Origin of the sequence: Stutzerimonas kirkiae, assembly GCF_004327335.1 — a bacterium.
In the GTDB taxonomy this organism is placed as follows: Bacteria; Pseudomonadota; Gammaproteobacteria; order Pseudomonadales; family Pseudomonadaceae; genus Stutzerimonas; species Stutzerimonas kirkiae.
This window is the reverse complement of sequence record NZ_QJUO01000005.1, coordinates 57,672-115,342: the sequence shown is the minus strand read 5'-3', so window position 1 is coordinate 115,342 and position 57,671 is coordinate 57,672. Positions and strand designations below refer to the sequence as shown.

Genomic DNA, 57,671 nt, shown 5'->3' with positions numbered 1-57,671 from the left:
TGATCGCCCGTGGCACGCCGGGCTTCTCCGGCGCCGACCTGGCCAACCTGGTCAACGAGGCGTCGCTGTTCGCCGCGCGCTCCGGCAAGCGCCTGGTGGAAATGAAGGAGTTCGAGCTGGCCAAGGACAAGATCATGATGGGCGCCGAGCGCAAGACCATGGTCATGTCCGAGAAGGAAAAGCTCAATACAGCCTTTCACGAAGCGGGGCACGCCATCGTCGGGCGGCTGGTGCCCGAGCACGATCCGGTCTACAAGGTTTCCATCATCCCGCGTGGGCGTGCCTTGGGCGTGACCATGTTCCTGCCCGAAGAAGATCGTTACAGCCTGTCCAAGCGCGCGCTGATCAGCCAGATCTGCTCGCTGTTCGGTGGGCGTATCGCCGAAGAGATGACCCTGGGTTTCGAAGGGGTCACCACGGGTGCTTCCAACGACATCATGCGTGCCACGCAACTGGCGCGGAACATGGTGACCAAGTGGGGGCTCTCGGAGAAGCTCGGGCCGCTCATGTATGCCGAGGAGGAGGGTGAAGTGTTCCTCGGACGTAGCGCGGGCAGCCAGGCGGCCAACGTCTCGGGCGAGACGGCCAAGCTGATCGATGAGGAAATCCGCAGCATCATCGACCAGTGCTATGGCACCGCCAAGCAGATCCTGGTGGATAACCGCGACAAGCTGGATGCCATGGCCGAAGCGCTGATGAAGTATGAAACCATCGACGCCGCACAGATCGACGACATCATGGCGGGGCGTGAGGTGCGCGAGCCGCGTGACTGGGATGGCGATGCGGGCGCTTCGGGCACACCGCCCGTGCAGCCGCAGGAACCTCGTCCCGACGCTCCGATCGGCGGGCCTGCCGGCGAGCATTGAGTGGCACCTCGGCCAGTCGCCCGACTGGCCGCTAGTAAGGTCTGTAGATGACAGAAGTCCCATGTTCGTCCCGGCTGGCCTTTGGCGGCCGGATTCTCGACCTGTCCCGTCCGCATGTGATGGGCATCCTCAACGTGACGCCTGACTCCTTTTCCGATGGTGGTCGTTTCGCCGCGCGCGATGCGGCCCTGCGCCATGCGCAGTCGATGGTGGAGGCGGGAGCCACCTTCATCGACGTGGGCGGCGAGTCGACCCGGCCGGGTGCGCGCCCGGTTTCTCCCACCGAGGAGCTGGAGCGGGTGGCCCCCGTGGTCGAGGCGATCGGGCGGGAGCTGGACGTGGTGGTGTCGGTCGATACCTCGACTCCGGCGGTCATGCGCGAGAGTGCGCGACTTGGTGCCGGCCTGCTCAATGATGTGCGTTCGCTCCGCCGTGACGGTGCGCTGGATGCCGCTGCCGCGACCGGCCTGCCTGTCTGCCTGATGCATATGCTTGGCGAGCCGGGCGATATGCAGGACGATCCCTGCTATCGGGATGTCACCGACGAGGTGGCGTCATTCCTGCGCGAGCGCATGAAGGCTTGCGAGTCGGCGGGAATTCCCGCGCAGAAGATTCTGCTCGATCCCGGTTTCGGTTTCGCCAAGACGCTCGAACATAATCTGAGCCTGTTCAAGCACCTCGAGCGCCTGCATGAGCTGGCCCGGCCTCTTCTGGTCGGTGTCTCGCGCAAGAGCATGATCGGCCGGACGCTGGGGCGGGATGTGCATGAGCGCTTGCCGGGGAGCCTGGCGCTGGCGGCCCTGGCGGTGGCCAAGGGGGCCAGTATCGTGCGTGTGCACGATGTCGCCGAAACGGCGGATGTGGTCCGCATGATTGCCGCGGTAATGGCGGCGGAATAAGGAAAGTCTTTCCATGACTAGAAAATACTTCGGCACCGATGGCATTCGTGGCCATGTCGGTCAGTTTCCGATTACCCCCGATTTCATGCTCAGGCTGGGCTGGGCGGCGGGAATGGCTTTCCGCAAGCAGGGCAAGAGCCGCATCCTGATCGGCAAGGACACACGGATATCCGGCTATATGTTCGAGTCGGCGCTACAGGCGGGATTGTCGGCGGCGGGTGCCGATATCCTGCTGCTGGGGCCGATGCCGACCCCGGCCATCGCCTACCTGACGCGTACTTTCCATGCCGATGCCGGGATCGTCATCAGTGCTTCGCACAACCCGCATCATGACAATGGCATCAAGTTCTTCTCGGGCCGGGGCACCAAGTTGCCCGATGAGGTCGAGTTGATGATCGAGGAACTGCTGGATGCGCCCATGACGGTGGTGGATTCGGCGCACCTGGGCAAGGCTTCGCGGATCAATGACGCGGCGGGACGCTATATCGAGTTCTGCAAGAGCAGCGTGCCCAGCAGTACGGACTTCTCGGGGCTCAAGCTGGTGCTGGATTGCGCCCATGGCGCGACCTACAAGGTGGCGCCCAGCGTGTTTCGCGAACTGGGTGCCGAGGTCCTGGTGACGGCGGCGGAGCCGGATGGCCTGAACATCAATGCCGGTGTCGGTTCGACCCATATGGGGCATCTGCAGAAGGCCGTGATCGAGCAGGGTGCCGACCTCGGGATCGCCTTCGATGGCGATGGCGACCGGGTGCTGATGGTCGATCATACCGGCACGGTGGTCGATGGCGACGAGTTGCTGTACATCATCGCCACCGACCTGCAGGAGCGCGATTGTCTGCCGGGCGGGGTGGTCGGCACCCTGATGAGTAACCTGGGGCTGGAGCTGGCGCTCAAGGCGTGCGGCATCCCCTTCGCGCGCGCTGGCGTCGGTGACCGCTATGTGGTGGCTGAGATGCTGGAGCGTGACTGGGTGCTCGGCGGCGAGAATTCCGGGCATGTCATCTGTGCGCAGCACACCACCACCGGGGATGCGATCATTGCAGCCTTGCAGGTGCTGCTGGCGTTGCGCCGTCGCGGGCAGAGCCTGGCCCGGGAACGGCTGGCCTGGCACAAGTGCCCGCAAGTGTTGATCAATGTGCGTTTTTCCGGGGATCTGGACCCGGTGAATCACCCTGATGTGCGGGCGGCTTGCGATCAGGTCACGGAAAGCATGGCGGGGCGTGGTCGTGTGCTCTTGCGCAAGTCGGGGACCGAGCCCCTGGTAAGGGTGATGGTCGAGGGCGATGACGAGGCTCTGGTGCGGGCTCATGCCGAGCATCTGGCACGTATCGTCGGTGAAATTTGTTCGTGATTGCCGCTTGCCAGCCTGGAGTCTCTTGAGTACCATCTGCGCCCACTTTGACCGACGAGGTAAAGCATGCGTCGCCCATTGGTAGCTGGTAACTGGAAGATGAACGGTACCCGCTCTAGCGTCGCAGAGTTGACTCGAGATCTGGTGCGGCAAGTGTTGCCAGGGTCGGTGGATGTCGCGGTTTTTCCATCGCTCATCCACTTGGACATGGCCATGCATGCTTTGGCGTCCGGTTCGATCTCCGTAGGTGCGCAGAATTGCGCCGAGGAGTCCGGGCAGGGTGCGTTGACAGGCGAGGTCAGTGGCGGGCAGTTGGCCGAGTTCGGCTGCCGGTGGGTGCTTGTCGGGCATTCCGAGCGTCGCCTGGTGATGGGCGAGAGTGATGCGGTGGTCAGTCGGAAGTTCGCGACAGTCCTGGCGAGTGGCATGAGTCCTGTCCTTTGTCTTGGCGAAACGCTCGAGCAGCGGCGTAGCGGAAAGACGCTGGAGGTGGTGCTGGGGCAGTTGTGTCGCATCATCGAGGATCACGGTGTTGCGGTCTTCGCCAATGCGGTGATCGCTTATGAGCCTGTCTGGGCGATAGGTACTGGCCTGACGGCAACGCCTGGGCAGGCGCAGGAAGTCCATGCGGCGATTCGCGGGTATCTGGCGAACGAAGATGCCGCAGTGGCAGAAATTGCACGGCTTCTTTACGGTGGTAGCGTAAAGGCCGAGAATGCCGCCGAGCTTTTTGCGATGGCGGATATCGATGGGGGGCTCATAGGTGGAGCCTCTCTGAAAGCGGATGAATTCGGCGCGATCTGTCGTGCCGCAGGGAACTGATCAGATGTTGCAGACTGTCGTTATCGTGGTGCATCTGCTGGTTGCCGTTGGTGTGGTTGCATTGGTGCTGCTGCAGCAGGGTAAGGGCGCTGATGCGGGGGCTTCCTTTGGTGCGGGTGCATCGGGAACTGTGTTCGGAAGCCAGGGTTCCGCTACCTTTTTGAGTCGGCTTACTGCTATACTAGCCGCCGTTTTTTTCGTCACCAGTCTTGGCTTGGCGTTTTTCGCAAGCGAGCAGGCGGATCGCCTGTCCCAGGCTGGCTTGCCCGATCCGGCGGTGCTCGAGGTTCCCTCTGCCGCCCCGGTGGTTGATGATGTTCCTGTTCTCGAAGGCAGCCAGGCTGGCGGCGAGCAGGACGTTCCTCAAGTGGATGAGGTGAAGTAAGGTTTTTGCCGAGGTGGTGGAATTGGTAGACACGCTACCTTGAGGTGGTAGTGGCCATAGGCTGTAGGGGTTCGAGTCCCCTCCTCGGTACCAAACAAGCAAGCCCGCCTAGTGCGGGTTTTCTTGTTTATGGGCTTTATTGATTTCTGGAGGCTTTGGTTGTACCATTTGCGCCCAGTTTGTCGCGGGGTGGAGCAGTCTGGTAGCTCGTCGGGCTCATAACCCGAAGGTCGTTGGTTCAAATCCAGCCCCCGCAACCAGTTGATAAAGGCCCCCTACGAGGGGTTTTTTATTGGCTAGAGCCAGGTCGCCGGCGTTTACAGGCGGTTCAATGGATGGGCGTTTCGCCCATTTTTCATTTATACGGCATGCACGAGGGACTTCGATGTCGAGCAAGCTAGAACAGTTGCAGGCCTTGTTGGCCCCGGTGGTCGAGGCACTTGGTTTCCAGTGCTGGGGCGTGGAGTTCATTTCCCAGGGGCGGCATTCCCTGCTGCGGGTCTATATCGAGCACGAGAACGGCATTCTGGTGGACGACTGTGAAAAGGTCAGTCGTCAGCTCAGCGGTGTGCTGGATGTCGAGGACCCGATCAGTACCGATTACACTCTGGAGGTTTCCTCTCCAGGTATGGACAGGCCTCTGTTCACGCTGGAGCAGTACGCTGCGTATATCGGCGAGCAGGTCAAGATCAAACTACGCTCCCCCTATGAGGGGCGGCGAAATTTCCAGGGTCTTCTGCGCGGTGTGGAAGAGCAGGACGTTGTCGTCCAGGTCGATGAGCACGAGTATCTGTTGCCGCTCGACCTGATCGACAAGGGCAATATCATTCCCCGTTTCGAATGAAGCGGAATCCGCGGACCCCAATGGATTGCGAAAGGCGAGGCGTACGATGAGCAAAGAAGTACTGCTGGTTGTGGAGTCGGTGTCCAATGAAAAGGGCGTACCGGCCGGTGTGATCTTCGAGGCGCTGGAGCTTGCTCTGGCTACCGCCACGAAGAAGCGTTATGACGATGAAGTCGAGTTGCGGGTGGAGATCAATCGCCAGACCGGCAACTATGACAGCTTCCGTCGCTGGACCGTGGTCGAGGACGAGGCGCTGGAGAATCCCTCCGCCGAACTGACCCTCGAACAGGCGTGCGAGAAAAAGGCGGATGCCGCCATCGGCGAGGTCATCGAAGAGAAGATCGACTCGATCGAGTTCGGCCGCATCGCGGCCCAGACCGCCAAGCAGGTGATCGTGCAGAAGGTCCGTGAAGCCGAGCGCGCCCAGGTGGTCGAGGCCTATCGCGATCGGCTGGGTGAGATCATCTCCGGGACCGTGAAGAAGGTCACCCGCGACAGCGTGATCGTCGACCTCGGCAACAATGCCGAAGCCGTTCTCGCCCGCGAGGACATCATCGCTCGCGAGACCTTCCGCGTCGGCGCGCGTGTGCGTGCCCTGCTCAAGGAAATCCGCACCGAAAACCGTGGCCCGCAGCTTATCCTTTCGCGTACCGCGCCGCAGATGCTGATCGAGCTGTTCCGTATCGAAGTGCCGGAAATCGCCGAAGGGCTGATCGAGGTCAAGGGCGCTTCCCGCGATCCGGGCTCCCGCGCCAAGATAGCCGTGCGTTCCAAGGACAAGCGTATCGACCCGCAAGGCGCCTGTATCGGCATGCGTGGCTCGCGGGTCCAGGCCGTTTCCGGGGAGATCGGTGGCGAGCGTGTCGATATCGTGCTGTGGGACGAGAACCCTGCGCAGTTCGTCATCAATGCCATGGCGCCCGCCGAAGTCGCGGCGATCATCGTCGATGAAGATGCCAATGCAATGGACATCGCGGTGGCCGAGGACAACCTGGCACAGGCCATCGGTCGTGGTGGCCAGAACGTGCGGCTGGCCAGCCAGTTGACCGGCTGGACGCTCAATGTGATGACGGAGGCCGACATTCAGGCCAAGCAGCAGGAAGAAACCGGCGACATCCTGCGCAATTTCATCGATGAACTGGATGTCGACGAAGAGCTGGCACAGGTTCTGGTCGAGGAAGGTTTTACCACGCTGGAAGAAATCGCCTATGTGCCGATGGAGGAAATGCTTGGCATCGAAGGTTTCGACGAGGATATCGTCAACGAATTGCGTACGCGGGCCAAGGATCGTTTGCTGACCAAGGCTATCGCTACCGAAGAAAAGCTGGCCGATGCCCAGCCAGCCGAAGATTTGCTCGCGCTGGAAGGAATCGACAAGGAGTTGGCCGTCGAACTGGCAGTGCGGGGGGTCGTCACTCGTGAGGACCTGGCCGAGCAGTCGATCGACGATTTGCTCGATATAGACGGCATCGACCAAGAGCGTGCCGGCAAGCTGATCATGGCCGCCCGAGCCCACTGGTTCGAGTAAGCACTTAGCGGCCTGAGGAGAGAGATGCATGACGCAAGTCACGGTGAAAGAACTGGCCCAAGTGGTCGACACACCGGTCGAGCGACTGCTGCTGCAGATGCGTGAGGCAGGACTGTCGCACACCAGCGCCGAGCAAGTAGTGACCGATAGTGAGAAGCAGGCGTTGCTGGCCCACCTCAAGGGTGGGCATGGCGCCAAGACGAGCGAGCCCGGCAAGATCACGCTGCAGCGCAAGACCACCACCAAGCTGCGGGTCGCCGGTAGCAAGACCATCAGTGTGGAAGTGCGCAAGAAGAAGACCTTCGTCAAGCGCAGTCCGGAGGAGATCGAGGCCGAGAAGCAGCGTGAGCTGGAAGCCCAGCGTGCGACCGAAGAGGCCGCACGCCTGAAGGCCGAGGAAGAAGCCCGCCTGCGTGCCGAGGAAGAAGCCCGGCACAAGGCCCGGGAAGCGTCCGAATCCGTGGCCAGTGCTCCGCTCGCGACTGCCGCCGAGGTTCCGGCGGAGCCCGTGGTGGCAGCCGATGAGCGCAAGAAGGAAGAGCCGCGCAGGGTCGAGAAGGCGCGCAACGATGATGACGAACGGCGTGATCGCAAGCAGGCACAGCATCGCCCGGCGCTCAAGGCCAAGGCGCCCCTGGCGCGTACAGTGCGCACTGGCGACGACGATGCCGATGGCTTCCGTCGCGGTCGCGGCGGCAAGTCGAAGTCCGGCAAGAAGCGCAACCAGCATGGTTTCCAGAGCCCTAGCGGGCCTGTGGTGCGTGAGGTTTCCATCGGTGAGACCATCACCGTCAGCGAACTGGCGCAGCAGATGTCGGTCAAGGCGGCCGAAGTCATCAAGTTCATGTTCAAGCTTGGCTCGCCGGTCACCATCAACCAGGTACTGGATCGCGAGACTGCGCAACTGGTCGCCGAGGAGCTGGGGCACAAGGTCAAGCTGGTAAGCGACAACGCGCTGGAAGAGCAACTGGCCGAATCCCTGAAGTTCGAGGGCGAGGCGCTCTCGCGGGCGCCGGTGGTGACCGTCATGGGTCACGTCGACCACGGCAAGACCTCCCTGCTCGACTATATCCGTCGCGCCAAGGTGGCGTCCGGTGAAGCCGGCGGCATCACGCAGCATATCGGTGCCTACCACGTGGAAACCGAGCGTGGCATGGTGACTTTCCTCGACACCCCCGGCCACGCCGCGTTCACTGCGATGCGCGCACGGGGTGCCCAGGCTACCGATATCGTGATCCTGGTGGTCGCCGCGGACGATGGCGTGATGCCGCAGACCCAGGAAGCCGTGCAGCACGCGAAAGCCGCTGGCGTGCCGATCGTGGTCGCGGTGAACAAGATCGACAAGCCGGAAGCCAACCCGGACAACATCAAGAACGGCCTGGCCGCGCTCGATGTGATTCCCGAGGAGTGGGGCGGCGATGCGCCGTTCGTACACGTATCGGCCAAGGTCGGTACCGGTGTCGACGAACTGCTCGAGGCCGTGCTGCTGCAGGCCGAGGTGCTGGAGCTCAAGGCAACGCCTTCGGCCCCGGGCCGTGGGGTAGTGGTCGAGTCGCGCCTGGACAAGGGCCGTGGCCCGGTAGCCACCGTGCTGGTCCAGGACGGTACGCTGCACCAGGGCGACATGGTGCTGGTCGGCGTCAACTATGGCCGCGTGCGGGCGATGCTCGACGAGAACGGCAAGCCGGTGAAGGATGCCGGTCCGTCCATCCCGGTCGAGATCCTTGGCCTCGATGGTACGCCGGATGCCGGTGACGAACTGATCGTCGTCGCCGACGAGAAGAAGGCGCGCGAGATCGCCTTGTTCCGCCAGGGCAAGTTCCGTGAAGTGAAACTGGCCCGCGCCCATGCCGGCAAGCTGGAAAATATCTTCGAGACCATGGGGCAGGACGAGAAGAAGACCCTCAACATCGTGCTCAAGTCCGATGTACGTGGTTCTCTCGAAGCGCTGCAGGGCTCGCTGAGCGACCTGGGCAACGACGAGGTCCAGGTGCGCGTCATCGGTGGCGGTGTCGGTGGTATCACCGAGAGCGACGCCAACCTGGCACTGGCTTCCAACGCCGTGCTGTTCGGCTTCAACGTGCGGGCCGATGCCGGTGCGCGCAAGATCGTCGAGCAGGAAGGCCTGGACCTGCGCTACTACAATGTGATCTACGACATCATCGAGGACGTCAAGAAAGCCCTGTCGGGCATGCTTGGCAGCGATGTGCGCGAGAATATTCTCGGTATCGCCGAAGTGCGTGATGTGTTCCGCTCGCCGAAGTTCGGCGCGGTCGCCGGCTGCATGGTGCTCGAGGGCATGGTGCACCGCAACCGTCCGATCCGCGTGCTGCGCGACGACGTGGTCATCTTCGAGGGCGAACTCGAATCGCTGCGGCGCTTCAAGGACGACGTTGCCGAAGTGCGCGCCGGCATGGAGTGCGGTATCGGCGTGAAGAGCTACAACGACGTCAAGGTCGGCGACAAGATCGAAGTCTTCGAGAAGGTCGAAGTGGCGCGTTCGCTCTGACGAGCGGGTAGCTGCAAGCCCCAAGCGGCAAGCTTCAAGAGGTGGCATGGTCCACCGAATGGGCTTGCCGTTTGGTTTTGCGGCGAAAATTTTCTTGCAGCTTGCAGCTTGCAGCTTGCAGCTTGAGGCAGAGTTATGGCCAAAGAATACAGTCGTACCCAGCGGGTCGGCGATCAGATGCAGCGAGAGCTGGCACAACTGATCCAGCGAGAGATCAAGGACCCGCGCCTGGGGCTGGTGACCATCACGGCGGTCGAGGTCAGTCGTGATCTTTCCCATGCCAAGGTGTTCATCACGCTCATGGGGCAGGATGAGGACCAGGCGGCGATTACGGACAATCTGCGCATACTCAACGATGCCAACGGTTTTCTGCGCATGCAGTTGGGCAAACTGATGAAACTGCGTAGCGTTCCGCAGATGCACTTCCACTATGACGCCAGTATCCGCCGTGGCGCCGAGATGTATTCGTTGATCGAGCGCGCGCTGGCGGAAGATCGCAAGCGCGAAGAGCGCGACGACGACGGCAAGGAGTGAAGGGTGGCCCAGGTCAAACGTATCCGCCGCAAGGTCGACGGCGTCATCCTGCTGGACAAGCCGCGGGGCTTCACTTCCAATGCCGCGTTGCAGAAGGTGCGCTGGCTGCTGAATGCCGAGAAGGCCGGGCATACCGGCAGCCTCGATCCGCTGGCCACTGGTGTGTTACCACTGTGCTTCGGCGAGGCCACCAAGTTTTCCCAGTATCTGCTCGATGCCGACAAGGCCTATGAGACCGTGATGCAACTGGGGGTGATCACCACCACGGCGGATGCCGAGGGCGAGGTGCTGGAGCGCCGCCCGGTGAGCGTCAGCCGCGAGCAACTGGAGGCCGCACTGGTTGGCTTCCGTGGCGAAATCCAGCAGGTGCCGCCGATGTATTCGGCGCTCAAGCGCGATGGCCAGCCTCTTTACAAGCTCGCCAGGGCGGGTGAAGTAGTGGAGCGCGAGCCGCGTTCTGTTACTATTGCCCGGCTCGAATTGCTGGGGCTGGATGGTGACAAGGCTCGCCTTGGCGTTTCCTGCAGCAAGGGCACCTATATCCGCACCCTGGTCGAGGATATCGGCCAGGTGCTCGGGTGTGGCGCGCATGTCGCCGAGTTGCGCAGAACCCAGGCCGGCCCCTTCGGGCTGGAGCGGACCGTCAGCCTGGAAGAGCTGGAACGCCTGCATGGCGAGTCGGGGGCCGAGGCGCTGGATGGGTTTCTCAACCCGGTCGACAGTGGCCTGGAAGACTGGCCCGTGCTGCAGCTGTCTGAGCACAGCGCATTCTACTGGTTGCATGGGCAACCCGTGCGCGCACCCCAGGCCCCGGCCTTCGGCATGTTGCGGGTGCAGGATCAGAATGGCCGCTTCATCGGTATCGGTGAAGTGGGAGACGACGGGCGTATCGAGCCGCGTCGGCTGATTCGGTCGGAATGACCGAGACGTATCGCCAATGCTGGCGGTGCGTTACGAGGGTGGCTGTCGACAGGCACGGTCATACCTTTTACTCAACACGGGAATATGTCCCGGCCTGTTCACTTAGGAGTCCATGACATGGCACTGAGCGCTCAAGAAAAAGCCCAGATCGTTGACGAGTACAAGCAAGCCGAAGGTGATACCGGTAGCCCGGAAGTGCAGGTTGCACTGCTGACTACCAACATCAACAAGCTGCAGGAGCACTTCAAGGCCAACGGCAAGGACCACCACTCCCGTCGTGGTCTGATCCGTATGGTCAACCAGCGTCGCAAGCTGCTGGATTACCTGAAGGGCAAGGACACCACTCGTTACAGCACCCTGATCGGTCGTCTGGGTCTGCGTCGTTAAGACGCAAGCGAGCTGGAAGCTGGAAGCCGGAAGCTGGAAGCAGGACGTCGTTCTTGCTTCCAGCTTTCGGCTTTCAGCTTCAGGCTTTCTTGCAGAGGGTTGCGGGCCGATCCCCGAACGTTCTGCCGATTTCCCCAAAGGCAACAAAGAGAAGGAAAATCCGTGAATCCGGTAATCAAGAAATTCCAGTTCGGTCAATCGACCGTTACCCTCGAAACGGGCCGTGTCGCTCGCCAGGCATCCGGCGCCGTACTGGTCAGTGTCGACAACGATGTCACTGTCCTGGTCACTGTCGTGGCGGCCAAGAGCGCCGACCCGAGCAAGGGCTTTTTCCCGCTGTCGGTCCACTACCAGGAAAAAACCTACGCCGCGGGCAAGATCCCCGGTGGTTTCTTCAAGCGTGAGGCGCGTCCCTCCGAGAAAGAGACCCTGACTTCGCGTCTGATCGACCGTCCGATCCGTCCGCTGTTCCCGGAAGGTTTCCAGAACGAGGTGCAGGTCATCTGTACCGTGGTTTCCACCAGTAAGAAGACCGATCCCGACATCGCCGCGATGATCGGTACTTCCGCTGCCCTGGCGGTTTCCGGCATTCCGTTCGATGGCCCGCTGGGCGCTGCCCGCGTAGCCTTCCATCCGGAAAGCGGCTACCTGCTGAACCCCAGCTACGAGCAGCTCAAGGCTTCCAGCCTGGACATGGTGGTGGCAGGTACCCAGGACGCGGTACTGATGGTCGAGTCGGAAGCCAAGGAGCTGACCGAAGACCAGATGCTGGGCGCCGTACTGTTCGCCCACCAGGAGTTCCAGACCGTTATCCAGGCCGTCAAGGAGTTCGCCGCCGAGGCTGGCAAGCCGGCCTGGGACTGGCAGGCGCCGCAAGCCAACGACGTGCTGCTGGGTGCCATCCGCAGCCAGTTCGGCGAGGCCATCAGCCAGGCCTACACCATCACCATCAAGCAGGACCGCTACAACCGCCTGGACGAGCTGCGCGACCAGGTGATCGCTGTCCTGGCCGGCGAAGGCCAGTTCTCCGCAGACGAGGTCAAGTCCGCCTTCGGCGAGATCGAATACCGCACCGTGCGCGAGAATATCGTCAACGGCAAGCCGCGTATCGATGGCCGCGACACCCGCACCGTGCGCCCGCTGGCCATCGAAGTCGGCGTGCTGGACCGTACCCACGGTTCCGCGCTGTTCACCCGTGGTGAAACCCAGGCCCTGGTGGTCGCCACTCTCGGCACCGCGCGTGACGCGCAGTTGCTCGATACCCTGGAAGGCGAGAAGAAAGACCCCTTCCTGCTGCACTACAACTTCCCGCCCTACTCGGTGGGCGAGTGTGGCCGCATGGGCGCCACCGGCCGTCGCGAAATCGGCCATGGCCGCCTGGCCCGCCGTGGCGTCGCCGCCATGCTGCCGAGCGCCGACGAGTTCCCCTATACCATCCGCGTGGTTTCGGAGATCACCGAATCCAACGGTTCCAGTTCGATGGCTTCGGTCTGCGGCGCTTCCCTGGCGCTGATGGACGCCGGTGTGCCGTTGAAGGCGCCGGTGGCGGGTATCGCCATGGGTCTGGTCAAGGAAGGCGAGAAGTTCGCCGTGCTGACCGACATCCTCGGTGACGAAGACCACCTGGGCGACATGGACTTCAAAGTGGCCGGTACCGCCAAGGGCGTCACCGCGCTGCAGATGGACATCAAGATCCAGGGCATCACCGAAGAGATCATGGAAATCGCCCTGAATCAGGCGCTGGAAGCGCGCCTGAACATTCTTGGGCAGATGAACCAGGTCATTGCCGAGTCGCGCAGCGAACTGTCGGCCAATGCCCCGACCATGATTTCGATGAAGATCGACCAGGACAAGATTCGCGACGTGATCGGCAAGGGTGGCGCCACCATCCGTTCCATCTGCGAAGAAACCAAGGCCTCGATCGACATCGAGGACGACGGCTCGATCAAGATCTTCGGCGAAACCAAGGAAGCCGCCGAGGCTGCCAAGCAGCGCGTGCTGTCCATCACCGCAGAGGCCGAGATCGGCAAGATCTATATCGGCAAGGTCGAGCGCATCGTCGACTTCGGTGCCTTCGTCAACATCCTGCCCGGCAAGGATGGCCTGGTGCATATCTCGATGCTGAGCGATCAGCGTGTCGAGAAGGTCACCGACATCCTCAAGGAAGGCCAGGAGATCGAAGTGCTGGTGCTGGATGTGGACAACCGTGGCCGCATCAAGCTGTCGATCAAGGATGTCGCTGCCGCCAAGGCATCCGGCGCCTGAGTCGCCTGTAAGTGAAGAAAAGGCCCTGCGGGGCCTTTTCTTTTATCCGTGCTTGCGTTCGTTGCCGCGGCCGGACTTGACCCTTGTGTGGGGTTCCACTGGAGCAATGCCTGAATTTACCCACCTGATCCTTGATCTCTATTGCAAGTTGCATGGTAGCTGCAGTGCATAACGTGCAGAGTGCATGTGCGATGCTCGGTGTTTTTTTATTAACTATATGATATTAAAGGGTTTATTTTTTATTTCCGATTGGCACGCGACTTGCGATACCCATGTAGCAACCTGTGTGTGAAACCAGGTTGCAGAAACCATGAAGAACAGGAGTGCCACCATGTACAACGTCAAGAAACCTCTGACAGCTGCCGCCATCGTTGCCGTAATGAGCTTGCCACTGGCAGGTGTTGCACTGGCTGAGCATCATGAAGAGCAGAGCAAGTCCGAGGAGGTCATGCACAAGGCCAACGAGAAGGCCCACAAGGCTGGCGAAGTCGTTTCGGATACCTGGATCACCACCAAGGTCAAGTCGTCGCTGCTGGCTGACAGTGCGACCTCGGGCACCGATATCAAGGTCGAGACCAAGGACGGCATCGTTTCGCTGTCCGGCACCGTGGCCAGCGAGGCCGAGCGCAAGCTGGCCATCGAGAAGACCAAAGAGATCAAGGGCGTGCGCGATGTCGCTGCCGATGGCCTGAAAGCCGTCGAGTAATTACATCGGGTCAGGCAAACCCCATGCCTTCGGCATGGGGTTTTTTCTATGCGCAGCCGGTAAGAAACAGCCGCAAGCCACGAGCCACAAGCGGAGTCTCCATAGGGCGCAAATAGGGCGCAAGCGGCGCACCTTGCGCAAATCCGTCGTTCTACTTCGCGCCAGTCGATCGTCAAGGCGACACTGGCGCCGGATATCATTCGCTGTCGAGGTGCAGCGCCGTGGCGACCTGGCCGTCTTCCCGGGCCTCGGTCAGGGCGCTGTCCAGCAGATAGACGCGTTGGTCCTGCAGGCCGCCCTGGTCGACCAGGTAAGCCTTGATATTGGCCGAGCGTTCCTGGCTCAGGCGCCTCAGCAGCGCATTGTTGCCGCTCCAGGAGTCGATCACCGCCTGCTTCATCCGCGCTGTGCGCTCGTCACGGGCCAGCTCCTGCCATTGCGCTGGCGGCTGCTGTTTGAGGCGGCTGCGATAGATGCCTTCCAGCAACGCGGCCCGGTCGCTGTCGTCGAGCTGCAACTGCTCGGCATCGGCGGGTACTTCGTCGCCACGACGCTGCAGCATCTTGTAGAGGGTGCTGCGGTATTCGCGCTCCAGGCGCTGTTCGGCGATCAGCGGGCCATCGCTGCCGGCCGCGCTCATGCCTTCGACTTCCAGGCGCAGGGCCGGGCGCTGTTGCAGGCCCTTGGCCAGGGCGTCCAGGGATTTCCTGGCATTGCCATCCAGTTCGCTGCTGCCGGGGGCGAACAGTACCTGGCTGAGGTCGCCATGGTCGCCGGCGACCAGCCCGCCGATGAGCTTGAAGGGCGCCTGTACCGCGCGCAGTACCAGGTTGCGCAGGGTCTGCCAGACGATCGGCATGACGCTGAACTGAGGGTCGTCGAGGTTGCCACGAATCGGCAGTTCCAGGGAGATGGTGCCCTTGGTGTCCTTGAGCAGGGCTATCGCCAGTTTGACCGGTAGGTCCACCGCGTTGGGGCTGTCGACTTTTTCCCCCAGTTGCAGTTGCTCCAGCACCACCTTGTTCTCGGCATTCAGTTGTCGGCCCTGGATCCGGTAGTGCAGGTCGAGATCCAGTCGCCCCTTACGAATGCGATAGCCGGCGAACTTGCCGGAGTAGGGCGTCAGTGTGGTCAGTTCCACCTGCTTGAAGCGAGTGGCTATATCCAGGCTCTGCAATGGGTCGAAGGGCGTCAGGCTGCCCTCGATGCTGACCGGCGCATAGCGATCGACCTTGCCCTCGATGGATACGCTGGCCGGCTTGCTCTGGCGATTGTCGATGGTGCCGATTCGCCCCGAGAGTTGCTGAATGGCGGTGGCGAATGGCTGTGGCAGGCTGAAGTCGGCGAAGTTGGCCGAGCCGTCGGCCAGGGTGATTTCACCGATATGGATGCCCAGGGGCTTGCTGGCGGCACTGTCCGGGCTGGCTTGCGCGGAGCCGCCCTGGCTGATCAGCAGTTCGTTGATATTGGTCGTCAGGTCTTCGTTGACCACGAAGCGGGCATAGGGTTGGGCCAGCTTCACGCTACCGATGCTCAGCAATTCTTCATGACGGTAGTCCAGCCCTGTCAGTTGCAGGTGCTGCCATTTGAGGAAGTCACGGTTCTTCAGGGTGTCCAGGGTATGCAACTGCCGGACATCGGCACTGCCGCTGACCCTGAACGCCAGCGGTTCGACGCTCTGCAGGTCGATGTCCAGTGCGCTTGCCAGCAGGCCGCTGCGCAGTTCGAGGCGGATGAAGGGCTCGAGATAAGCCTGGGCGATACGCAGGTCGATATCCGTGCTGGTTACCGCGAAGGTGCCGCTGATCGGCTGCAGTTGCGCCTGCCCCTGGAGTTGCAGCTTGCCCTGTTTGCCGATGCCGCTATCGAGCTTGAGCCGGAAGGGCGAAGTCCCCAGGCTGTCGAAGGCCTGCAGGTCGAGATCCAGCGGCCCGATCAGCAGCTCCACCTTGCGTTGGGGTTGCCGGTCGCTCAGGTGGACCTGGTAGCCGCGCAGTTGCGCATCATGCAACAGAACCTGCCAGGGCGGCCCGGCCTGCTCGGTGGCGGGCTGCGCTTCTGCCGCCGGCGCCGTGGGGCTGGCCAGCAGCTTCTGCCAGTCCAACTGGCCATCGGCCTCGCGGGAGGCCCAGGTTTCCAGCTTGCTGCTGCGCAGGGTGCCAATGACCAGTTGCCGTTTGCCCAGGTCGAGGCTGCCATCGGTCAGTTCGAGGTTCTCCAGGCGCAGCAGCGGGCGCCCCTGGTCCGTGTCGATGGCCAGTGGCGCCAGGGCGATGGCGATATTCTCCAGCTTCAGCTCGAGTTCCTCGGCGAGGGAGAAGCTGTAGTCGCTGCTGAGTTGTGCAACACCTTCTTGCAGGCTGAGCGGTACGGCATCGCGCACATACGGCCAGAATTGCCGCAGGGCCACCTGGCTGACGCTCAGGTGCCCGTTCGAGGCGAGCGGCGACAGGCTCAGTTGGCCTTCCCAGTCGATCCTGCCGCCACTGGCGTCCGTCGCGCTCAGGCGCGCCTGGCCGTTATGTTCGGGTAGCGTGGAGAGATCGTGCAGGACGATATCCAGGTCCTGGTAGCTCAGGTCGACGCTTTCGCCGGGGCGCTGGTCCTGTATGCGCAAGCTGCCGGCGTTCAGGCCGAGGCGCTCGATCAGCAACGGGAACAGGCCCTGGTCTTCCGTGGCGGGCGCTTCGTCGGTGCTTTCGGGCAATTGCAGCAGTTGCGCCAGATTGAGATTTCCCTCCGGGTCGAGCTGTACCAAGACCCGCGGCTGCTCCAGTTGCACTTCGCTCAGTTGCAGTCGTTGCCGCCAGAGGCTGCTCCAGTCGAGGTTGGCATACAGGCGCTGGAAGGCCACCTGCTCGTCGTCCGGCTGCCCCAGGCGCAGGTTGAACAGGGTCAGTTCCAGGCTGAATGGATTGAACTCGATACGCTCGAGTTGCGCCGGCACCCGGCTGTAGATGGACAGTTGCTGGTTGGCGATGCGCTGGCCCACGCCGGGGATGATCAGGAACCCCAGCAGGCCATAGAGAAGGAAGAAGGTTGCCAGGGCGGTGAGGGCGCGTCTGATTCCTTTTGGCATGGGGTCCAGCTCCTTACTGGTTGGGGCACCTGCGGCCGGTGGCATGGCCTTGATTGTCGCCGAAGTATGGCATGTAGGACAGTCGCCCGGCGCTTCGGTTTCGGGCGGACATCTGCTCGGGCGCCTCGACGGGGGGCGCTGGGGATCCGTTAGCCGCGGTGGCGACCACGGAAATAGTCGATCAGCCCCTGGGTCGAGGCATCTTCCGCGTTATCGTTTTCGTAGCGGGTCAGGCGCTGGTAGACCGCCTTGCCCAGGTCCTTGCCCAGTTCGACGCCCCATTGGTCGAAGGCGTTGATGCCCCAGATCACGCTCTGCACGAAGACCTTGTGTTCGTACAACGCGATCAGCGAACCGAGCCGGGCGGGGCTGAGGCTTTCCATGACCAGGGTGTTGCTCGGCCGGTTGCCGGGGACCACCTTGTGCGGCGCCAGGCGCTGGATAGCCTGCTCGTCCATGCCGCCGTCGCGCAGTTCGGTTTCCACTTCTTCGCGGGTCTTGCCGAGCATCAGCGCCTGGCTTTGCGACAGGCAGTTGGCGTATAGCCATTCGTGGTGGTCGGCGACCGGATTGTGATTGACCACCGGCACGATGAAGTCCGCCGGGATCAGCGGCGTGCCCTGGTGCAGCAACTGGTGGTAGGCGTGCTGGCCATTGCAGCCGACGCCGCCCCAGATCACCGGGCCGGTGCCGACGGATACCGCACTGCCATCCTGGCGCACGCTCTTGCCGTTGGACTCCATGTCCATCTGCTGCAGGTGTTTGACGAAGTTTCTCAGGTGGTGGTCGTAGGGCAGGAAGGCATAGCTCTCTGCGCCCCAGAAGTTGTGATACCAGATACCGAGCAGCGCCAGCAGCACCGGCATGTTGCTTTCGAAGGGCTGGTGGAGGAAGTGCTGGTCCATGGCATAGGCGCCCGAGAGCAGGTCCTTGAAGTTGGACATGCCGATGGCCAGGGCGATCGGCAGGCCGATCGCCGACCACAGCGAGTAGCGGCCACCGACCCAGTCCCACATCGGGAAGATGTTCTTTTCCAGGATGCCGAAATCGATGGCGGCCTGGGCGTTGCTGGTCACGGCGATGAAATGACGATAGAGCCGTTCCTCGCTGCCGCCGCGCGACAGGTACCAACTGCGCGCCGCCTGGGCGTTCTTGAGGGTTTCCAGGGTGCCGAAGGACTTGCTGGAAACGATGAACAGCGTGGTTTGCGCGTCCAGGTTGGCCATCACTTCGCGGAATTCGCTGCCATCGATATTGGCCAGGTAATGGCAGCGCACCCCCGACTGCTGGGTGAAGGGCAGCAGCGCTTCGGAGACCAGTTGCGGGCCGAGGAAGGAGCCGCCGATGCCGATGTTGACCACGTCGGTGATCGGCTTGTCGTTGTAGCCGCGCCAGAGGTGGTTGTGGATGCGCCCGACGATATCGGTCATCTGCGCCAGCGCGCCGTGCACATCGCGCATGAGGTTGCGCCCGTCGACGATCAGGCTGTCGCCCATGGGCCGGCGCAGGGCCGTGTGCAGCGCGGGGCGGCGCTCCGAGGCATTGACCGGCTCGCCGTTGAACATCGCCCGCGCCGCCTGCTCCACGCCCGCCTCGCGTGCCAGTTCGACCAGCAGGTCACGCGTGCGGGAGGTGATCAGGTTCTTCGAATAGTCGAGGAACAGGCCGCAACTGCCCGTCGAGAACATCTCGAAGCGCCGGGGATCGGCTTTGAAGGCTTCGCGCATGTTGAAGCCCTGCATCATCTGGCGATGCTCGCGCAGAGTTTGCCAGGACGGCAGGGTGGTGACATCGAGGGGCTGCTGGTAGTGGCTCATCGCGTACGGGCTTCCTGTGCATGCGGTCGTTGGCGCTTTCTTTCGTACTGCATTGGCTGATACGGGGATACCGCGTCCCTGCACCCACCGGACGATCGTACTGGTTGCCGCATTAAAAAGCCCGATGAATCGGGCTGTTGGTCAGGCCAGTTGTACCGGAATGGCGTTGCTGGTGTGGCTCAGTTCGCCGTCGGCGGCCATGTAGAGTACATGGGGCTTGATGTTGGCCAGTTCGGCCTCGCTGTAGTGGGCATAGGCGCAAATGATCAGGCGATGGCCCTTGTCGGCCTTGTGCGCCGCGGCACCGTTGACAGAAATGATGCGCGAGCCCGGCTCGCCGCGAATGGCATAGGTGGTGAAGCGTTCGCCATTATCGACGTTGTAGATCTGGATCTGTTCGTACTCACGGATGCCAGCCAGGTCCAGCCATTCGCCATCGATGGCGCAGGAGCCTTCGTAGTCGAGTACCGAGTGGGTGACCAGGGCGCGGTGCAGTTTTGCCTTGAGCATGATCGCATGCATGGCGGGGTCCTCCGGGGGCGAAAACGGCGCAGAGTTTGCCCGATGCCAGGGATGCTCGGCAAGGTATCGGGCGTCGCAGGTGGGCGGCTTCAGTTGCTCAGGTTGAATGCCAGGTTGTCTATCAGGCGGGTCTTGCCCAGGTAGGCCGCGGCGAGGATCACCAGGTCGCTGCTGCTTTCATCTGCCGGGTGCAGTGTGGTGGCTTCGCGTATCTCCAGGTAGTCCGCACGGAAGCCGGCGGCGCCCAGCGCGGCCCGGCCTTCGTCGAGCAGGGCCGGGTAGTCGCGGCGGCCTTCCGCGATGGCGCTGGCCAGGGTTTTCAGCGTCTGCTGCAGGCGTGGGGCAGCCTTCAGTTCGTCGGCGGTCAGGTAGCCATTGCGCGAGGAGAGCGCCAGGCCGTCGGCATTGCGCACGATGGGCTCGCCGATGACCTGCACGGGTATGTTCAGGTCGCGGACCATTTTGCGGATGACCGCCAGTTGCTGGAAGTCCTTCTCGCCGAATACGGCGATATCGGGCTGTGCCATGTTGAACAGCTTGCTGACGACCGTGGCGACGCCATCGAAGTGCCCGGGGCGGCTCTGGCCGCACAGGCCCTCGGAAACGTCCGGTACCCTGACCTGGGTCTGCTGCTGCATGCCGTTCGGGTACATGTCCTCGACGCCAGGGGTGAACAGCAACTGGCAGCCGGCTTCGACCAGCCTGGCCTGGTCGGCCGCCAGGGTGCGCGGGTAGCTGTCCAGGTCTTCATTGGCACCGAATTGCAGCGGATTGACGAAGATGCTGGCAACCACGAAATCGGCGTGCTGGGCGGCCTTTCTCACCAGGGTGACATGCCCGTCGTGCAGGTTGCCCATGGTGGGCACCAGGCCTATACGCTTGCCTTCGCTGCGGGCGCGCGCCACGGCGGCGCGCAGATCGGCAACGGTCTTGACGATGTTCATGCGGAAAAACCATGCTCCTCGGCTGGGAATTCGACGGCCTTGACGGCCTTGACGTAGGCGTTGATGGCCGACGGGATATCGGCCTGTCCCTGCATGAAGTTCTTCACGAACCTGGGGGTACGGCCAGTGAGCGAGAGGCCGAGCAGGTCATGCAGGACCAGTACCTGCCCGTCGGTGCCGCTGCCGGCGCCAATGCCGATCACCGGTATCGCCACGGCCTTGCTGATACGCGTGGCCAGTTCGCTGGGGACGCATTCGAGCAGCAGCATGGCGGCGCCCGCCCCCTCCAGCGCCCGGGCATCTTCCAGCATCCGGCGCGCGGCGGCTTCCTGGCGGCCCTGTACCTTGTAGCCGCCGAACAGGTTGACCGCCTGCGGGGTCAGGCCCATGTGCACGCAGACCGGGATGCCGCGCTCGGCCAGTTGCCCGACGGCCTCGGCCAGCCAGGCCGAGCCTTCCAGCTTGACCATGTGCGCGCCGGCGCGCATCAGTTCGGCCGAGTTGTTCAGGGTCTGTTCGAGGGTGGCGTTGGCCATGAACGGCATGTCGGCGACGATCATCGCGCCACGGTTGCCGCGCTTCACGCTGGCCGTGTGGTAGGCCATGTCCGCCACGCTGACCGGCAGCGTGCTGTCGTGACCTTGCAGGACCATGCCGAGGGAGTCACCGATCAGCAGCATTTCGACACCCGCTTCGCTGGCGGTCCTGGCGAAGGTCGCGTCGTAGCAGGTGAGCATGGCGATTTTTTCGCCTGTGCGTTTCATGCCCTGCAGGGTGGTCAAGGTTACGTCTGGCATTGTGCCGTCCTCATTGGTCCTGCCCGCTGGCTCGTGTGAGGTGGCGGGCAGGCTTTGTGGATCACGGTTGGGCCGTTGCATGAACGGATTCGCTGCCCCCTTTCGGGGCACCGATAGGGGCGCTTATAGTCCGGATGGCGGCCTGCCAAGTCAATCCGAATGTCACGACGAAACGCCAACAGCCCCTAGTGTCGCGTCAACGATCAAATGTCGCGGACGGTAGCCTTGTGCAGGGTGCGCCGCGCGCACCTGAGTGCTCGGCACCGCTGTCCCAGGTGCGCACGGCGCACCCTAGCCCTTCCCACAGAGAGCTGACCACATGCCGACAGTTGATGCGTGTCGTGACACTAGCGATAAAAGCGCTGGAAGGCTGGAGGCCGGGCGATGAATAGCGGTAGCCGGCCTTTCGTCCTGGGGGCTTCGCTCAGGCCGTGGTCGATCGCTCGAGGCGTTCCAGCCCTTCTGGCGCGCAGGCCGCGAGCAGGTCGATGAGCTTACGGCCGTCCGCCAGGCACAGCCGCTCGGGGGCTATTTCCGCCAGCGGGTAGAGTACGAAGGGGCGGGCCTGCATATGATAGTGCGGTACCTGCAGGCGCGCTTCGTCGATCAGTCGGTTGCCGAACAGCAGGATATCCAGGTCCAGGGTGCGTGGCCCCCAGCGCTCGGCCTTGCGTTCGCGGCCCTGGGCCTGCTCGATGGCTTGCAACGCATCGAGCAGTTGCAACGGTTCGAGATGGGTGTCGAGCGCGGTGACGGCGTTGACATAACGTGGCTGGTCGGCGGGTCCCAGGGGTTCGCTGGTATAGAAGGACGAGGTGGCGACGCGCTGGCTACGTGGCAATCGGTCCAGTGCCTGCAAGGCGGCATCGAGCTGTGCCACCGGGGTGGCCAGGTTGCTGCCCAGGCCGATGTAGACCCGCTCCATCACTGCTCGCCCGTGCGTTTGCGGCGTCCGCTGCGTTTGCGCTTGCGTGGCGCCGCGCTGCTTTCCTCGCGCGAGCTGAGCGCACGGATCATGCCGCGGCGCTCGCTGTCGCTGGCTTCCTGGTAGTCGGTCCACCAGTCGCCCAGGCCGTCGGTGCGCTCCCCGGCGCTTTCGCGCAGCAACAGGAAGTCGTAGCCGGCACGGAACCTGGGGTTTTCCAGCAACTGGTCGGCGCGCCGCCCATGGCGCCGTGGCAGGCGCTCCTGCATGTCCCAGATTTCCCGCATGGGCAGGGTGAAGCGCTTGGGAATGGCGATGCGCTGGCACTGCTCCCAGATGATGTCGTGGGCGGCTTCCTGCATCGCGGGAATCGGCGCGATACCTCGTCCCTGCAGCTCCAGGGCGCGCGCCGGGAGGGCAGGCCAGAGGAGGGCGGCGAACAGGAAGGCCGGGGTCACCGGTTTGCCCTGGGCAATGCGCTGGTCGGTATTGGCCAGTGCGTTGCGGACCAGCGTGTCGGTGTAGTCCGGGTCGTGCTCCAGTGCCTCGGCGGTGGCGGGGAACAGCGGTGCGAACAGGTCATGTTCGAGCAGCAGGTCGAAGGTCTGCTCGGCCTTGCCGGCGAGGAACAGCTTGAGCACTTCGTCGTACAGGCGGGCGGCGGGAACGTCGAGCAGCAGGTCGGCCAGTTCGATGATGGGTTCGGCGCTGTGCGGTTCGATCTCGAAGTCCAGCTTGGCGGCGAAGCGAACCGCGCGCAGCATGCGCACCGGGTCTTCCTGGTAGCGCTGCCTCGGTGTGCCGATCAGGCGCACCTGGCGGTTGCGTATATCGTGCACGCCATGGGTGTGGTCGAGAATACGCTCGGTACTCGGATCGTAGTACAGGGCATTGATGGTGAAGTCGCGGCGCTGGGCATCATCTTCCAGGGTGCCATAGACATTGTCGCGCAGGATGCGCCCGCTTTCGTTGCGCGATGCCAGTGGGCTGTCCTCGTCGTCTTCCGGGTGGTTGGCACGGAAGGTGGCGACTTCGATGATTTCCCGCCCGAAATGCACATGCACCAGCTTGAAGCGGCGCCCGATCACACGGGCATTGCGAAATTGCGCACGAACCTGCTCGGGGGTGGCGCTGGTGGCGACGTCATAGTCCTTGGGGGGCATCTGCAAGAGCAGGTCGCGCACGCAGCCGCCGACCACATAGGCCTGGTAGCCCGCCTGCTGCAGGCGTTCCACCACATTGACCGCGTTGCGGCTGATCTCGCTGCGTTTCAGGGAATGCTGCCGGCTGGACAGTATCGCGGGCGTAAGGCGAGAGAGCGGGAAGCGGCGTAGGGGAGACCGGAGGGACTGGAACAGCTTTTTCAGCATATACAGGCACTGTATGAAGAAATGACGGACGATCCGGCGGCCACAGGCCTTGCCGGCAGGTACGAATCGTCAGGGATTCTAGCACTGGCGGAGGGGGGATGGTGGATAAAGCGCGGAAAGCACAAGGGGAGCCGAAGCTCCCCCGAAAGTGTGACGTGCTTTGTTGTTATTGGTCCCGGGCACGTTGTTGTTGTTATTGCCCGTTTCCTCCGGCCATTGCCTTCGGAAATGCTCCTACTGGATGGGAGCAAAGAGCAAACGGATTGCTTTGGTCGCTGAGTTGCCGGTGATCGTCGATCCAACCAGTTCAGGCACTGCTCGGGCAGTCTTGTTGTTCTCGGCCTGGTCGTGGGGCGAACCCCGATGGCAAGTCCTCTCCAAAAGAATCAGTTAGCTACGCCTCCGCCTTTTTATCGTTGTTTTGCTGGAGCCGGTACGTTTTGTTCTTATTCTGGATGTGCTTGTTATTGTTGTTGTACGGAATATAGAGCACTTGTCGTGCCAATTTGTAAAAATCCTTTTATATCAGTGCGTTGGGTTTTTTTCGCAGGGGGTGACCTGAAGAAAAGCGGCGCTTTCGTTACCGAACGCCCCGTTTCCCTGTTACGCCTTCATGACAGGTAACAACCCTTCATGTCGTGGTGGTACCGGTCTTGCGCCGGGGTATCCCCAGGCGCTGGCGCCTTTCCCACAGGCATTTGCGGCTGATGCCCAGTTTGCGTGCCAGTTCGGTCTCGGTCATATGGTCCTGGTGTTCCAGCACGAAATGCTGGAAGTAGTCTTCCAGTGACAGGTCCTCGGTCGGCTCGTTGCTGCCACTGCCGGAGGCCAGCGCGGTCTCGTCGAAGTCCTCGTCCAGTTCGTCGAATTCGATATCGATGCCGAGCAGTTCCGCCTTGATTTCCGGCCCCTCGCTCAGGATGGCCGCGCGTTCGATGGCATTTTCCAGTTCGCGCACGTTGCCGGGCCAGCCGTAGTGCAGCATGGCCTGGCGCGCTTCCCGGGAGAGGTGCAACTGTTCCAGCCCCTGGCGTTCGCGCTGGTGCGCCAGGAAGGTCTCGGCGATGGCCAGCACATCGGCACCGCGCTCGCGCAGCGGCGGCAGCTTGAGGGCGATCACATGCAGGCGGTAATAGAGGTCTTCGCGGAACTGGCCGGATTTGCTCAGGGTTTTCAGGTCCCGGTGGGTCGCTGCGATCAGGCGTACGTCGACCTTATGCGACTGTACCGAGCCGACCCGGCGTATCTCGCCTTCCTGCAGCACGCGCAACAGGCGTGCCTGGGCCTCCAGCGGCAGCTCGCCGATCTCGTCGAGGAACAGCGTGCCGCCATCGGCGGCTTCCACCAGGCCGGCGCGGCTGGCGCTGGCGCCGGTGAAGGCGCCTTTTTCATGGCCGAACAGTTCGGACTCGATCAGCGTTTCCGGGATGGCGGCGCAGTTGACGGAGATCATCGGCGCCTTGGCGCGTCGTGAAAGATTGTGCAGGGCGCGCGCCACCAGCTCCTTGCCGGTGCCGGATTCGCCGAGCACCAGTACGTTGGAGTCGGTGGGCGCGACCTTGCGGATCTTGCCGTAGAGATCCTGCATGGCTTGGCAACGGCCGATGATGCCGATATCCCCGTACTCGTCGCTGCCAGCACTGTCGCTGGCGGATGTGGCGGCGGCCTTCTCGCGGGCCGGGGCGACGACCGGCTGTTGGCGATCGTGCAGGATGCGGGCGATGGTCTGCAGCATTTCGTCGTGGTCGAAGGGCTTGGCGATATAGTCCACCGCGCCCAGTTTCATCGAGTCCACCGCCGAGCGCAGGCTGGCGTAGCTGGTCATGATCAGCACCGGCGTGCCTTCGGCCAGTTGGATCAGTTCGGTGCCGGGTGCGCCGGGCAGGCGCAGGTCGCTGACGATCAGGTCGAACGAGGCGAAGCTGTAGCGTTCCCTGGCTTCCTGTACCGAGCCGGCCTCGCTGATGTCGTATTGGTTGCGTTCGAGCAGGCGACGCAAGGCTGAGCGGATGATGGCTTCGTCTTCGACGATAAGAATATGTGGCATGGGTACTCTCACGGCGGGACAGATAGGGTCTGTTGACGTTTCGTCGCGGCTTGCGACGAAACGTCAACAGACCCTAGTGCATTGCAGCGTCGACATGGCGCGGTAGCGTGATACGGAAACGGGTGCCACGCTGGGTTTCGGGGTTGGCCGGGCTGTCGATATCTATCTGGCCATAATGCTCTTCCACGATCGAATAGACCAGTGCGAGGCCCAGGCCGGTGCCTTGCCCGGGGTCCTTGGTGGTGAAGAACGGCTCGAACAGACGGTCGCGGATCGACCTGGGAATGCCGCTGCCCTGGTCTTCGACGATCAGGTAGACGGTCTGCTCCGCCACTTCGCTGGAAATACGGATGCTGTCGCCGTCGCTGGACGCGGCGCGGGCGTTGGACAGCAGGTTGATCAGTACCTGCGCCAGGCGTTGCGGATCGCCCTCGACCTGGTGGGCGGGGGCGCACTGGTTGAGGTAATGCACGTCGGCGCCCTGGCGATTGAGCGACAGCAGGGCGATGGCGTCCTGGGTGATCTGCGCCAGGTTGACCGGGTAGAGCGCCTGCTGGCGGTTGCCGGCATGGGCGAAGCTCATCAGCGACTGGAGGATGCGCGAGATGCGCTTGGTCTGCTCGATGATCTGGCTGCTGGTTTCAGTGATCTCCGCATCGGTTTCACGTTCTTCGCGCAGGTTCTGCGCCAGGCAGGCGATGCCGGTCACCGGGTTGCCGATTTCATGGGCGACCCCGGCGGCCAGGCGGCCGATGCTGGCCAGGCGTTCGGAGTGTACCAGCCGTTCTTCCAGGGTCTGGGTTTCGGTCAGGTCTTCGATCAGTAGCACCAGTCCGCTGTTGCCGGGGGCCAGGGGCGCGTCGATGACCGCCTTGTGCAGGTTGAGCCAGCGCGTATCGCCGTCCAGGGAGAGTTTCTTCTTGTACAGGTGTTCGTCCGGCTGCTGCACGAACCCCACCAGCAGGTCGCGCCAGGGCTGGGCGATGGTCGAGAGGCGCGAGCCGAGCGCCTGGCGCGCGGGCAGGCCGGTGAATTCTTCCAGCGCCCGGTTCCACATGAGGATTTCCTGGTCCTCGGCCAGGGAGCAGACGCCCATCGGCAGTTCTTGCAGGGTCTGCCGATGGTAGCGGCGCAGGGCGTCGAGTTCGGCGGCCAGGCCGGTCAGGCGCGAGTGGTATTCCTCCAGGCGGTTCTCGATGAAATGGATGTCCCCGGTGACATAGTCCGGGTTGCTGTCCTTGTAGGGCAGGAAGTTTTCCACGATGTCCTGGGCGACGCTGGGGCCCATCAGGCCGGACAGGTTGGCCTCGATGCGGTCGCGCAGGCGGCGCAGGGCATAGGGGCGATGCTCGTCGAAGGGCAGTTTCAGGTCGCGCAGGGCCTGTTCGACCTCGCGCTGGGCGGTCCTGGCACCCAGCGGCTTGGCCAGTTGCGCGGCGAATTCCTGGGGCGAGATGGCGCTCAGTTCCCGGCGCTGCGGGCGGCGCAGGTTTTCCACCGCGCAGGCTTCGGCGGCGCTGCTTTCCTCGGGGCTGGCCTCGGTGAACAGCGACACCAGGGCGAAGGTCAGCACATTGACCGTCAGTGCGGCGATGGCCGCCAGGTGCCAACTGGTGTCGTCCAGCACATAGACCAGATTGAGCTGCGGTATATAGAAGCCGTCCAGGTTGCCGATCAGCGGCAGCAGCATGCCGACGAACCAGACGCCGATGCCGGCCAGCAGACCGGCGATATAACCCTTGCGGTTGGCTGTCGGCCAGTACAGCACGGACAGCACGCCCGGCAGGAATTGCAGGGTGGCGACGAAGGCGACGATACCCAGGTTGGACAGGTCTTTCTCGCCGCCGAGCAGCAGGTAGAAGCCGTAGCCGGCCATGATGATGGCGAGGATCAGGCTGCGCCGGGTCCATTTCAGCCAGCGGTAGATGTTGCCTTCCGTCGGCGGCTGGTAGAGCGGCAGCACCAGGTGGTTGAGGGCCATGCCCGAGAGCGCCAGGGTGCTGACGATGATCAGGCCACTGGAGGCCGATAGCCCGCCGATGAAGGCGGCCAGGGCGAGCAGGTCGTTCCGGGTGGCGATGCCGATGCCGAGGCTGAAGTATTCCGGCTTGGTTTCGACGCCCAGCTTGAGGCCGGCCCAGAGGATCAGCGGCACCGCCAGGCTCATCAGCAGCAGGTAGAGCGGCACCCCCCAACTGGCGCTGACCAGCGCGCGCGGCGAGAGGTTCTCGGTGAAGGTCATGTGGTACATGTGCGGCATGACGATGGCCGAGGCGAAGAACACCAGTAGCAGGGTGCGCCAGGGGCCTTCCTGCAGCGGGGCGTGCAGGGCGGCCAGTGCGCTCTTGTTCTGCAGCAGCCAGATGTCCAGTTGCTGTGGCCCGCCGAACACCACCAGCAGCGCGTAGAGGCCAATGCCGCCGAAGCACAGCAGCTTGACCAGCGACTCGAAGGCGATGGCGAACACCAGGCCCTCGTGCTTCTCGCGGGTGGCGATATGGCGGGCACCGAAGAGGATGGTGAAGAGCATGATCAGCAGGCAGTAGCCCAGCGCCACGGCCTTCTGCCTCGGGGTCTCGGTCAGCAGCCCGACGGTGTCCGCCACTGCCTGTATCTGCAGCGCCAGCAACGGCAGCATGCCCGCCAGCATCACCAGGGTGGTGAGGGCGCCGCTCCAGGTGCTGCGAAAGCGGAAGGCGAACAGGTCGGCCAGCGAGGCCAGTTGGTAGGTGCGGGTAATGCGCAGCACCGGGTAGAGCAGTACCGGCGCCAGCATGAAGGCACCGCTGACGCCCAGGTAGGTCGCGAGGAAGCCGTAGCCGTATTGGTAGGCCAGGCCGACCGTGCTGTAGAAGGCCCAGGCGCTGGCGTAGACCCCCAGCGACAGGGTGTAGGTCAGCGGATGGCGGATGATCGCGCGGGGAATCAGGCCGCGTTCGCTGAGCCAGGCGACGCCGAACAGCACCAGCAGGTACAGGGTGCTGAGCAGCAGCAGGTGGCTGAGGCTAAAGCTCGTCGGCATCGCGCTGGCTCTGCAGGATGAAGGTCACCACGATAAGGATCAGCCATAGCAGGTAGGGGCGATACCAGGCGCCGCTCGGGTCGATCCACCAGTCCATGATGGCGGGCGAGAAGAGGTAGATGCCCACCACCAGCAGCAGCACCAGTCGATAGATATACATGCGGTTTCCCGGGACAGGGCGATGACGGTCTGCCGGGGATAGTAGCAAGAAGGATGCTCTGGCTACAGGCGGTAGGCTTCAGGGCGATCGCTCTATGCTCGGCAAACAGCCGAAAACAGCGCTGGAGGCTGGACAAAAGAGCGTGGCAACCGGTGCTTTTCGTCCAGCCTCCAGCGCTTTTATCGAAGCACCTTGCCTGTGAATAACGGCATAGCGCGATCGCCCTGAAGCCTACCGCCTAAAGCCCCAGAATCCACTCCGCCAGCGTACTGGCCTCGGCATCGCTGACCGAGCTGGGGGGCATGGGCAGGTCGCCCCAGGTCCCGGCGCTGCCGTTCTTGATGTTGCTGGCGAGGGTCGCGGCCGCACCTTCCGTACCCGCATAGCGGGCCGCGATATCTTTCAGGGCCGGGCCGACCAGGCGGTTTTCCAGGGTATGGCAGGCCACGCAGGCCTTGGCCTGGAACAGTGCCTGGTCGGCATTCGCCGGCAGGCAGAGCAGCAGGAAGGGGATCATCAGCAGCTTTTTCATCGGTCATTCCTTGGCCGGGTCTTTGCCTGGCTCGATGGCTATGGGGTTTTATATGGATGCAGCTTAACCATCCTGGATTTTCCGGAGTTGATAGGCGTCAATGATATGGCCAGGTGCCATCTGGCGATGGTGCAGAAGGGGCGTGGGGGCAGGCTCATCCATGAGTCGAGCGTCACGGGCCAAAGACTTCGCGGGCGAGCCCGTTCCTATGAGGCCATTGGCAGTGCAGGGCTCAATTGCATACGGCTTCGTATACCGGATCGCTGCTGGTCAGTTGGAAGACTGGGCCTTGCACCTCGCCGGCTTCATTCAGCAGGACCTGTTCTCTGGTCGAACAGTTGAGCAGGTAGGCTTGAGAGGCAACGATGTCGACGTGAGCTTTTTCGAATCGATACAGGAAGAACTGCGCCAACGATTGGCCTTCCTGCTCGGTCTTCACCATTCTCGCAGTGTCTATCACGGTAAAGCCGGTTGTCATCGGGATGACGAATGTCCAGGGGCGCCAGATACTGGGTACCTGTTCGATCCGTACTATCGAGGCCCCATCAGGTAATTGCGTCCGTTTATGGTCGATCCAGGAGTACTCGTAGTAGATCTGGTAAGTCAGCATGCCAATACCCGCGAGAGCCGGAACGAACCACTTTGGTAATTTTTTTCCACTGGCCATGCGTAATAGCAAGGCGATACCGGCAGCACCGAGGCCTGCCGAAAGGAGTGCAACCAAATGCCAGATCATGATGTCCCCGCGAAATAAGACGGGCTTCCTGATGGAAGCCCGTGAACGATGGTGTCAGGCTGGCTGTCAGTGATGTGCGACAGCTGCTCCGGCACCTTTCGGGTAGCGAACGCTTTCTACCAGATCCTGCACTTCTTGTGGCGGCTCTTCGGTCGCATAGGACACGGCGAATGCCACGATGAAGTTTATGATGGCACCTACGCTACCAATGGACAGCGGGGAGATCCCGTACAACCAGTTGTCCGGAGTGTTGGGCAGGTTGTTGGTGCCAGGAATGAAGAACCATCCCAGGTAGATGAAGATATACACCACGGTGAACAGCAAGCCAGTGACCATGCCTGCGATGGCGCCCTTGCTGTTGATGCGCTTGGAGAAGATCCCCATCATCAGCACCGGGAAGATCGACGATGCGGCGATCCCAAAGGCGAGTGCCACGACCTGAGCTGCGAATCCGGGTGGATTTAGGCCGAGGAAGGTCGCGAGTACGATTGCAACCGCCATGGATATTCGCGCAGCCAGCATTTCGCTTTTTTCGCTGATATTCGGGTTGATGATGGTCTTGATCAGGTCATGGCTGATTGCCGAGGAAATCGCCAGCAGAAGGCCTGCGGCGGTCGAGAGGGCTGCCGCGATGGCACCCGCAGCGATCAGTCCTATGACCCAGCCTGGCAGGTTGGCAATTTCCGGGTTGGCCAGGACCAGGATATCGGAGTTGATGTCCAGCTCATTGCCATTCCAGCCACGGTCGGAGAAGTCGGCGGTCGGGTTGTAGTATTGGATACGACCGTCGGCATTCTTGTCCTCGAACTTGATCAGGCCCGTGTCTTCCCAGGTCTTGACCCATTGCGGACGCTCTTCGTACTGCAGGGCCGGCTGCTCGACACCGTTCGGATATACGGTAGTGATCAGGTTCAGGCGTGCCATCGAGGCGACAGCAGGTGCAGTGGTGTAGAGCAGGGCGATGAAGACCAGTGCCCAGCCGGCGGACGAACGGGCATCCGACACCTTGGGTACGGTGAAGAAGCGGATGATGACGTGCGGCAGACCGGCGGTACCGATCATCAGCGACAGGGTGAACAGGGTCATGTTCAGTTTGTTGGAAACATCGGCGGTGTAGTCCTGGAAGCCAAGTTCGCGTACCACTTCGTTCAACTTCTGTAGCAGCGGCATGCCTGATTCGGTGTGGGTACCGAACATGCCCAGTTGTGGCAGTGGGTTGCCGGTCAGGTGCAGGGAAATGAACACTGCCGGGATGGTGTAGGCAACGATCAGTACGACGTACTGGGCGACCTGGGTGTAGGTGATGCCCTTCATTCCGCCGAGTACGGCGTAGAAGAACACGACCGTGGAGGCGATCCAGATACCCGCCGAGTTGCTGACTTCAAGAAAGCGCGAGAAGGCAACGCCAGCACCGCTCATCTGGCCGATCACATAGGTGATGGAGGTCAGCAGCAAGGCGACGATTGCAACCAGGCGCGCACCTTTGCTGTAGAAACGGTCACCCACGAAGTCAGGTACGGTGAATTTGCCGAATTTGCGCAGGTAGGGCGCAAGCAGCATGGCCAACAGCACATAACCGCCAGTCCAGCCCATCAGGAAGGATGAGTTGACATAGCCGACCGAGATCAGACCGGCCATGGAAATGAAAGAAGCTGCCGACATCCAGTCGGCGGCGGTGGCCATGCCGTTGGCGACCGGACCGACGCCTCCGCCCGCGACATAGAACTCCTTGGTCGAGCCTGCCCTGGCCCAGATGGCAATGCCGATATAAAGAAGGAACGAGGCGCCTACAAATAATATATTGATTGAGAACTGGCTCATGGTTCTTTACTCCTCAAGGCCGAATTCTTTATCGAGCTTGTTCATCTTCCAGCGGTAGTGAAAGATCAGCACGATAAATGTGAGGATTGAACCTTGTTGTGCGAACCAGAACCCGAGGTCTGCGCCGCCGACTGGAATACCTGCGACCAGGGGTCTCAGCAGGATGCCAAAACCGTAGGAACACAGAGCCCATATCACCAGGCTCCATATAATCAGCCTGAGGTTGGCTGACCAGTATGCAGCGGCATTAGATTTTTCATCTGCCATGGTAGTGCTCTCCGCTTGTTGTTATTGGATTTTTAGCATTTTCATTCTGCTGAATATGTTTTGGCAGAGAATCCCGACCTTAGTCTTAATGAATGAAGGTTGTTACATTCAGAATCCCTTTTGGCTATGACTATCCATCTTTTGGCATATACCGGATAAGTGGTTTTCATGCTTGTCGGTTATGCGGGGGCCGCGCGTGCTTTCCGGCGCGGGTATGGTAATCGTCATGCGGATGCGGTGATGGCTCGCTTGCGCTTCGCATACAGGTAGCCCCAACCCAGGCCAGCCAGCGTTGCGGTCAACGAGGCCAGCAAGACGCCGAGTTTTGCGGCGGACAGCAGCCCTGGATCATTGAAACCCAGTGTGGCGATGAATATCGACATGGTGAAGCCGATTCCAGCCAGCAGGCTCACCAATGTGATCCAGCCCCAGTCGACATCGGGCGGCAGGTCGCACCAGCCGAGTCGCACCATTGTCCAGCTTGTGGCAAAGATACCGAGTGGCTTGCCCAGCACCAGCGCGAGCGTCACGCCGAACATCACCGATTGCGTCGCGCCGAATGAGACGTCCGCGCCTTCCAGGCTTACGCCTGCATTGGCCAGGGCGAACAATGGCATGATTCCGTAAGCCACCCATGGGTGGAGAGCCATTTGTACACGTGTGACAGGTGGCATCAGCTCGCGCTGGGCGCGGCGCAGTCGGCGGAGCGGGCCTATGAGGTGGTTGGGGTCTTTATCTGCCGAATGCTCGGTCAATTCGCGCAAGGCGCGGCTGGCCAGCTCCAGCGGTTTGTCATGCAGACGTGCCGGCAGGACCGGTGTCATCAGCCCCAGCACGACTCCGGTCAGCGTCGGGTGCGCGCCACTCTTGAGCAGTCCTGCCCAGAGGATTGCGCCGGGAAGGATATAGGCGTAAGCCGTGCCGATGCCGGCTTTTTGCATCCCCAGTACTATCAGGATGCCGATGATGGCGATCATCAACCCGGCGTAGTCCAGCCCTCCGGAGTAGAACAGGGCGATGATCAGTACAGCGGAAATGTCATCGATGATCGCCAACGCCAGGAGGAATATGCGCACATTTCCCGGAATGGAGCGTCCCAGCAGTGCCAGTACTCCAACCGCGAATGCGATATCGGTCGCTGTCGGCACGGCCCAGCCCCGGCTTTGCACAGGGTCGTGGTTGATCGCCAGATAGATCAGTGCCGGCACTGTTATGCCACCTATGGCCGCGGCCAGAGGAAGGGCTGCCAGTTTCATGCTGGCCAGTGCGCCTTCATGGATTTCGCGGCGTATTTCCATGCCTACGACCAGGAAAAACACGGTCATCAAGGCGTCGTTGATCCAGAAGTGCAAGGGTTGGGTATAGAGGTGCTCGCCCAGTCCGAGGGTCAGGGGTATGTGCCAGAGGTCATGGTAACTGGCCGACGCGGGCGAGTTCGCCCAGATCAGGGCCGCGACGGCTGCGAGAATCAGGATCATGCCGCTGGCCGCTTCTATATGAAGGAAACGCTCAAGGGCAAAGAAGGCGCGTTCTGCATAAAGTTGCACGCGCGGCGGTTGCTGCTGTGAGTGGTGACGGTTCATGGCCATGAGTACTCCCCGCGCGGCGGCCCGACCAGCGCTATGAACCTGCCTTACCGCAGCACGCAGTAGCGACACCCAGCACGCACCTTACCCGAACGGCGAGCGGCTGACAAAGCCACTACTTTAAGTGGATATATGGTTCCGCTTCAGCCCGAGACAATGGCCGGTGCGCGGCAGGCCTGACACGTTTGACCGGGGTCAATGGCCCATGGGCCAGGGCGACCCAGAATACCCTGACATACCGGAGGATTTACCATGTACAAGCACATTCTCGTTCCAACCGACGGTTCGGCACTGTCCGCCCATGCCATCGACGAAGCTCTGGCCCTGGCCAAGGCCCTGGATGCGAAGGTCACGCTGTTCACCGTGATAGAACCTTTTCACCTGTCGTCCTACGTCCCCGCGCAGATCATGGAGACGCGAGAGCTGTACGAGCAGCATGCCGCCGCGGAAGCGGAACGACGCCTGGAACAGGGGGCGGAAAAGGCCAGGGCGCTTGGCGTGGCTCACGAAACCGTGTCGGCGAGCAGCGAAGACCCGCACGAAGCGATCATCGAGGCCGCCACGGCGCAGCGTTGCGACCTGATCGCAATGGCCTCCCACGGGCGGCGTGGCGTCAAGGCGTTGGTACTGGGAAGCATGACGTCCAAGGTACTCACCCATTCGCAGATCCCGGTGCTGGTATACCGTCACGCGGCGGGCTGAGGGCGGCACTTCCTGGGGCCCGTGACAGGGCCATCGCATGAAGTGTGAGGTCATGGCCGTGGCCGATAGGTTGCCGTCCGGTCGTGACTGGATCGGCAATCGCCGGGGCCTGGGAGCAGCGTTGTTGTGCGAATGCCTGGCCCCGTGCCGCCACCAGGCATCCACATGACTTCAAGACCAGGTCAATTCACCCGGCGTGCATTATTTCGACCCTGCTATTTTCAGTATGTAACCGCATCGGTCACTGCGACTCCCGTAAGACTGCGTCGCATTTGTTGGCGCCACCGTGCGTTCGATCAGGCAGTTCCGTCCTGTGCCGTGCGCGGTCGGATGAATTTCCAGTCCGCCTCGTCGATATAGATGCCGCCCGGGCCGCTGCCGCCTTCCAGGTCGATGGCGACATGGGCGCAGACCTGCGGCTTGACCGAGGCCAGGATCGGTACGAAGCCCAGTTGCAGGCTGGTCTCGATCAGCGCCTGCTGGTTGCGTTCGTCGATGTCCGCCGCCTCGTCGAGGTAGTAGGGCAAACGGACCTTGCCGGCCTGTTCCCGGTCCATCAGGTGCAGCAGCAGGTACATGTTGGTCAGCGCCTTGATGGTCATGGTGGTGCCGTTGCTCGCCGCGCCGTCGATATCGGTGTGGGTCACCGGCTGGCCGCCGACCTTGGTGATCTCGAAGGCCAGTTCGAACAAGTCCTTCAGGCCCAACTGGTTGCCGTTGGCGGCGACCAGGCGCGACAGGTAGTCCTTGGCTTCCTCGTTGCGCGCATCCTGCTCGGCGCTCTGGGACAGGTCGAACACCGACAGCGTCTCGCCCTCTTCGTACTGGCCGGCGCTGTGGATGATCTGGTCGATATGGCGCAGGGCGTCCTTGTTCGGCGCCAGGGTGATGCGGAAGCTCGCCAGGTTGGACACCTGGCGCTTGTTGATCTCGCGGTTGAACAGCGCCAACTGGTGTTCCAGGTTGTCGTAGTCGCTGCGGATATTGCGCAGGGTGCGGGCGATATCGGTGACCGCGGCACGCCTGGCCTTGGCCAGGGTGAGGGCTTCGTCCTGGCGATGCGCATAGGCATTCACCAGCAGTTGCAGGCGCCGCTCCGGGTCTTCCTCGCTGTCGAACTTGGCCACGCCCTTGAGGCGCACCTGGGCATACAGCGCCTCGATCTGGCCGTCGATGCGCTGCAATGCCTGCCAACTGTCCTGGTAGTCGTTTAGCAGCGGCAGCAGGTTGTCCAGCGAGTCGTCCACCGGTTCCATGAAGGGCGTGCCGAAGGGCAGGTCGGCGGGTAGCAACTGGCGGCGGCGCAGGGCATCTTCCAGGGTGCGCTGCTTGGCTTCCAGGTCGGCGAGCTGGCGGTTGACCAGTTGCTGCCTGGCATTCAGTTGCTGCACGCGCTCGGTGAAGGCGTCGCTGGCGCGCTTGAGTTCATCCTGTGCCGCTTCGGCCTGGGCCAGCCGCTCCAGCTTGTCGTCTTCCTCGGCGGCCAGGGTCTGGCTGCGACGGAAATCTTCCAGGGCCTTCTGTGCGTCCAGCACCTGCTGGTAGAAAGTGTCGGCGCGGGCCTTGCTGGCGGCACGGTCGACGGCCACCGCGTGCTGGGTCCTGAGTTGCTTGAGTTCGCGCTCCAGGCGGTCCTTCTGGTCGCGTAGCGCGGCGCGGTCGGCCAGCGCCTGCAGGGCCGGCGGCTCGATATGCGACAGGTCGATGGACAGCCCCGGCAGCTCGAAGCGCTCGCCCTTGAAGTGCTCCAGCACGCCTTCGACGGCCTTGACCCATTGCTCGCCGTCGTCGAGATGAATGCCTTTCTCGCCGCTCTTGTCGGTGAGGGGCAGGCCGAACAACTGGCCGTTGAACAGGCGCATCAGGCGGTCCACGTCGGCCTGGGAGAACTCCTCGCGCAGTCGCGAGTAGCTGTTGTTGTCGGCATGTTCGAGCTGCTGCCTGACGGATTTCAGGCGCTTTTCCAGCTCGCGCAGGCGTTCGTCCAGGTCTTCCGAGGAGAACTGCCGCGACTGCGCCAGGGCGCCGGCCAGTTCGTCGTGGGCATCCTTGGCCGCCAGCAACTGCTCCTCCAGTACCTTGGCGTCCTCGACCAGTGCGAAGCGGTTCTTCAGTACCGCCAGTTCGCCGAGCCAGCGCTGGATCTCGCTGATTTCCCGCTCCAGGCGCATCAGCTCGGAGGTACCGCCGCGCTGTTCCTGTTGCAGGCCGTCCTGTTCGCGCTGGTAGTGCTCGAGCTGGATCAGCAGTTCCTCGCGGCGCGCCTCGGCATAGTCCTGCCAGGTGCCGAGCAGAGAGTCGAGCAGCGGCGACAGGCGGTGCAGCTTGCCGCGCAGCAGTTCGCGCTGGGCCACGCCGGTGGCCAGCGCCTCGACCAGCGGGCCGGCGGCGACCAGCGCCTGGTAGTCCTGCTCCATGCGCCGTACGTCACGGAAGGCCTCCTCGGTGGCGGCGATATAGTCGACGCTGCCGGAACGCAGGCTGTGCTCGAAGGCATCGAGGAACAGTTGCTTGAGCTTGGCGGCGGTGATCTCGCGCATGTGCAGCAGGTTGATGAACAGCGCGCGGAAGGTCTTCAGACTCTGCTCGCTGGTCGAGCGCAGCGGGATCATGGTCAGGTCCAGCGGGATCGAGGTATGGCCGCCGACCAGCAGCCGCCGCAGTTCGTCCGGCTTGACTTCATGGGCCTTGATGCCGGCGCGCTCGAGGTTGGCGAACAGTTCGCGCTGGCGCAGGCAGATGCCGTCCTGCTGGTAGTGCTCGAGCGCCAGCGAGCCGGCATAGACGAAGAACTGGTGGCCGAAGCCGCCGCCCGGCCCGCGCCCGGCGACGCCGATCACATGCGGGCCATGGGGCAGCTCGAGTTCGATGAGGATATAGCTGGTATCGCTGGCGAAGTAGAACTTGCGCGACTGCTCCAGGCTGTACTTGCCGAAGCTCATGTCCGACATGCGCGCCAGGATCGGAAACTGCAGGGCGTTGATCGAGGCGGACTTGCCCAGGTTGTTGGCGCCGTACACCGACAGCGGGTTTTCCAGCGGAAACACGCCGAGGCTGTAGCCGGCGGTGTTCAGCAGGGCGAAGCGGCGGATGCCGTAGCGTTGCTGGGTCATGCGTCGAGCTCCCGTTGTTCGGCGATGGCGCGGGCGATGGCATCCTCTTCGGATTCTGCGACGGGCTCGCGGGGGGCGGGTGGGTTTTCGATCAGGATGATTTCATCCAGCTCTTCGTCGGCGACCAGCTCGGGGGGCGGCAGGGACAGGTCGCCGCTTTGCAGGCTCGCCGCCAGGTCGCGGTCCTGCTGCACCGACAGGCAGACATCGAGGAAGCGGTGCATCGGCGGCAGGAAGCGGTAGACGCCGTTGCTGTCCTCGGCGAAGCCGAGCTGGGTCAGGCGGCGGATGACTTTCTCTTCCAGTTCGTCCTGGGTAGTGACTTCCGCCTGCACGAACAGGTCGCGGTATTTCTCCAGCAGCGCCGGCAGCTCGTCACGCCCGAGGCTGCCGCCGTCGAGCACCGCGAGCGGGTCGCGGCCCTGGTCGGCGAGGTGTTCGACCAGGATGAAGGTGAACAGCGCCAGGCGCTGGGCGGTCTTGTTGACCTGGGCGCCGGCCTGCTCGGGGACGAAGTAGTAGAAGCCGCGCGGGTCGCATACCAGTTCGAAGCCGAGCGCCTTGAACAGCGCGCGGTACTGGTCCTGCAGGGTGGAGAGCTGGGCGTAGCATTCCGGCTCGCTGCGCGACAGGTGGTAGCCCTTGAACAGTTCGCGGAAGATCGGCGCGAGCTGGGTCATTTCTTTAAGGTCGATGTTCATACGTAATGCTCACAGGCAGTCGGGTGCGCCGTGCGCACCAGGTCGTCGGTTGCGGTGCGCGCGGCGCAGCCTACGGAGTCTTGAGTAGGGCATAGGAAGCGAGGCTGACATGGTGTTCGCGGGTCAGGTAGTCACTGCGTGGCAGGCGTTCGCGCTGGAAGCGGCTATCGCGCGACAGGCGTGAGAACCAGTACAGCAGTTCATCGGTGGCCCCCTCCGGTTCCTGTTCCAGCAACCAGGCCATCAGGTCGGGCAGTGGCAGGGAGCGTTCGCAGCGTTCGAGCATTTCCCGCGCGGTACGCGGGGCATGCGCGGCGTCGGCGCGGCGCTTGCCGGTGGCTTTTGGGAAGCGCGCCGGCTTCGGCTGGAAGCGCGCCAGGGCATAGACATAGGCCTCCACCTGCGAGGCGCTGCCGAGGAAGGTGCTCTGCGGGCGGGTGAACAGCGCCAGCGAGGCTTGTGGCACGGCGTCCAGGCCCTTCTTGCGGATGCTCGCCAGCGCCAGCGCCGCGCCACGGGTGACGGCGTTGTGGCGGCGTGCTTCCTCGCGCAGCGGCAGCAGCAGTTCGCGGGCGCGGCGCAGGGTCAACTGGGCGCTGGTCTGCATTTCCAGGATGCGCGCGTGGGTGCGCAGCAGCAGGTCGTCGTCGACCAGTTGGCCGAGGCGCTGCTGTTCGCCGAGCAGGTGCAGCAGTACCTGCTCGACACGGTGCACGCCCTGTTCGAAGGCGCCGTCGGCGGCCACCAGTTGGATCATCGGTTCGACATATTCGTCCCAGGTCGCCAGCACCTCGGCATAGCGCTGGCGCAGCGGGATCTGCCGGTCGCTGGTCTTGGCCCGCTCGGCCACCGCCACCAGCGCCTGTTCGTCGTTGTCGAGCTTCTTCAGTACGTCGCGCACACGCATGTCGAGCAGGCGCAACTGGCGCGCCAGGTCGTTGCCGTCGCGGATGTCGAAGGCGTCCTGGATATGCCCGGCCAGGCGTTCCAGGTGGCGCAGGTAGGCCTCGATCTCCAGACACAGGCCGAGGCGGTGCTCGCGCCGCAGGTAGGCGAGGAAGTCGTGGATCTGTGCGTTCAGCTCGAAGCGGTTGGGGCTCTTGGCCACCGGCACCAGGATATCCAGGCGAATCCACTGGTCGAGCAGGGCGGTGATGTCGGTGGGGGTGCCTGCCGGCAGTTGTGCGGCAAGCTGGTAGCGCAGCTCCACCAGGCTCAGGGTGCCGCTGTCGAAGCGTTCGCAGAGAGGTTCGAGCAGGGGCCAGTGTTCGGCGAGGGCGCGCAGTACGCGCTTGGGGTCGATCATCGCGGGGGCGGTCGCTCTGCTTGGCTAAAAAGGGCCGATTCTAGCGTAAAAAGCCACTGGCTGGCGGTGCAGGGGCAGGGCAATTGCGCTGCCGCCAAGGAGCAGCCTTGCAACTGGATTGGCAATTTCGTATCCGGGGTTGATGGCGTGCACTGCGTGTCCTCGGGTGTGGCGCCTCTGTGCGAATGCCAGGTGGCGGTACTGGGCACGCGTGAATACATCCCTGTAGCTCTTCGCCGCCATCCCTGGCGGCGAAGGCCCCGTCCCGCCACCTGGCATCCGCACAGCCACTTTCCGAGGTGACTGTGGAAAAAGCTCGCTGGCCATAAGACCACGCACCTGGGCTGGAATGACGGAATAGATTTTCTGATAGCCGACGCGGTAATTGCTGCGATCCCGGCCAACCCCTCGGAGAAACCTTCGTCGGCAGGGACGCCGACGAAGAGCGGCCCTTGTTTATATGTGCGACGGGTTCATGCGTGTTTCGTAGAGGGGTTGGCCGGGATCGCAATGTCGCAGGAATCAAGGACAACGCAATCGCCCTTATGCACAAGTACAAACTCACTTGCCAATCCGGTTGCAATCTTTTGTATAGCGCGATTGCCCTGGGTGCAGGGGACGGAGCGGGGCGATCGCATGAAGCATTTCACCCCGTTCTCATTCATGGACGAGGGGTAGAAGCAGGTTCTGCCCATGAGTATCCGTATGGTCTGTTTATAGGGTGCGGTCCCCGTTTGAAGGCGGCGCGCCTTGCGACAAGGCCACGATACTCCCTAGAATCGCCTGATTTTGCACGCTGTGGCGCAATTCCCACGGGATTGTCCAGCCTTGCAGGCGCCGCGCGCGCCGATCGACACGGAGCGCCCTTCATGCGTCTGAAAAGTATCAAGCTGGCGGGTTTCAAGTCCTTCGTCGATCCGACCACGGTGAGTTTCCCCAGCAACATGGCGGCGGTGGTCGGCCCCAATGGCTGCGGCAAATCCAACATCATCGACGCGGTTCGCTGGGTGATGGGCGAAAGCTCGGCGAAGAACCTCCGTGGCGAGTCGATGACCGATGTCATCTTCAACGGCTCCAACACGCGCAAGCCGGTCACCCAGGCCAGCATCGAGCTGATCTTCGACAACAGCGACAGCACCCTGACCGGCGAGTATGCCGGGTTCGCGGAGATCTCCATCCGCCGCCGGGTCACCCGCGACGGGCAGAACACTTACTTCCTCAATAGCGTCAAATGCCGGCGCCGGGATATCACCGATATCTTCCTCGGCACCGGCCTTGGCCCGCGTAGCTATTCGATCATCGAACAGGGCATGATTTCCCGGCTGATCGAGGCCCGGCCCGAGGACCTGCGCAACTTCATCGAAGAAGCCGCCGGCATCTCCAAGTACAAGGAGCGCCGGCGCGAGACGGAAAGCCGCATCCGCCGTACCCAGGAGAACCTGGCGCGCCTGGGCGACCTGCGCGAGGAGCTGGAGCGCCAGCTCGAACGCTTGCAGCGCCAGGCCCAGTCCGCCGAGAAGTACCAGGAGCACAAGGCCCGCGAGCGGCAGTTGAAAGCCGAGTTGATGGCGCTGCGCTGGCAGGCGTTGAACCAGCAGGTGGGGCAGCGTGAACAGGTCATCGGCGATCAGGAAGTCGCCTTCGAGGCGCTGATGGCCGAGCAGCGCAATGCCGATGCCGGTATCGAGCGCTTGCGCGATGGCCACCATGAACTGACCGAGCGCTTCAACCAGGTCCAGGGGCGCTTCTATTCGGTCGGCGGCGACATCGCCCGGGTCGAGCAGAGCATCCAGCATGGTCAGCAGCGGCTGCGCCAGTTGCAGGATGACCTGCGCGAGGCTGAGCAGGCCCGCCAGGAGGCCGAGCGCCACCTGGGGCATGATCGCAGCGTGCTGGCCGGGCTCGACGAGGAGCTGGCCATGCTCGAGCCTGAGCAGGCGCTGAGCGGGGCGGCCGCCGAGGAGGCCGCCGCCGGCCTGGAGCAGGCCGAGCAGGCCATGCAGGACTGGCAGGAACAGTGGGATGCGTTCAACCAGCACAGCGCCGAGCCACGGCGGGTGGCGGAGGTGCAGCAGTCGCGCATCCAGCAACTGGAGCAGGCGCTGGAGCGGCTGCATGAGCGGCAGCGGCGCCTGGCGGATGAGCGTGAAGCCCTGTGCGCCGATCCGCAGGACGATGCGCAGCAGGAACTGGCGCAGCGGCTGGCGCAGGAGGAGTTGCAGTCGAAGGAACTGAGCGAACGGCAGGCGCTGGTCGGCGAGAGCCTGGAACGACTGCGTGGGCAGTTGCAGGACAGCGTCCGCGCCGAGCAACAGGCCCAGGGCGAATTGCAGCGCCTGCAGGGCCGTATCGCTTCGCTGGAAGCCTTGCAGCAGGCGGCCCTGGACCCCGGGCAGGGCACGCAGGCGTGGCTGCTCGAACAGGGCCTGGCCGAGACACCGCGCCTGGCCGATGGCCTGCGGGTCGAGCCGGGCTGGGAACTGGCGCTGGAGACGGTGCTGGGGGCCGACCTGCAGGCATTGTTGCTGGATGATTTCGCCGGCTTGCCGCTGCACGCGCTGCAGCAGGGCGAGTTGCGCCTGCTGCGGTTGCAGGTGTCGCGCCCGGCGCTGGCCGGTTCGCTGCTGGACAAGGTGTCGGCGCCCTGCGATCTCTCGCCCTGGCTGGCGCACGTGCGCACGGTGGAAACCCTCGAGCAGGCGCTGGCCGCCCGGGCCGGGCTGGCCGAGGGCGAGAGCCTGGTCAGCCGCGACGGTTATTGGCTGGGGCGGCACTTCCTGCGGGTACGGCGCGGCAGCGATGCACAATCCGGGATACTGGCGCGCGCCCAGGAGTTGCTCGGCCTGCAGGCCGAGCGGGACGAGCGCGAGCAGGCGCTGGCGGGCCTGCACGAACGACTGGCGTCGCTGCGTGAGCAGCAGGCCGCGCAGGAACAGACGCTGGAAGCGCTGCGCGGGCGCCAGCAGGAGGCCGCCCGCCAGCACGGCGAGCTCAAGGCGCTGCTTTCCGCCGGGCAGGCCCGGCTGGAGCAGCGCTCGCTGCGCCGCCAGCGGCTCGATGAAGAACTGCGCGAGCTGGCGGCGCAACAGGCACTCGAACAGGAGCAACTGGGCGAGTCGCGGCTGATCCTGCAGGATGCGCTGGACGCCATGGAGCAGGATATCGAGCGGCGCGAGCAGTTGCTGGCGCGGCGCGAAGATATCCGTGAAGGCCTCGATGGCATCCGCCAGGACGCGCGCCAGCGCCAGGAGCAGGCCCACCAACTGGCCGTGCGGCTGGGTTCGCTGAAGGCCCGGCAGGCGTCCATCCGCCAGGCGCTGGAACGGCTCGAACAGCAGTTCGAGCGCAGCCTGGAGCGGCGCGAGCAGTTGAACCTGAACCTGGAAATGGGCCAGGCGCCGCTGGAAGAGCTGCGCATGCGCCTGGAGGAACTGCTGGAGCGGCGCATGGCGGTCGAGGACGAGCTGAAGCAGGCGCGCCTGGCCGTGGAAGATGCCGACCGCGAGCTGCGCGATGTCGAGCGGCGGCGCAGCCAGGCCGAACAACAGGCACAGTTGCTGCGCGGCCAACTGGAGCAGCAGCGCCTCGAATGGCAGGCGCTCAGCGTCCGCCGCAAGGCCTTGCAGGAGCAACTGCACGAGGAGGGCTACGACCTGCATGGTGTGCTTGGCGTACTGGTCGAGGGGGCCAGCGAGGGCGCTTGGGAGGATGAGCTGGAGCAACTGGCGGCGCGCATCCAGCGGCTCGGGCCGATCAACCTGGCGGCCATCGACGAGTACCAGCAGCAATCGGAGCGCAAGCGCTACCTGGACGCGCAGAACGACGACCTGGTCGAGGCGCTGGATACCCTGGAAAACGTCATCCGCAAGATCGACCGGGAAACCCGTAACCGCTTCAAGGAAACCTTCGAGCAGATCAATGCCGGCCTGCAGGCGTTGTTCCCGAAAGTATTCGGTGGCGGCAATGCCTACCTGGAACTTACCGGGGAAGATCTACTCGATACCGGGGTGGCGATCATGGCGCGGCCGCCGGGCAAGAAGAACAGCACCATCCACCTGTTGTCCGGCGGGGAAAAGGCATTGACGGCACTGGCGCTGGTGTTCGCCATCTTCCAGTTGAACCCGGCGCCTTTCTGTATGCTCGATGAAGTGGATGCGCCGCTGGACGATGCCAACGTGGGCCGTTATGCGCGACTGGTCAAGGAGATGTCGGCGAGCGTGCAGTTCATCTATATCACTCACAACAAGATCGCCATGGAAATGGCCGAACAGTTGATGGGCGTGACCATGCATGAGCCGGGCTGCTCGCGGCTGGTCGCAGTGGATGTGGAACAGGCGGTGGCCATGGTCGATGGCTGATGGGCGGTTTTTCCGTCGATATGCAAAAGGATATATAAAAGACAACGGGCCAGCGGTGCCAAACCGGTGTGTGGCGTGCTAATTTAGCGGCCAATTATTGCAATACGCGAATGCGGACTTCTTTACCGCCCTTCGCTTTTTAATCATTGTCATCAGAGGTCGGGGTATTAATGGATATCGGTCTGCGCGAGTGGCTGATTGTCATCGGCATCATTGTTATCGCCGGGATTCTGTTCGATGGTTGGCGGCGCATGCGGGGTGGCAAGGGCAAGTTGAAATTCAAGCTCGATCGCAGCCTGGCGAACCTGCCCGATGAAGAGGAAAGCGACAATGAGGTACTCGGCCCGGCGCGCGTGATCAAGCGTGACCAGGACCCGGCACTGGATGAGGATAGCCTGCCATCGCTCAGTGCCCGCGAACCGTCCGGGTCCCGGCGCGAGGAGCCCCACCAGGGCGACCTGCACCTGAGTATCGACGAGCCCAGGCAGCAAAGCCTGATCGATCCGTTGCTCGACGAAGAGGATATCGAGGAGGCGCCGCGCAAGGAACAGGCACCGGTCGAGGAAGTGTTGGTGATCAACGTGATCTGCCGCGACAGTGGCGGTTTCCGTGGCCCGGCGTTGCTGCAGAATATTCTCGAAAGTGGCCTGCGTTTTGGCGAGATGGACATCTTCCACCGCCATGAAAGCATGGCCGGCAACGGCGAAGTGCTGTTCTCCATGGCCAACGCGGTCAAGCCAGGGACCTTCGACCTGGACGATATCGACCACTTCACCACCCCCGCCGTGAGTTTCTTCCTTGGCCTGCCGGGGCCGCGTCATCCGAAGCAGGCGTTCGATGTGATGGTCGCCGCGGCGCGCAAACTGTCCCAGGAACTCAATGGCGAGCTCAAGGACGACCAGCGCAGCGTGCTGACCGCCCAGACCATCGAGCACTATCGCCAGCGCATCGTCGAGTACGAGCGTCGGCAGATGACCCTCAAGCCGCAGCGATAAACCAAGCGACAAGAGCCGAATGAAAACACCACCAGTCCTCCGGGGCGGGTGGTGTTTTCATTCGGCTGTGCTTTTATCCTGTGCTGCCGTCCCTGCTATTCCGGCGAATAGAGGTAACCCCGGCTGCGCAGCGCGATGATGCGTGGGCGTCCGTCAGGGTGGGGGCCGAGCTTGCGGCGCAGGTTGCTGACATGCATGTCCAGGCTGCGGTCATAGAGCGTCAGCTTGCGGCCCAGGGCCAGTTGCGCCAGCGCTTGCTTGTCCAGCGGCTCGCCCGGTTGGGCGATCAGGGCTTCGAGGATGCGGCCCTCCGACAGCGTCAGGCTGATTTCGTGGCCGCCGACGCTGGCCACGCCTCGCGCCGGGCTGTAGCACAGGTCGCCCTGTTCCAGTTGGCTCGGCGTGCTGGGCGGCAGGCTGCGCCGTAGCACGGCGCGCAAGCGGGCGGTCAGTTCGCGCGGGTCGCAGGGCTTGGACAGGTAGTCGTCGGCACCCAGCTCCAGGCCCAGGATGCGATCCAGGGGTTCGCCGCGGCCCGACAGCATCAGCACCGGCAGTTCCGGGTGGTCGTTTCGCAACTGCTTGAGCAGTTCCAGGCCGCTGCCGTCGGGGAGCATCACATCGAGTATCACAGCGGCCGGTTGCTGCTGCGCGAGCGCGGCACGGGCGCTCTGGCCATCATGGCAGGCCTGGACGTTGTAGCCTTCCTGGGTCAGCCAGCGGGCCAGCAGCTCGCATAGCTCCTGGTCATCGTCGATCAGTAGCAGTTCGCTCATGGGTCAGTTCAGCCATTGGCTACGGCGACGACCGCGCGCGACCAGTACGCCGAACATGAAGGCCAGTGCGCCGACGCCGCCGCCGATGGCGAACCACTGCTGTTGTTCGGTCAGCTTGGGGAACAGGCTCTGTTCCTCCTGCTGTTGCAGCAATTGCCTGAGTTGCTGGTTTTCCTGCTGCAGTTTGGCCAACTGGCTCTTGGCGCTTTGCGCTTCTATGGTGGCCAGCCGCGCATTCAGTTCCGCGGAGGGCTCTAGGGCAGGCTCCACGGCGTTGGCGTTGGCGTTGGCGGGCGTTTCCTCGGCATGCAGCATTGGCGCGAATGACAGGAGAAGCACTAGGAACAGCGAACCTTTACGCATCGGAACTCCTGAAGGCGGTAGGCTTGGAATGATGTCTCAGAACCTGTGCAAAGTCTCGCGGGCCAGAGCCATGCAAGGCGCTACGTTAACGACAGACTGCGAGCGATCGGAACAGCGAAGAGGCGCAGTCTACAAGTAGTGAATGAACATGACTCGTTACGCTCGCCCCTTGGGAACGACGCGCGGCAGACTTTGAACAGGTTCTCAGGGAAATACTCGCTTGAATGGTTTTACCTGGACACTGGCGTAGACGCCGGCGCTGGCATAGGGGTCGGCCTTCGCCCAGTCTTCCGCTGCCTGCTGGGATTCGAATTGGGCGACCACCAGGCTGCCACTGAAGCCGGCTTCGCCCGGGTCTTCGCTGTCGATGGCCGGATGGGGGCCGGCCAGGACCAGGCGGCCCTCGTCCAGCAGGGCCTGGAGCCGTTCGAGATGCGCCGGGCGGGTGGCCTTGCGACTGGGCAGCGAGCCGGGCGCGTCGGTTGCGATGATGGCGTAGAGCATGGTCATTCCTTGTCGTCGATGGGGTGCCAGGCCCCTGGTGCATGTAATGTGTCGCCTGGCGACTGGCTGGCAGCGCAGGGAACGCCACGTGACAAAAGTTTCACGATGCAAGCCAGAAGTGTCACATGGCCTGCATAATAGCAAACCGCGCTTCGATCGGAATGCCATTGGCGCGTTCCGTCATTTCCACCGCCCCGGCACTGGGTGCCGACGCATCGAGGGCACGAGCCCGGTGCGACGTGGTCAATTGCACGGATCGGGCCGCGTGCCCGGGATCGAGCATGCATGGGGCATCGCAGCCCCGGAGATTTCCTGAGAATGACTGTAGACCTGCATTGCCACAGCACGGCTTCCGATGGTGTGCTGGCTCCCGCGTTGCTGGTGCGGCGTGCCCATGAACGGGGGGTGGAGCTGCTGGCGCTGACCGACCACGATACCCTGGAAGGCCTGGACGAAGCGCGGGCAACGGCTACTGCGCTGGAGATGCGCCTGGTGAACGGCATCGAGCTGTCGTGCCTGTGGTCGGGCGCCACCATCCATGTGTTGGGCTATGACTTTTCCCCGCAGGCGCCGGCCTTGTGCGAGGCCATCGCGGCCCTGCATGAAGGGCGCTGGCGGCGGGCCGAACTGATCGCCCAGCGCCTGCAGGCCAAGGGCATGCCGGGCGCACTGGAGGGCGCGCGGGCGGTGCAGATGGAGCTGGGGGACAGTGGCAATGCGCCCGCCCGCCCGCATTTCGCGGAGTTCCTGGTGCGCGCCGGGCATGTGCGCGATCGTGCCGAGGCGTTCCGCAAATGGCTGGGCTCCGGCAAGCTGGGGGATGTCAAGCAGCACTGGCCGAGCCTCGAGCAGACCGTGGCGACGCTGCGCCAGGCCGGTGCCTGGGTGAGCCTGGCACACCCCTGGCAATATGACCTGACACGCAGCAAACGGCGTAGACTGGTCGTCGATTTCGTCCAGGCCGGCGGCCATGCGCTGGAAGTGGTCAATGGGCTGCAACCCCACGAGCAGGTGGGCGGGCTGTCGATCCTGGCCCGCGAGTTCGGCCTGATGGCCAGTGTCGGCAGTGATTTCCATGCGCCGGGCGAGTGGTCCGAGCTGGGCTTGTACCGTGAGCTGCCGGCCGGATTGACGCCACTCTGGGAGCGTTTCGGGCATGGGCGGTGAGCGGGGCCGCGCTTTTATCGAAGCACCTTGCCCGCGAATGACGGCATGGCGCGATCGCTCTGGCAGTGGGATAGGGATGGTGGGCAGATGAGGTATAGGAAAGCAGCATGAGTCAGTTCTTTCAGATTCACCCGGAAAACCCGCAGGCGCGGCTGATCCGGCAGGCGGTGGAGATCATCCGGGATGGCGGGGTGGTGGTGTACCCCACCGATTCTTCCTACGCCCTCGGCTGTGCCATTGGCAACAAGAGTGGTATCGAGCGGATTCGCCGCCTGCGCCAGCTCGACGACAAGCACAACTTCACCTTGGCCTGCCAGGATTTGTCGCAACTGGGCTCCTTCGCCAAGGTGGACACCAAAGCCTTCCGTTTGCTCAAGACCCTGCTGCCGGGGCCTTACACCCTGATTCTCTCGGCCACCCGCGAAGTCCCGCGCATGCTGCTGCATCCCAAGCGGCGCACCATCGGCCTGCGTGTACCGGCCCTGCCGATCGCCCAGGCGCTGCTGGCCGAGCTGGGCGAGCCGCTGATGAGCGTCAGCCTGATCATGCCGGGCGAGACGCTGCCGATGAGCGACCCGTATGAGATGCGCGATACGCTGGAGCATCATGTCGACCTGATCATCGATGGCGGTTATGGCGGTATCGAAGCGTCCACGGTGATCAGCCTGGTCGATGACCAGCCGCAGGTGGTGCGCGTCGGTTGCGGCGACCCGGCTCCCTTCATGGCATGACGGCACATCATTCGTGGGGGCGCTAGTTCGTGAGGGCGAAAGCCGGTGACTGAAAGCGATATCGCCCAGCCGGAGCAATTGCGCCTGGCTCTGGTCTATGGCGAAGCCCTCGAGCAACTGCCGCAGGACCTGTATATCCCGCCGGATGCGCTGGAGGTGTTTCTCGACGCCTTCGAGGGACCGCTCGACCTGTTGCTCTACCTGATCCGCAAGCAGAATATCGACATTCTCGATATTCCGGTGGCGGAGATCACCCGCCAGTACATGGGCTATGTCGAACTGATGAAATCGGCGCGCCTGGAACTGGCCGCCGAATACCTGGTGATGGCCGCGCTACTGGCGGAAATCAAGTCGCGCATGTTGCTGCCGCGCTCGACCGAGAGCGAGGAGGAAGAGCACGATCCGCGCGCCGAGCTGATTCGCCGCCTGCAGGAGTACGAGCGCTTCAAGGCGGCCGCCGCGGGCATCGACGAGTTGCCGCGGCTCGGTCGCGATCTTCATCTGCCACGCCTGGAGGCGCCCCACGTACGGGTGCGCAAGCTGTTGCCGGAGGTCGCGCTGGAGGAGTTGCTGCTGTCGATGGCGGAGGTGTTGCGGCGCGCCGATATGTTCGAAAGCCACCAGATCACCCGTGAGACGCTTTCCACCCGCGAACGCATGAGCGAAGTGCTGGAGCGTCTCAAGGGCGGTGGTTTCGTCGCCTTCGCCAGCCTGTTCACTGTGGAGGAGGGGCGGCTGGGGGTGGTGGTGACTTTCATGGCGGTGCTCGAGCTGATCAAGGAGTCGCTGGTCGAACTGGTGCAGAACGAGCCTTTTGCGGCGATCCACGTCAGAATCCGTGTGGATGAAGAAACCGAGGTGCAGCCGCTGTGAACCTGTCCGACCCCAAAGACCTGGCCTCGCTGCTCGAGGCCTTCCTGCTGACGGCGGGCAAGCCGCTGTCGCTGGAGCGCCTGGGCGAACTGTTCGACGAGGCCGAGCGGCCCGCGCCGGCATTGCTGAAGAAGGCGCTGGAGGTGCTGGGGCGTTCGTGCAAGGGGCGCGCCTTCGAGCTCAAGGAGGTGGCCAGTGGTTACCGTCTGCAAGTCTGCGAGCGCTTTTCGCCGTGGGTCGGGCGGCTCTGGGAGGAGCGTCCGCAGCGCTATTCCCGCGCCCTGCTGGAAACACTGGCGCTGATCGCCTACCGGCAGCCCATCACCCGTGGCGAGATCGAGGATGTGCGTGGGGTGGCGGTCAACAGCCAGATCATCAAGACCCTGCAGGAGCGCGAGTGGATTCGCGTGGTCGGCCATCGCGAGGTACCTGGCCGCCCGGCGATGTTCGCCACCACCAAGGCTTTCCTCGATCATTTCAACCTGAAGAACCTTGACCAACTGCCGCCGCTCGCGGTGCTGCGCGAGATGGAGCCGGAGCCCTTGCCGGTACTGGAACAGGACGCGGCGCTGGTCACCGAGGCAACGGAGCAGGCGCAGGTGCCGGAGGCGGCGGAGAAAACCAGCTTCCGCAGCCTGCTGGCCGAACTGGACGATATGGAGCAGGGCCTCAAGACCGACTTCGACGACCTGCGCGAGGAAGAGTCCGGCGAGGCTTGAAAGCCTCTTCCTCTCCCCGACCTTCTTCCGCAAGGGGCTAATGCATAGATATACGTCTTGTCCTGGCATCCGCACTGCCACTTTCAGCGGTGCCTGTGGGATAAGGGCGGGTGGGCCAACGACCGTGGCACCTGGACTCCCATTTGCATGCACGTTCAAGGTGTTCGATAGCGCTTTCAGCTCGGTGGGCAGCTCATTCCCAGCTTGCGGGCGATGCGGTGTACCCCTTTCCGCGTCCGACTGTCGCCCTCTCCCCTCGCGGGAGAGGGCCGGCCAGGCAGTCCGGGCCATCGCAACAGCACCCTGGCGGGCGCTACCCGTTCTCTATCCAAAGCGCCCGGGGCCATATGCTTGACCCACCCAGCAGCGGAATCTTCCTCCAAGTCGCATAAACAGGTTGAAAGGCCTGGCTCTAACAGGCATGCCTTTCAATGTCTCTGTCCCGCCGCTTTCTCGTAGCCTGGGTTGAGCGTAGTGATACCCAGGGCATGCACTCGATGGGTATCGCTGTGCTCAACCCATCCTACAAATTCGCTCAGGATTCGAGCGAACACTTGCTTCCACGGCATGAGTAATGAAGGAACCCGCATCTTTTAGCCAAAGACGTTGAAAGGCCTGCCGCTCAGAGCCCCAGCAGTTCCAGCCTGGTCCTGATCGAAGCGGCGATGCCCTGGTGGTCGAGGCCGCACTCGGCGAGCATTTGTGCCGGCTTGGCATGTTCGACGTATTGATCGGGCAGGCCCAGGTGCAGCAATGGCCTGGTTATGCCTTCGGCGCTGAGGAACTCGCCGACCGCGCTGCCGGCGCCGCCCATGATGCTGTTCTCTTCGATGGTCACCAGCAACTGGTGGCTGTCGGCGGTCTGGCGCAGCAGGGTCGCGTCCAGCGGCTTGACGAAGCGCATGTCGATCACCGTGGCATCGGATTCTTCCGCCGCCCGCAGGGCTTCGCCAAGCTGAACGCCGAATACCAGCAGGGCCACGCGGCCATCGCCCTGGCGCCGGACCACGCCCTTGCCGATCGGCAGCGGCTCCAGCCCCGCCTCGATCGCCGCATTGGGGCCGCTGCCACGTGGGTAGCGCACCGCCGCCGGGCCATCGAACAGATAGCCGGTGGTGAGCATGCGGCGCAGCTCGTTCTCGTCGCTGGGGGTCATCACCAGCATGCCGGGGATGCAACGCAGGTAGGACAGGTCGAAACTGCCGGCGTGGGTCGGGCCGTCTTCGCCGACCAGGCCGGCCCGGTCGATGGCGAACAGCACGTCGAGGTTCTGCACCGCCACGTCATGGATCAACTGGTCGTAGGCGCGCTGCAGGAAGGTCGAGTAGATCGCCACCACCGGCTTGGTGCCTTCGCAGGCCATGCCGGCGGCGAGGGTGACCGCGTGCTGCTCGGCGATGGCGACATCGAAATAGCGTTCCGGAAAGCGCTCGCTGAAGGCCACCAGGTCGGAGCCTTCCTTCATCGCCGGGGTGATGCCGGCCAGGCGCGGGTCGGCCTCGGCCATGTCGCACAGCCACTGGCCGAATATGTTGGAGTAGCGTGGGCCGGCAGGCGCCTGGGCGATCTTCGGCGCGTCCAGCGGCTCCAGCTTGCTGATCGCGTGCCAGGTGATGGGATCGGCCTCGGCGGGCGCGAAGCCCTTGCCCTTCTTGGTCACCACATGCAGGAACTGCGGGCCGGACAAATCGCGCATATTGCGCAGGGTGGCGATCAGGGTCGGCAGGTCATGGCCGTCGATGGGGCCGATATAGTTCCAGCCGAGTTCCTCGAACAGCGTGCCGGGTACCAGCATGCCCTTGGCGTATTCCTCGGTGCGGCGGGCGATTTCCCAGGCGCCGGGCAGGCGCGACAGCACCTTCTTGCTGCCTTCGCGCATGCTGCTGTAGGTGCGGCTGGAGAGGATGCGCGCCAGGTAGTTGGACATGCCGCCGACGTTGTGCGAGATCGACATGTCATTGTCGTTGAGCACCACCAGCATGTCGGCGTTCACTTCCGGCGCATGATTGAGCGCTTCGAAGGCCATGCCGGCGGTCAGGGCGCCGTCGCCGATCACCGCCACCGACTTGCGCCGGTTGCCTTGCAGGCGATTGGCGATGGCCATGCCCAGCGCCGCGCCGATGCTGGTGCTGGAGTGGCCGACGCCGAAGGTGTCGTACTCGCTTTCGCTACGCCGCGGGAAGGCGGCCAGGCCATCCTTCTGGCGCAGGCTGGCCATGCGCTCACGGCGGCCGGTGAGAATCTTGTGTGGATAGGCCTGGTGGCCGACATCCCAGACCAGGCGGTCGTCCGGGGTATCGAAGACGTAGTGCAGGGCTATGGTCAGTTCGATGACGCCGAGCCCTGCGCCGAAATGCCCACCGGTCTGCCCGACGGCGAACAACAGCTCCTGGCGCAACTCATCGGCCAGGCTTTGCAGATCGGCCTCGCCCAGCAGGCGCAGTTGTTCGGGCATGACCGCGCGATCGAGCACGGGAGTATCCGGGCGGACCCGAGGGATCTCATGGAACGTCTTGGGCATCAGGCGAATCGTTTTATTGGAAAAAAGAGCGGCAGTTTACCTTAAAGCGTAAACAAGCTCTAAGCGCAGGTGGTCGCAGAACGGGGCGAGCGCGCCATGTGTCGCGAAGCGTCGAAAAGAGCGCTGGAGGCCGAACGAAAGAACCGGGCAGCCCGTGTTTTTCGTCCAGCTTCTCCCGGCGATGGCGCAGCGCTTGCCGGCGCACACGGCGCACCCTGCGACGGCTTCAGGCCGCTCCTGGCCGTGGGCTACTTGAGCAGCCCGCCCAGCAGGCCGCCGAGACCTGCGGCGGAACCGTTGCCGGACAGTTGCGACAGGGCCGGTACGGCCTGCAGCAGCTTCTCCAGCAGGGCCGGGTCGATATGCTGGCGCAACTGTTCCAGCAGCGCAGGCACGAAGCGGCCCAGGGTGTCGGCATTCAGGCCGGTGCGTGCCAGCTCGCCCAGGGCGCCGGCGATGCCGCCTTGCGCGGTGTCACCGGCCAGGCCACCGAGCAGGCCGCCCACGGAACCGAACAGGCCACCGCTGGCGGATGGTGCGGCCTCGACATTACCGGCCCTGGCGATCCACTCGCCAACCTGTGGCAGGGCTGCGAGCAATTGCTGGAAGTCCCCGCTGGGGGCCTGTTCCCGTACCAGTTTGAAGATGCTTCCCGCGGCGCTTTCAGCCTGCTGCGGCTGGATGTCGAGCTGGCTGGCCAGTTGTTCGATGATGGCATTCATGGCGGTCTGTCTTCTTCAGCGCTGAAAAGCCCGAGCCTATGGGCATCGTGGGCTCCGTGCAAGAGCCCGTGTGCGCTTCTGGTCGAACGGCGAAAGACCCTGGCGCTCAGACATGCTCGGGTTGCGTCAGGTGGCGGGCGATCGCCCAGCGCAATGGCCGCATGCCCTGGGCCAGGCGCAGCCCGGCATTGCGCAGTAGTTTCACCGGGGCGCGGTCGTTGGTATACAGGTCGACCAGCAGGTTGGTGGCCTGGTAGAGCGGCCAACTGGCCAGGCGCTGGGCCCGGGCGTAACGCTGCAGGACGGCATCCGCGCCGATATCGTGGCCCTGCCGGCGGGCCTGGATAATGGTATCCGCCAGGCGCCGCTGGCTCTGCAGGCCGAAATTGAAACCGTGGGCGGTGACCGGGTGCATGCCGACCGCGGCGTCGCCGACCAGGGCGGCGCGGGTGCCGGCCAGGCGGTCGGCGAACACCCCCACCAGGGGGTAGGCATGGCGGCTGCTGACCAGTTGCATATTGCCCAGGCGCTGGCCGATACGGCGTTGCATTTCGTCGGCGAAAGCCCTTTCGTCCATTTCCTGCAGGCGGGCGATTTCGTTCTGCGGCAGGGTCAGCACGGTGGACGACTGGTTGCCGTTGAGCGGCAGCAGGGCAAGTGTCTGGCCGTAGCCGAACCATTCCCAGGCAACCTGCTCGTGGGGCTTTTCATGGCTCATGCGGCAGACCAGCATGCTCTTGCCGAAGTCTTTCATGCGTGCGCCGATACCCAGCATGCGCCGGGTTTCCGAGAAACGGCTGTCCGCGGCCACCAGCAGGCGCGTGCGCAGTTTGCGGCCATCCGCCAGTTCCAGGTCGACGCCACGCTCATCCCGCCTCAGGCCGACCAGGGCGCTGTCGGAGAGGATGCGTACGTCGGCGCATTCGCTGGCGACCGCGTAGGCCGCGCGGCGGATCGCCTGGTTCGGCAGCAGGTGGCCGAGGCGCTCGCTGCCGGCCTGGCTGGCTTCTATGCGCAGGGCGAACAGCGAAGGGCCGTTGTGTACCTGGGCGTCGCGCAGGATGGCGATGTCATCCTGTTCGAAGCGCTGCCACAGGCCGAGGCGCCGCAATTCATGGTGCGAGGCATGGCTGAGGGCGATCTCGCGACCGTCGAATGCCGGGGCGGCGAGGCTTTCCTCGCTCTGGCGCTCGACCAGCACGATATCCAGGCCCTGCCCGGACAGCGCGCGAGCGAGGCACAGGCCGGCCGGTCCGGCACCGATGATGGCGATATCCACGTTCATGCGCTGCGACTCCTCTGGCATCGGGAAACGGTTGTGGCGCCGCAGTGTAGGCACTGTGCGCCCGGGTGACATTGCGCGGGATCATAGTGTGCCCGATATCGTTCAGGCAAAGGCGCTGGGGTCGCAGCCAGGCTATTCGGGGCATGGCGGGGCGTTTCGATAAAGGCGCTGGAGGCTGGAGCGCTGGACGAAAAACACCGAGCGTCCCGCTCTTTCGTCCAGCCTCCGGCTTTCCAGCACTCTTTTCGACTCTTTATCGGGGCGGCGAGTAAGTATTTATCCGGGCGGTAACTTGACATCGGCCAGGCCCAAACGTAAGTTTCAAACAACTGTTTGATGCCGGTTGTGATCGCCCATGCCATGGGTGGATACAGCGACGGCTGAACCGGGTGCCATACTGGCCCTCGGATCGCAGACAGCTTCTTACAAGAATGTGACCGGCCCACCTGTCACCTGAACCAGGAACTCACCGAGGTTTACGCTATGCCAGACTACAAGGCCCCCTTGCGCGATATCCGCTTCGTCCGTGATGAACTGCTTGGCTATGACGCGCATTACCAGAGTCTGCCCGGTTGCGAGGAAGCGACCTCGGACATGGTCGATGCGATCCTCGAAGAGGGTGCGAAGTTCTGTGAGCAGGTGATCGGCCCGCTGAACCGGGTCGGCGATACCGAGGGTTGCAACTGGAGCGAGTCCGGCGTGACGACCCCGAGCGGTTTCAAGGAAGCCTACCAGCAGTTCGTCGAAGGCGGCTGGCCAAGCCTGGCGCACGATGTCGAGCATGGCGGGCAGGGCCTGCCGGAATCCCTGGGGATCGCCATCAGCGAGATGATCGGCGGCGCCAACTGGTCCTGGGGCATGTACCCGGGCCTGTCCCATGGCGCGATGAACACCCTGCATGCCCACGGCACGCCGGAGCAGCAGGCCACCTACCTGAGCAAACTGGTCTCCGGCGAGTGGACCGGCACCATGTGCCTGACCGAGGCGCACTGCGGCACCGACCTCGGCCTGCTGCGCACCAGGGCCGAACCCCAGGCCGATGGCAGCTACAGCATCAGCGGCAGCAAGATCTTCATTTCCGCTGGCGAGCACGACCTGGCCGACAATATCGTGCATATCGTGCTGGCGCGCCTGCCGGATGCGCCGCAAGGCACCAAGGGCATCTCGCTGTTCATCGTGCCGAAATTCCTGCCCGACGCGGCCGGTGGCATCGGCGAGCGCAACGGCGTGTCCTGCGGCTCGCTGGAGCACAAGATGGGCATCCACGGCAACGCCACCTGCGTGATGAACTTCGACGGTGCCAAGGGCTTTCTGATCGGCCCGCCGAACAAGGGCCTGAACTGCATGTTCACCTTTATGAACACCGCCCGCCTGGGCACCGCGCTGCAAGGGCTGGCGCACGCCGAGGTGGCGTTCCAGGGGGCGATCCGCTATGCCCGCGAGCGCTTGCAGATGCGTGCACTCAGTGGTCCGAAGGCACCGGAGAAAGCCGCCGACCCGATCATCGTGCATCCGGACGTGCGCCGTATGCTGCTGACCATCAAGGCCTTCGCCGAGGGCAACCGGGCGATGCTCTACTACGCGGCCAAGCAGGTGGACATCAGCCAGCGCAGCGAGGATGAAGAGGCGCGCAAGGCCGCCGACGGCATGCTGGCCTTCCTCACGCCGATCGCCAAGGCGTTCATGACCGAGGTCGGTTTCGAGGCGGCCAACCATGGCGTGCAGGTCTATGGCGGGCACGGTTTCATCGCCGAGTGGGGCATGGAGCAGAACGTGCGCGACAGCCGTATCTCCATGCTCTACGAGGGCACCACCGGCGTGCAGGCGCTGGACCTGCTCGGGCGCAAGGTGCTGATGACCCAGGGCGAAGCGCTCAAGGGCTTCACCAAGGTGGTGCACAAGTTCTGCCAGGCGAATGCCGGCGACGAAGCCATCAAACACCTCGTCGAGCCATTGGCGCAACTGAACAAGGAATGGGGCGAGATCACCCTGAAGATCGGCATGGCGGCGATGAAGAATCGCGAGGAAGTCGGCGCCGCCTCGGTGGACTACCTGATGTATTCCGGCTATGCCTGCCTGGCCTATTTCTGGGCCGACATGGCGCGCCTGGCGGCCGGGAAACTGGCGGCCGGCACCTCGGAAGAAGGTTTCTACAAGGCCAAGCTGCAGACTGCGCGCTTCTACTACGAGCGCATCCTGCCGCGCACCCGCAGCCATGTCGCCGCCATGCTGTCCGGTGCCGACAACCTGCTGGCGCTGGAGGAGGAGCACTTCTCCCTCGGCTATTAGGGCTGCAGCCCAGGCGTTTCAACGTCTTTGCCAGAGCGAATAGTGGGGAGACGCGGCTGCATGTCTCCCTCTCCGCCAAGCCCATACCGTATGCACACATCTTCGCCCCTCTGGATCGGCGTTCCTGTGCGAACGCCAGGTGGCGGGACGGGGCACGCGTGGATACATCCCTGTAGCTCTTCGCCGCCATCCCGCCACCTGGCATCCGCACAGCCACTTTCGACGGCGCCTGAAAGAGCAAGAGCGGGTGAGCCTGCGACCGTGGCACCTGGGTTCCGGCCTGCGCGGGAGCGATGAGGCGGGCTTTTTCTCGCAGTCGCCTCGCTATTCGCTGGCCAGGTTCGCGAGCCCGGGAGCGCCAGGACAAGACATAGATGTGTGCATACGTTAGCCCGCAAGGGTAGAAGGGAGTCGTAGTGCGCCACAGCCGGGCCATAGGCTTGACCCTGCCAGCAGAGGAATCTCCCTCCAAGTCGCATAAACCGGTTGAAAGGCCTGGCGCTGAAGGCTGGACGAGAAGGGGAACGCCGCATTTCGTCCAGCCCCGAGCCACCGGCGCTGTTCTCGGCTTGTTAGGCTTTCGACGCCGCTATCCCGGCTGCGCACGGCGCACCCGAGGGTATGCAGATCCGGCGGCACTGTGTTTTGATTGCACGGAAAAGGCACAATGCTATCTTCTCGTCTCTGCCGATCGGGAGCCTTACCTTGTCGCGTCTGCCCACTGTGAGCTTCTGGCATTTCCTGCCACCGCTGTTATTGCTCGGTGGTGGTTTGCTGGTTTGTGCATTGTCGGGCCTGAATGCGTTCTTCGGTTCCCTGTTCGACGTCCTGCCGACCCTGTTGCTGCTGCTGGGGGGCGCCTTCTGCCTGGTATACGGGCGCCAGCGCGAGTTGCTCCTGCTGC

General features: G+C 63.4%; 46 protein-coding genes and 2 tRNA genes (2 of these 48 cut by a window edge). 24 read left to right on the top strand and 24 right to left on the bottom strand.

Annotated elements, in window-relative coordinates; genetic code table 11:
• The 15 genes from ftsH to DNJ95_RS04975 all read left to right on the top strand — a co-directional run.
• Window positions 1–866, top strand: partial view of an ATP-dependent zinc metalloprotease FtsH gene (gene ftsH, locus DNJ95_RS05045; RefSeq protein ID WP_131183671.1) — the end only. The gene continues 1,048 nt to the left of window position 1, outside the view; 866 of the gene's 1,914 nt are visible here — the last part of the coding sequence; the start codon falls outside the window, past its left edge; its stop codon occupies window positions 864–866.
• 47 nt (window positions 867–913) lie between these two features.
• Window positions 914–1,765 (top strand): dihydropteroate synthase, encoded by an 852-nt coding sequence (gene folP / locus DNJ95_RS05040; protein ID WP_131183633.1) that lies wholly within the window; start codon window positions 914–916, stop codon window positions 1,763–1,765.
• 13 nt (window positions 1,766–1,778) lie between these two features.
• Window positions 1,779–3,116 (top strand): phosphoglucosamine mutase, encoded by a 1,338-nt coding sequence (gene glmM, locus DNJ95_RS05035; protein ID WP_131183632.1) that lies wholly within the window; start codon window positions 1,779–1,781, stop codon window positions 3,114–3,116.
• A gap of 66 nt (window positions 3,117–3,182) precedes the next feature.
• Complete coding sequence (tpiA, locus tag DNJ95_RS05030; RefSeq protein WP_131183631.1) at window positions 3,183–3,938, top strand: triose-phosphate isomerase; 756 nt, start codon at window positions 3,183–3,185, stop codon at window positions 3,936–3,938.
• A 4-nt stretch (window positions 3,939–3,942) separates the two neighbouring features.
• Window positions 3,943–4,323 (top strand): preprotein translocase subunit SecG, encoded by a 381-nt coding sequence (gene secG, locus DNJ95_RS05025; protein WP_131183630.1) that lies wholly within the window; start codon window positions 3,943–3,945, stop codon window positions 4,321–4,323.
• Between the two features lie 7 nt (window positions 4,324–4,330).
• Window positions 4,331–4,416 (top strand) — tRNA-Leu (locus DNJ95_RS05020).
• Between the two features lie 90 nt (window positions 4,417–4,506).
• A tRNA-Met gene (locus DNJ95_RS05015) sits at window positions 4,507–4,583 on the top strand.
• Between the two features lie 125 nt (window positions 4,584–4,708).
• Window positions 4,709–5,167 (top strand): ribosome maturation factor RimP, encoded by a 459-nt coding sequence (rimP, locus tag DNJ95_RS05010; protein WP_131183629.1) that lies wholly within the window; start codon window positions 4,709–4,711, stop codon window positions 5,165–5,167.
• 46 nt (window positions 5,168–5,213) lie between these two features.
• Window positions 5,214–6,695: a transcription termination factor NusA gene (gene nusA / locus DNJ95_RS05005; protein WP_131183628.1), complete on the top strand. Its 1,482-nt coding sequence runs from the start codon at window positions 5,214–5,216 to the stop codon at window positions 6,693–6,695.
• Between the two features lie 28 nt (window positions 6,696–6,723).
• Window positions 6,724–9,204, top strand: coding sequence for a translation initiation factor IF-2 (infB, locus tag DNJ95_RS05000; RefSeq protein ID WP_131183627.1), 2,481 nt, complete (start codon window positions 6,724–6,726; stop codon window positions 9,202–9,204).
• A gap of 135 nt (window positions 9,205–9,339) precedes the next feature.
• A complete protein-coding gene (gene rbfA, locus DNJ95_RS04995) occupies window positions 9,340–9,738 on the top strand; it encodes a 30S ribosome-binding factor RbfA (RefSeq protein WP_131183626.1) in 399 nt (132 codons plus the stop codon).
• 3 nt (window positions 9,739–9,741) lie between these two features.
• Window positions 9,742–10,659: a tRNA pseudouridine(55) synthase TruB gene (gene truB / locus DNJ95_RS04990; RefSeq protein ID WP_131183625.1), complete on the top strand. Its 918-nt coding sequence runs from the start codon at window positions 9,742–9,744 to the stop codon at window positions 10,657–10,659.
• 117 nt (window positions 10,660–10,776) lie between these two features.
• The gene (rpsO, locus tag DNJ95_RS04985) at window positions 10,777–11,046 is read left to right on the top strand and encodes a 30S ribosomal protein S15 (protein ID WP_131183624.1); all 270 of its coding nucleotides are present in this window, start codon (window positions 10,777–10,779) and stop codon (window positions 11,044–11,046) included.
• Window positions 11,047–11,208: 162 nt separating this feature from the next.
• Window positions 11,209–13,311 (top strand): polyribonucleotide nucleotidyltransferase, encoded by a 2,103-nt coding sequence (pnp, locus tag DNJ95_RS04980; protein WP_131183623.1) that lies wholly within the window; start codon window positions 11,209–11,211, stop codon window positions 13,309–13,311.
• A gap of 331 nt (window positions 13,312–13,642) precedes the next feature.
• Window positions 13,643–14,017: a BON domain-containing protein gene (locus DNJ95_RS04975; protein ID WP_131183622.1), complete on the top strand. Its 375-nt coding sequence runs from the start codon at window positions 13,643–13,645 to the stop codon at window positions 14,015–14,017.
• 196 nt (window positions 14,018–14,213) lie between these two features.
• Here DNJ95_RS04975 and DNJ95_RS04970 read toward each other — a convergent pair whose 3' ends face one another.
• The 15 genes from DNJ95_RS04970 to nhaA form a co-directional block, all read right to left on the bottom strand.
• A complete protein-coding gene (locus DNJ95_RS04970; RefSeq protein ID WP_131183621.1) occupies window positions 14,214–17,096 on the bottom strand; it encodes a DUF748 domain-containing protein in 2,883 nt (960 codons plus the stop codon).
• A gap of 149 nt (window positions 17,097–17,245) precedes the next feature.
• Window positions 17,246–18,913 carry a glucose-6-phosphate isomerase gene (gene pgi / locus DNJ95_RS04965; RefSeq protein WP_131183620.1) on the bottom strand — a complete coding sequence of 556 codons (1,668 nt, stop codon included), beginning with the start codon at window positions 18,911–18,913 and terminating at the stop codon, window positions 17,246–17,248.
• 141 nt (window positions 18,914–19,054) lie between these two features.
• Window positions 19,055–19,435 (bottom strand): aspartate 1-decarboxylase, encoded by a 381-nt coding sequence (gene panD / locus DNJ95_RS04960; RefSeq protein WP_131183619.1) that lies wholly within the window; start codon window positions 19,433–19,435, stop codon window positions 19,055–19,057.
• 89 nt (window positions 19,436–19,524) lie between these two features.
• Window positions 19,525–20,379: a pantoate--beta-alanine ligase gene (panC, locus tag DNJ95_RS04955; RefSeq protein WP_131183618.1), complete on the bottom strand. Its 855-nt coding sequence runs from the start codon at window positions 20,377–20,379 to the stop codon at window positions 19,525–19,527.
• The gene (gene panB, locus DNJ95_RS04950; protein WP_131183617.1) at window positions 20,376–21,176 is read right to left on the bottom strand and encodes a 3-methyl-2-oxobutanoate hydroxymethyltransferase; all 801 of its coding nucleotides are present in this window, start codon (window positions 21,174–21,176) and stop codon (window positions 20,376–20,378) included. The genes panC and panB overlap by 4 nt, the downstream gene beginning before the upstream one ends.
• Window positions 21,177–21,600: 424 nt before the next feature.
• Window positions 21,601–22,101, bottom strand: a complete 501-nt coding sequence (folK, locus tag DNJ95_RS04945) for a 2-amino-4-hydroxy-6-hydroxymethyldihydropteridine diphosphokinase (RefSeq protein WP_131183616.1) — start codon at window positions 22,099–22,101, stop codon at window positions 21,601–21,603.
• A complete protein-coding gene (locus DNJ95_RS04940) occupies window positions 22,101–23,471 on the bottom strand; it encodes a polynucleotide adenylyltransferase PcnB (protein ID WP_131183615.1) in 1,371 nt (456 codons plus the stop codon). The genes folK and DNJ95_RS04940 overlap by 1 nt, the downstream gene beginning before the upstream one ends.
• Before the next feature lie 631 nt (window positions 23,472–24,102).
• Window positions 24,103–25,518, bottom strand: a complete 1,416-nt coding sequence (locus DNJ95_RS04935; protein WP_131183614.1) for a sigma-54-dependent transcriptional regulator — start codon at window positions 25,516–25,518, stop codon at window positions 24,103–24,105.
• Between the two features lie 73 nt (window positions 25,519–25,591).
• Window positions 25,592–28,540 (bottom strand): sensor histidine kinase, encoded by a 2,949-nt coding sequence (locus DNJ95_RS04930; RefSeq protein WP_131183613.1) that lies wholly within the window; start codon window positions 28,538–28,540, stop codon window positions 25,592–25,594.
• A complete protein-coding gene (locus DNJ95_RS04925) occupies window positions 28,524–28,700 on the bottom strand; it encodes a hypothetical protein (protein ID WP_131183612.1) in 177 nt (58 codons plus the stop codon). The genes DNJ95_RS04930 and DNJ95_RS04925 overlap by 17 nt, the downstream gene beginning before the upstream one ends.
• A gap of 238 nt (window positions 28,701–28,938) precedes the next feature.
• Window positions 28,939–29,232, bottom strand: a complete 294-nt coding sequence (locus tag DNJ95_RS04920; protein WP_131183611.1) for a c-type cytochrome — start codon at window positions 29,230–29,232, stop codon at window positions 28,939–28,941.
• A gap of 232 nt (window positions 29,233–29,464) precedes the next feature.
• Window positions 29,465–29,968, bottom strand: a complete 504-nt coding sequence (locus DNJ95_RS04915) for a hypothetical protein (RefSeq protein WP_131183610.1) — start codon at window positions 29,966–29,968, stop codon at window positions 29,465–29,467.
• 66 nt (window positions 29,969–30,034) lie between these two features.
• A complete protein-coding gene (locus tag DNJ95_RS04910) occupies window positions 30,035–31,789 on the bottom strand; it encodes a sodium:solute symporter family protein (protein WP_131183609.1) in 1,755 nt (584 codons plus the stop codon).
• 6 nt (window positions 31,790–31,795) lie between these two features.
• Complete coding sequence (locus DNJ95_RS04905) at window positions 31,796–32,056, bottom strand: DUF4212 domain-containing protein (protein WP_131183608.1); 261 nt, start codon at window positions 32,054–32,056, stop codon at window positions 31,796–31,798.
• 224 nt (window positions 32,057–32,280) lie between these two features.
• On the bottom strand, window positions 32,281–33,645 hold the full coding sequence (gene nhaA, locus DNJ95_RS04900; protein ID WP_242671910.1) for a Na+/H+ antiporter NhaA: 1,365 nt from the start codon (window positions 33,643–33,645) through the stop codon (window positions 32,281–32,283).
• Window positions 33,646–33,894: 249 nt separating this feature from the next.
• On the opposite strand from nhaA, the gene DNJ95_RS04895 reads away from it, so the two are divergent.
• Window positions 33,895–34,344 carry a universal stress protein gene (locus tag DNJ95_RS04895; protein ID WP_131183607.1) on the top strand — a complete coding sequence of 150 codons (450 nt, stop codon included), beginning with the start codon at window positions 33,895–33,897 and terminating at the stop codon, window positions 34,342–34,344.
• A gap of 296 nt (window positions 34,345–34,640) precedes the next feature.
• Here the strand turns inward: DNJ95_RS04895 and mksF are convergent, their stop codons facing one another.
• From mksF to mksB, 3 genes are all read right to left on the bottom strand, one after another.
• Window positions 34,641–37,457, bottom strand: coding sequence for an Mks condensin complex protein MksF (gene mksF / locus DNJ95_RS04890; protein ID WP_131183606.1), 2,817 nt, complete (start codon window positions 37,455–37,457; stop codon window positions 34,641–34,643).
• Window positions 37,454–38,158 carry an Mks condensin complex protein MksE gene (gene mksE, locus DNJ95_RS04885; RefSeq protein ID WP_131183605.1) on the bottom strand — a complete coding sequence of 235 codons (705 nt, stop codon included), beginning with the start codon at window positions 38,156–38,158 and terminating at the stop codon, window positions 37,454–37,456. Before mksE ends, mksF begins: the two co-directional genes overlap by 4 nt.
• Before the next feature lie 70 nt (window positions 38,159–38,228).
• Window positions 38,229–39,464 (bottom strand): Mks condensin complex protein MksB, encoded by a 1,236-nt coding sequence (mksB, locus tag DNJ95_RS04880; protein ID WP_131183604.1) that lies wholly within the window; start codon window positions 39,462–39,464, stop codon window positions 38,229–38,231.
• An 869-nt stretch (window positions 39,465–40,333) separates the two neighbouring features.
• On the opposite strand from mksB, the gene smc reads away from it, so the two are divergent.
• Both smc and zipA read left to right on the top strand, forming a co-directional pair.
• Window positions 40,334–43,822, top strand: a complete 3,489-nt coding sequence (gene smc / locus DNJ95_RS04875) for a chromosome segregation protein SMC (RefSeq protein WP_131183603.1) — start codon at window positions 40,334–40,336, stop codon at window positions 43,820–43,822.
• Window positions 43,823–43,992: 170 nt separating this feature from the next.
• The gene (gene zipA / locus DNJ95_RS04870; protein ID WP_131183602.1) at window positions 43,993–44,817 is read left to right on the top strand and encodes a cell division protein ZipA; all 825 of its coding nucleotides are present in this window, start codon (window positions 43,993–43,995) and stop codon (window positions 44,815–44,817) included.
• 95 nt (window positions 44,818–44,912) lie between these two features.
• On the opposite strand, the gene DNJ95_RS04865 is transcribed toward zipA, so the two are convergent.
• From DNJ95_RS04865 to DNJ95_RS04855, 3 genes are all read right to left on the bottom strand, one after another.
• The gene (locus DNJ95_RS04865; protein WP_131183601.1) at window positions 44,913–45,593 is read right to left on the bottom strand and encodes a response regulator transcription factor; all 681 of its coding nucleotides are present in this window, start codon (window positions 45,591–45,593) and stop codon (window positions 44,913–44,915) included.
• A 3-nt stretch (window positions 45,594–45,596) separates the two neighbouring features.
• Complete coding sequence (locus DNJ95_RS04860) at window positions 45,597–45,956, bottom strand: hypothetical protein (RefSeq protein WP_131183600.1); 360 nt, start codon at window positions 45,954–45,956, stop codon at window positions 45,597–45,599.
• A 204-nt stretch (window positions 45,957–46,160) separates the two neighbouring features.
• A complete protein-coding gene (locus DNJ95_RS04855; protein ID WP_131183599.1) occupies window positions 46,161–46,460 on the bottom strand; it encodes a YciI family protein in 300 nt (99 codons plus the stop codon).
• A 318-nt stretch (window positions 46,461–46,778) separates the two neighbouring features.
• Here DNJ95_RS04855 and DNJ95_RS04850 point away from each other — a divergent pair, with 318 nt between their 5' ends.
• The 4 genes from DNJ95_RS04850 to scpB all read left to right on the top strand — a co-directional run bounded on the left by DNJ95_RS04850 (window position 46,779) and on the right by scpB (window position 49,950).
• Window positions 46,779–47,627, top strand: coding sequence for a PHP domain-containing protein (locus DNJ95_RS04850; protein WP_131183598.1), 849 nt, complete (start codon window positions 46,779–46,781; stop codon window positions 47,625–47,627).
• Window positions 47,628–47,734: 107 nt separating this feature from the next.
• Window positions 47,735–48,358 (top strand): L-threonylcarbamoyladenylate synthase, encoded by a 624-nt coding sequence (locus tag DNJ95_RS04845; protein WP_131183597.1) that lies wholly within the window; start codon window positions 47,735–47,737, stop codon window positions 48,356–48,358.
• 45 nt (window positions 48,359–48,403) lie between these two features.
• On the top strand, window positions 48,404–49,231 hold the full coding sequence (locus DNJ95_RS04840) for a segregation and condensation protein A (protein ID WP_131183596.1): 828 nt from the start codon (window positions 48,404–48,406) through the stop codon (window positions 49,229–49,231).
• Window positions 49,228–49,950 (top strand): SMC-Scp complex subunit ScpB, encoded by a 723-nt coding sequence (scpB, locus tag DNJ95_RS04835; protein ID WP_131183595.1) that lies wholly within the window; start codon window positions 49,228–49,230, stop codon window positions 49,948–49,950. The genes DNJ95_RS04840 and scpB overlap by 4 nt, the downstream gene beginning before the upstream one ends.
• 622 nt (window positions 49,951–50,572) lie before the next feature.
• Here the strand turns inward: scpB and dxs are convergent.
• The 3 genes from dxs to ubiM all read right to left on the bottom strand — a co-directional run bounded on the left by dxs (window position 50,573) and on the right by ubiM (window position 54,478).
• Window positions 50,573–52,471 carry a 1-deoxy-D-xylulose-5-phosphate synthase gene (dxs, locus tag DNJ95_RS04830; RefSeq protein WP_131183594.1) on the bottom strand — a complete coding sequence of 633 codons (1,899 nt, stop codon included), beginning with the start codon at window positions 52,469–52,471 and terminating at the stop codon, window positions 50,573–50,575.
• Window positions 52,472–52,719: 248 nt separating this feature from the next.
• The gene (locus DNJ95_RS04825) at window positions 52,720–53,193 is read right to left on the bottom strand and encodes a DUF2780 domain-containing protein (protein WP_131183593.1); all 474 of its coding nucleotides are present in this window, start codon (window positions 53,191–53,193) and stop codon (window positions 52,720–52,722) included.
• 106 nt (window positions 53,194–53,299) lie between these two features.
• Window positions 53,300–54,478: a 5-demethoxyubiquinol-8 5-hydroxylase UbiM gene (gene ubiM, locus DNJ95_RS04820; RefSeq protein WP_131183592.1), complete on the bottom strand. Its 1,179-nt coding sequence runs from the start codon at window positions 54,476–54,478 to the stop codon at window positions 53,300–53,302.
• Between the two features lie 483 nt (window positions 54,479–54,961).
• On the opposite strand from ubiM, the gene DNJ95_RS04815 reads away from it, so the two are divergent.
• On the top strand, window positions 54,962–56,767 hold the full coding sequence (locus tag DNJ95_RS04815; protein WP_131183591.1) for a phenylacyl-CoA dehydrogenase: 1,806 nt from the start codon (window positions 54,962–54,964) through the stop codon (window positions 56,765–56,767).
• A 705-nt stretch (window positions 56,768–57,472) separates the two neighbouring features.
• Window positions 57,473–57,671 carry the 5' end (the start) of a GGDEF domain-containing protein gene (locus tag DNJ95_RS04810; protein ID WP_242671911.1) on the top strand. The gene runs 1,091 nt beyond the window's last position, so the window shows 199 of its 1,290 coding nt (coding positions 1–199); the start codon lies at window positions 57,473–57,475; its stop codon lies beyond the right edge, outside the window.

Bases quoted from the DNA above. Each gene is read 5' to 3' on its own strand.
- panB (WP_131183617.1), bottom strand. From the start codon at position 21,176: ATGCCAGACGTAACCTTGACCACCCTGCAGGGCATGAAACGCACAGGC.
- tpiA (WP_131183631.1), top strand. From the start codon at position 3,183: ATGCGTCGCCCATTGGTAGCTGGTAACTGGAAGATGAACGGTACCCGC.
- DNJ95_RS04895 (WP_131183607.1), top strand. From the start codon at position 33,895: ATGTACAAGCACATTCTCGTTCCAACCGACGGTTCGGCACTGTCCGCC.
- DNJ95_RS04865 (WP_131183601.1), bottom strand. From the start codon at position 45,593: ATGAGCGAACTGCTACTGATCGACGATGACCAGGAGCTATGCGAGCTG.
- DNJ95_RS04855 (WP_131183599.1), bottom strand. From the start codon at position 46,460: ATGCTCTACGCCATCATCGCAACCGACGCGCCCGGCTCGCTGCCCAGT.
- infB (WP_131183627.1), top strand. From the start codon at position 6,724: ATGACGCAAGTCACGGTGAAAGAACTGGCCCAAGTGGTCGACACACCG.
- DNJ95_RS04825 (WP_131183593.1), bottom strand. From the start codon at position 53,193: ATGAATGCCATCATCGAACAACTGGCCAGCCAGCTCGACATCCAGCCG.
- folK (WP_131183616.1), bottom strand. From the start codon at position 22,101: ATGGAGCGGGTCTACATCGGCCTGGGCAGCAACCTGGCCACCCCGGTG.
- DNJ95_RS04935 (WP_131183614.1), bottom strand. From the start codon at position 25,518: ATGCCACATATTCTTATCGTCGAAGACGAAGCCATCATCCGCTCAGCC.
- mksB (WP_131183604.1), bottom strand. From the start codon at position 39,464: ATGATCGACCCCAAGCGCGTACTGCGCGCCCTCGCCGAACACTGGCCC.
- smc (WP_131183603.1), top strand. From the start codon at position 40,334: ATGCGTCTGAAAAGTATCAAGCTGGCGGGTTTCAAGTCCTTCGTCGAT.
- DNJ95_RS04850 (WP_131183598.1), top strand. From the start codon at position 46,779: ATGACTGTAGACCTGCATTGCCACAGCACGGCTTCCGATGGTGTGCTG.
- DNJ95_RS04940 (WP_131183615.1), bottom strand. From the start codon at position 23,471: ATGCTGAAAAAGCTGTTCCAGTCCCTCCGGTCTCCCCTACGCCGCTTC.
- DNJ95_RS04925 (WP_131183612.1), bottom strand. From the start codon at position 28,700: ATGTATATCTATCGACTGGTGCTGCTGCTGGTGGTGGGCATCTACCTC.
- mksE (WP_131183605.1), bottom strand. From the start codon at position 38,158: ATGAACATCGACCTTAAAGAAATGACCCAGCTCGCGCCGATCTTCCGC.
- panD (WP_131183619.1), bottom strand. From the start codon at position 19,435: ATGCATGCGATCATGCTCAAGGCAAAACTGCACCGCGCCCTGGTCACC.
- pgi (WP_131183620.1), bottom strand. From the start codon at position 18,913: ATGAGCCACTACCAGCAGCCCCTCGATGTCACCACCCTGCCGTCCTGG.
- folP (WP_131183633.1), top strand. From the start codon at position 914: ATGACAGAAGTCCCATGTTCGTCCCGGCTGGCCTTTGGCGGCCGGATT.
- dxs (WP_131183594.1), bottom strand. From the start codon at position 52,471: ATGCCCAAGACGTTCCATGAGATCCCTCGGGTCCGCCCGGATACTCCC.
- DNJ95_RS04815 (WP_131183591.1), top strand. From the start codon at position 54,962: ATGCCAGACTACAAGGCCCCCTTGCGCGATATCCGCTTCGTCCGTGAT.
- glmM (WP_131183632.1), top strand. From the start codon at position 1,779: ATGACTAGAAAATACTTCGGCACCGATGGCATTCGTGGCCATGTCGGT.
- rimP (WP_131183629.1), top strand. From the start codon at position 4,709: ATGTCGAGCAAGCTAGAACAGTTGCAGGCCTTGTTGGCCCCGGTGGTC.
- DNJ95_RS04920 (WP_131183611.1), bottom strand. From the start codon at position 29,232: ATGAAAAAGCTGCTGATGATCCCCTTCCTGCTGCTCTGCCTGCCGGCG.
- DNJ95_RS04910 (WP_131183609.1), bottom strand. From the start codon at position 31,789: ATGAGCCAGTTCTCAATCAATATATTATTTGTAGGCGCCTCGTTCCTT.
- ubiM (WP_131183592.1), bottom strand. From the start codon at position 54,478: ATGAACGTGGATATCGCCATCATCGGTGCCGGACCGGCCGGCCTGTGC.
- mksF (WP_131183606.1), bottom strand. From the start codon at position 37,457: ATGACCCAGCAACGCTACGGCATCCGCCGCTTCGCCCTGCTGAACACC.
- DNJ95_RS04860 (WP_131183600.1), bottom strand. From the start codon at position 45,956: ATGCGTAAAGGTTCGCTGTTCCTAGTGCTTCTCCTGTCATTCGCGCCA.
- DNJ95_RS04845 (WP_131183597.1), top strand. From the start codon at position 47,735: ATGAGTCAGTTCTTTCAGATTCACCCGGAAAACCCGCAGGCGCGGCTG.
- zipA (WP_131183602.1), top strand. From the start codon at position 43,993: ATGGATATCGGTCTGCGCGAGTGGCTGATTGTCATCGGCATCATTGTT.
- nusA (WP_131183628.1), top strand. From the start codon at position 5,214: ATGAGCAAAGAAGTACTGCTGGTTGTGGAGTCGGTGTCCAATGAAAAG.
- DNJ95_RS04915 (WP_131183610.1), bottom strand. From the start codon at position 29,968: ATGATCTGGCATTTGGTTGCACTCCTTTCGGCAGGCCTCGGTGCTGCC.
- nhaA (WP_242671910.1), bottom strand. From the start codon at position 33,645: ATGGCCATGAACCGTCACCACTCACAGCAGCAACCGCCGCGCGTGCAA.
- rpsO (WP_131183624.1), top strand. From the start codon at position 10,777: ATGGCACTGAGCGCTCAAGAAAAAGCCCAGATCGTTGACGAGTACAAG.
- rbfA (WP_131183626.1), top strand. From the start codon at position 9,340: ATGGCCAAAGAATACAGTCGTACCCAGCGGGTCGGCGATCAGATGCAG.
- DNJ95_RS04970 (WP_131183621.1), bottom strand. From the start codon at position 17,096: ATGCCAAAAGGAATCAGACGCGCCCTCACCGCCCTGGCAACCTTCTTC.
- panC (WP_131183618.1), bottom strand. From the start codon at position 20,379: ATGAACATCGTCAAGACCGTTGCCGATCTGCGCGCCGCCGTGGCGCGC.
- secG (WP_131183630.1), top strand. From the start codon at position 3,943: ATGTTGCAGACTGTCGTTATCGTGGTGCATCTGCTGGTTGCCGTTGGT.
- DNJ95_RS04905 (WP_131183608.1), bottom strand. From the start codon at position 32,056: ATGGCAGATGAAAAATCTAATGCCGCTGCATACTGGTCAGCCAACCTC.
- DNJ95_RS04930 (WP_131183613.1), bottom strand. From the start codon at position 28,540: ATGCCGACGAGCTTTAGCCTCAGCCACCTGCTGCTGCTCAGCACCCTG.
- DNJ95_RS04975 (WP_131183622.1), top strand. From the start codon at position 13,643: ATGTACAACGTCAAGAAACCTCTGACAGCTGCCGCCATCGTTGCCGTA.